The organism is Streptomyces sp. NPDC017225 (assembly GCF_044331465.1).
In the GTDB taxonomy this organism is placed as follows: domain Bacteria; phylum Actinomycetota; class Actinomycetes; order Streptomycetales; family Streptomycetaceae; genus Streptomyces.
Map to the genome: position 1 here is coordinate 1 of NZ_JBIRNE010000037.1, position 43,697 is coordinate 43,697.

Genomic DNA, 43,697 nt, shown 5'->3' on the forward strand with positions numbered 1-43,697 from the left:
GCGAGCCGCGGATTCGTCTGGTCAAGGATGTGGGGTCGGCGGAGTTCTGGGTGCGGCATGTTCGTGATGCGGTGCGGTTCGCCGATGATGTGGGCCGTCTGCGGGACGAGGGTGTGAGCCGGTTCCTGGAGATCGGGCCGGACGGTGTGCTGTCGGCGATGGTGGACGGTGCGGTGGCCGTGCCCGCGCTCCGTCGTGGGCGTCCGGAGACCGCGGCGTTGTTGGGAGCGGTGGGGCAGCTCTATGTGAACGGTGTTCCGGTGGACTGGGAGGCGGTGCTCGCCGGGCGGGGCGCCAGACAGGTGGACCTGCCCACCTACCCCTTCCAGCGCAGGCGCTACTGGCTGTCGGGACCGGCCACCGGGAACGGCGGCAACGCGGCGTCCATGGGGCTCACCGCGCTCGAACACCCCCTGCTCGGTGCCGAGGTCGCGGTGCCGGGCTCGGAGGCGGTGTTGTTCACGGGACGCCTCTCGACGGACACCCAGCCCTGGCTGGCCGACCACGCGGTGTTCGGCGCTACCCTGCTGCCCGGCACGGCGTTCGTCGAACTGGCCGTGCGCGCCGGCGACCAGCTCGGCTGCGGCGTCCTCGAGGAGTTGACGTTGCGCGCGCCGCTGATCCTGCCCGAGGCGGGCGGCGTACGGCTGCGGCTGACGGCCGGTGAACCGGCCGACGGGGGCAGGCGCTCTCTCACCCTCCACTCGCGTGCCGAGGCCGCCGACGAGGACACGGCCTGGACGCTGCACGCGGAGGGCACGCTGATGCCCGGGGAAGCCGCCGTCCCCGCCGCCCTTGACCCGACGCGGTGGCCGCCGCCCGAGGCTGCGAGGCTCACCGTCGACAGCGCCTACGAACGCCTCCGGGACTTCGGGTTCGCATACGGCCCGGTGTTCCAGGGGCTCAGGGCCGCCTGGCGGGTCGGTGACGAGACGTTCGCCGAGGTGGCGCTCGGCGAGGAGAGCGGAGCCCAGCCCTTCCTGCTGCATCCGGCACTGCTCGACTCCGCCCTGCACGCGTTGATGCTCGGCCGGGGCGACGACGCCCCGGCGTCCCTGCCGTTCGCCTGGAAGGGAGTCCGGCTGCACGCGAGCGGCGCCACGACCGCGCGGGTCCGGCTGATCCAGAAGGGGAAGGGGGAGCTGGAGATCCACGTCACCGACACGCAGGGACGTCCTGTCGCGTCCGTGGAGTCCCTGATCACCAGGGAGGTCTCGGCCGAGCAGCTCGCGCCGGTGCGCACGGGATCCGACGGCTCCCTCTTCCACATCACGTGGACGCCCGCCACGACGGCCACCTCCATGACATCCGCCGCCGAGGCGTCATGGGCGACGGTGGCCGACCTGTCAGAGCTCTCCGGCCAGGTGCCCGCGACCGTCGCACTGACACTGCCCGCCGGTACGGGGAACATCGCCGACGACGTCAGAACGGTCACGGTCCACACACTCCGGGCCCTTCAGGCATGGCTCGCGGACGAACGGTTCACCGACCGCAAACTCATGGTGGTCACCCGCGACGACGACCTCGCACACGCCGCGGCCTGGGGCCTGGTGCGCGCCGCCCGGGCCGAGGATCCCGAGCGCTTCGCCCTGCTCGAGACGGACGGGGACGACCCGGAGACGACCGCCCGCGCCGTCGCGTCCGGCGAGCCCGAGCTGCGTGTCCTCGACGGCGACCTCCTGGTGCCACGCCTGGCACGCACCCCGGCGGCGCCCGAAGGGGAGGAAACTCCTTGGAGCAGGCCCGGAACCGTACTGATCACCGGTGGCACCGGCGGTCTCGGGGCGCTGGTCGCCCGCCATCTGATCGTCGAGCACGGCGTCCGCGACGTGTTGCTGACCAGCCGCCGGGGCATCGACGCGCCGGGCGCGGCCGAGTTCCGCCGGGAGCTGACCGGCCTCGGCGCGACGGTCGAGATCGCGGCCTGCGACGTGTCGGACCGGGACGCCCTGCGGGAGCTGCTGGCGGATCGGCCCCTCAGTGCCGTCGTGCACACGGCCGGCGTGCTGGCCGACGCCATGATCGCCAACCTGACGCCGCACAGCCTCGACCAGGTGCTGCGTCCCAAGGTGGACGGCGCGCTCAACCTGCACGACCTCACCCGTGACCAGGACCTCGGCGCCTTCGTACTGTTCTCGTCGGCGGCGGGCGTGCTCGGTGCGCCGGGTCAGGGCAATTACGCCGCCGCCAACACGTTCCTCGACGCGCTCGCCGTGCGGCGCCGCGCCGAAGGACTGCCCGCCCAGTCCCTGGCCTGGGGTCTGTGGGACGGCGGCGGGATGGGGGACAGCCTCGGCGAGGCCGACCTCCGGCGCATGCGCCGCCAGGGCACGCCTGCGCTGACGCCGGGCGACGGCCTCGCGCTGTTCGACACGGCGACGGCCCGTACCGAGCCGGTGCTGGCACCGATGGGCCTGGACCTGCGGGTGCTGCGCGGGAGGGCCGTCGGCGAACCCCCCGTGCTGCTGCGTGGCCTGGTCCCGGTCACGCGGCGCGATGCGGCGGGTGGCGGTTCTCGCGCCGCCGACCCGGAGGCGCTGCGGCGCGAGCTGGCGGCCCTGCCCGCCGACCGGTGGGAGGCCGTGCTGCGCGATCTCGTGCTGAGCCTCTCCGCCGCCGTGCTCGGGCACGAGGGCGCCGAGGCGATCGACTCCGACCGTGACTTCCTGGAGTCCGGGTTCGACTCGCTCTCCGCGATGGAGCTGCGCACCGCGCTGAACGCCGCCACCGGACTGAACCTGCCCACGATGGCGGTGTTCGACAACAAGAACCCGGCCGGCCTGGTAGGTGTCGTCAAGGAGGAACTGGCACCGGTGCTCTCCCGCGCCGCCGACTCCGCCGCCGAACCTTCCACGGAGGAGGACGAGACCGTCACCGAACTGTTCCGTCGGGCGGTCCGGGCCGGTGACGGCTCGGGAGCACTGACGCTGCTGGCGGCGGTCGCGGCGCTGCGGCCCCGGTTCACCTCCTCGGAGGACCTCGGCCGCGTCCCGAGGACGGTACAGCTGGCCGACGGCCCGCGGCGCCCCCGGCTGATCTGCCTCGCCACGCCCATGGCGGGCGGGGGCGTGCACCAACACGCCCGGCTGGGTGCCGAGTTCCGGGACATCCGGCATGTGTCGGCGCTGCCGCTGCCCGGATTCCAGCGGGGCGAACCGCTTCCCGACTCCGCCGAGGCGCTGACCCGGGTCCTGGGCGAGGCCGTACTGGAGGCGGCGGAGGGGGAGCCGTTCGCACTGCTCGGCTACTCCTCCGGCGGCATCATCGGCCACGTCCTCGCCCGTCACTTGGAGCAGACGGTCGGGACCCCGCCCGCCGGGCTGATCCTGGTCGACACCTTCCGCGTCGAGGACACGGCGATGGACGTCGGGTTCGGCCGCCTCATCGGGGAGGTGCTGGAGATGGAGTCCGTCCTCGGCCGCTACGACGCGTCACGGCTGTCGGCGATGCCGCACTACTTCTCAGTGCTGGAAGGCTTCGATCCCGTCCGGCTGGCCGTGCCGACCCTGTTCCTCCAGGCGTCCGAGCCCTTCGTCGACCCGCCCGAGGGCGTCGACCCGGCGCAGATGCTCGCCTGGCCGTGGGATCCCGAACACACCCTGCGCACCGTTGAAGGACACCACTTCACGCTCGGGCAGGAGCACGCCCCGGCGACCGCCCGGACCATCGAGGAGTGGCTGGTGACGCCCGGCTGAACCCGGGCCGGCGTCAGCTTTCCCCAGGAAGAAGTGCACGCCGCGTGCGGGCACGCGGCACCGCTGCAGAGAACGACCCGAACTTAGGTGGTTGAGTAATGGCGTCCACGTCCAAGGGAACCATTCCCTTCCGGGAGTACGAGACCTGGTATCGCGTCACAGGGCGGCCGAAGACGGGCCGCCCGGCGCTGGTCGTCGTGCACGGGGGCCCCGGCTCCACGCACGACTACCTGAAGGGCCTGTCCGTCTACGCCGAACGCGGCTGGACCGTGGTGCACTACGACCAGATCGGCAACGGGGGATCCACCCACCTGCCGGACGCCGACCCCGGCTTCTGGACCCCCCGGCTGTTCCGGGACGAGCTGGAGAACCTGCTGGACCGGCTCGACGTCGCCGACGACTACGTCCTGTTCGGGCAGTCGTGGGGCGGGATGCTGGCCGCCTGGCACGCTTCGGCCCGCCCCGCCGGACTGCGCGGACTGGTCATCGCCAACTCCCCGGCCTCCTACCCGCTGTGGCTGTCGGAGATGGACGTGCTGCGCGCGCAACTGCCGCCCGGCGTGGACGAGACGCTGCGGCGGCACGAGGCCGCGGGCACCACCGACAGCGACGAGTACCTCGAAGCGATGCTGGTCTTCTACGGTCGGCACGTCTGCCGCATCGAACCGTGGCCCAACGACCTCATGGCCTCGTACCTGGAGGCCGTCACCGACCCGACGGTCTACCGCACCATGAACGGCCCCAACGAGTTCCATGTCGTCGGCAGCCTGCGGGACTGGTCGGTGATCGACTGCCTGCCCCGTATCGACGTGCCCACCCTCGTCCTCTCGGGCCGCCACGACGAGGCCACCCCGGTCACGGTGCGCCCCTTCCAGGAACTCATCCCGAACGCCCGCTGGGAGATCTTCGAGGACTCCAGCCACGCCCCGCACTTCGAGGAACCGGACCGCTTCTACGAGGTGCTCGGCGCATTCCTTGACTCGGTCGGCGCGATCGGCGCGCGGACCACGACGGTGAGCGGAGGCTGAGACGACGGTGGATGCCAAGGTCGAGGAGATCGTCGACGCGCTGCGTGGCTCGCTGATCGAGAACGAGCGCCTGCGGCAGGACAACGAGAGCCTGCGCGCCGCCGCGAACGCGGCCGCCGAGCCCGTCGCGATCATCGGTATGGGCTGCCGTTTCCCCGGTGGCATCGATTCCCCGGAGAAACTGTGGGCGCTGGTCGACGAGGGCCGTGACGCCATCGGTCCGTTCCCCGACGACCGCGGCTGGGATCTGAGCAGCCTGTACGACCCCGAGCCCGGAAAGCCCGGCAAGAGCTATGTTCGCCACGGCGGATTCCTGCGTGAGGCGGCCTTGTTCGACCCCGAGTTCTTCGGGATCAGCCCGCGCGAGGCGCTCACCATGGACCCGCAGCAGCGGCTTCTGCTGGAGATCACCTGGGAGGCGATGGAACGGGCCGGGCTCGACCCGGTGTCGCTGCGCGGCAGCCGCACCGGCGTGTTCGCCGGCGCCATGTACCACGACTACGGCATCACCAGCAGCGACGGCAGCCTGGTCTCCGGCCGAGTCGCCTATGCCCTCGGTCTGGAGGGCCCGGCGGTCACCGTCGACACGGCCTGCTCCTCGTCGCTGGTCGCGCTCCAGTGGGCGTCGCAGGCCCTGCGCTCGGGGGAGTGCACCCTGGCACTGGCCGGTGGCGTCAGTGTCATGGCCACGCCCGAGACGTTCATCGAGTTCAGTGAGCAGCGCGGACTCTCGCCCGACGGCCGCTGCCGCTCCTTCGGCGCCTTGGCCGACGGCACCGGCTGGAGCGAGGGCGCGGGCGTCCTGATGCTGGAGAAGCTGTCCGACGCCCGCCGCAACGGACACCCCGTACTGGCCGTCGTACGCGGGACGGCGGTCAACCAGGACGGGGCGTCCAACGGTTTCAGCGCGCCCAACGGCCCCTCCCAGTGCCGTGTGATCCAGCAGGCGCTCACCGCGGCCGGGCTGACGTCCGCCGACGTCGACGTCATGGAGGGCCACGGCACCGGCACCTCGCTGGGTGACCCCATCGAGGCGCAGGCCCTGCTGGCCACGTACGGTCAGGACCGCCCCGACGGCAGACCGCTGTGGCTGGGATCGATCAAGTCGAACATCGGCCACTCCCAGGCCGCCGCGGGAGTCGCGGGCGTCATCAAGATGGTCGAGGCCATCCGGCACGGCACGCTGCCGAGGACACTGCACGCCGACGAGGCGTCGCCGCAGGTGGACTGGGAGGCCGGGGACGTCCGTCTGCTGACCGAGGCCCGCGCCTGGCCCGACGTCGGCCGCCCGCGCCGGGCCGCCGTCTCCTCGTTCGGCGTCAGCGGCACCAACGCCCACGTGATCATCGAGCAGGCGGACGCAGAGCCCGGGCCTGAGCCCGCCGCGCCGCGCCCGGCCCCCGACATGCCCGTGCCACTGCCGTTGTCGGCAAGGTCCGAGCCTGCTCTGCGTGCCCAGGCCCGGCAACTCGCCGACCACCTGCGGACCACCCCCTCTCTGAGCCCCGTGGACATGGGGTTCACCCTGGCGACCACCCGCGCCGGACTCAACCGCCGGGCCGTCGTGATGGGCCGCGACCGTGCGGAGATCCTCGGCGGACTGGACGCGCTGGCGCTGGACGCACCCCTGGACGGCGCCGCGCGGACGACCGGGCTGACCGCCTTCCTGTTCACGGGGCAGGGCAGCCAGCGGCTGGGGATGGGCAGTGAGCTGTACGAGGCGTCCCCGGTGTTCGCGCACGCCTTCGACGAGGTGTGCGCGGTACTCGACCCCGCGGTGCGCGAGGTGATGTGGGGCGACGAGAAGGCACTCGGCCGTACGGAGTTCGCGCAGCCGGCGATCTTCGCCTTGCAGGTGGCGCTGTTCCGGCTGTTCGAGTCCTGGGGCGTGCGGCCCGACTTCGTGGCCGGTCACTCGATCGGTGAACTGGCCGCCGCGCACGTTGCCGGGGTGTTCTCCCTGCCGGACGCCGCCGCGCTGATCACGGCGCGGGGCCGGCTGATGGGAGCGTTGCCGCCCGGCGGCGCGATGGTGGCCGTCGAGGCCACCGAGGAAGAGGTTCACCCGCTGCTGGGACAGGACGTCGGGGTCGCCGCCGTCAACGGCCCGTCCTCCGTGGTGCTCTCCGGAACCGAGGACGCCGTCGCCGCCGCCGTGGAGCGCCTGGGCGGGCGCAGGACGAACCGGCTGCGGGTCTCCCACGCGTTCCACTCGCCGTTGATGGACCCGATGCTGGAGGAGTTCCGCCGCGTCGCGCGGAACGTGACCTACGCCGAGCCGCGGGTGCCGGTCGTCGCGGCGGGCGAGGTGACCGACGCGGACTACTGGGTGCGGCACGTGCGCGAGGCGGTGCGGTTCGCCGACGCGGTGACCCGGCTGGAGGCCGAAGGCGTCACCCGCTACGTGGAGCTGGGACCCGACGGCGTCCTGACCGCCATGGCCCGCCGGTGCCTCACCACCACCGCCGACAGCGCCGTGCTGGTCCCGGCCCAGCGCCGCCGCGAGCCCGAGCCCGTCGCCGCCCTCACCGCCCTGGGCCGCCTGCACACCGCGGGCCTGCGCGTCGACTGGGCGGGCGTGTTCGACGGGCGCGGCGCCCGGCGGGCCGACCTGCCCACCTACCCCTTCCAGCGCGCCCGGTACTGGCTCGACAAAAGCGGCCTGAGCGGCGACGTCACGTCCGCCGGTCTGGGCCGGCCCGGCCACCCGCTGCTCGGCGCGATGGTGCAACTGCCTGGTTCCGGCGGTGTGGTGTTCACCGGACGTCTGTCCTTCGGAGCCCACCCCTGGCTGTCCGACCACACCGTGGCCGGCTCCGTCCTGCTGCCCGGCACCGCGTATGTGGACCTGGTCGTACGGGCGGGCGACCAGGTGGGATGCCGCCGGATCGAGGACCTCGCGCTGGGGGTGCCGCTGATTCTGCCCGAACACGGCGGCGTCCACATCCAGGTGGCCGTCGAGGCGCCCGACGCCTCGGGACGCCGCCCGGTGTCCGTGTACTCCCGCGCCGACGACGCCCCGCTCGACCGCGAGTGGGTCCTGCATGCCGAAGGCACCCTGGCTCCCGACGCCGGTGAGCCGTCCGACGACCTCACCGTGTGGCCGCCGCGCGACGCCGAGCCCCTTGCCGTCGAAGGCCTCTACGAACGGCTGGAGTACGGGCCGACGTTCCGAGGGCTGCGCGCAGCATGGCGGCGCGGCGACGACGTGTTCGCCGAGATCAACCTCCCGGAGGGGGTCGGCGCCGGGGACTTCGGTCTCCATCCCGCCCTGCTCGACTCGGCGTTGCACGCGCTCGACCTGACGAACGAGGACGCGACGGCACTTCCGTTCTCGTGGTCGGACGTCACCCTGCACGCCGAGGGCGCCACGATCGCGCGGGTCCGCCTGCGCCCCGGGAACGGTGACTCGGTGGAACTGGAGCTGGCCGACGTCACCGGGCGCCCGGTCGCGTCGGTTGGCTCGGTGGCGCTGCGTCCCCTGACCGCCGGCGATCTGGCATCCGCCCCGGCCCGTGTCGCGGAGGCGCTGTTCCGCCTGGAGTGGGTTGCGGCCACAGGCGGGCGCACGCCTGCCGGTGACTTCGAGGTGCTCGTCCACCACTGCCCGCCGACGGACGGCGACACGCCCGCCGCGGTGCGCGCGGTGACGGTCGGCGTGCTGGCGGCCGTGCAGGCCGCGCTCGACGACGACGCCGTCCTCGTCGTCGTCACCGACGGCGCCGCCGACGGCTCCGACCTCGGTCATGCCGCCGTCCAGGGACTGGTGCGCGCAGCCGAGGGCGAGAACCCCGGCCGTTTCGTCCTGGTCGACACCGATGCCCCCGTCGAGCCGGGCGCCGTCCTGGAGTACGGCGAGCCCGAACTGCGCATCCGCGACGGCGAGGTGCTGGTGCCGCGGCTGGCCCGCGCGCCGCTCGGCCCGGACACCCCCGTCTGGGACGCCGAACGCGCCGTCCTGATCACCGGCGGAACCGGTGCCCTCGGCGCCGCCGTCGCCCGCCACCTGGTGACCCGGCACGGGGTGCGGCGCCTGCTGCTGACCGGCCACCGTGGCCCGAAGGCACCGGGAGCCGCGGAACTCACCGCGGAACTCACCGGGTTGGGCGCCGAGGTCGAGGTGGCAGCCATCGACGTAGCGGACCGCGACGCCCTGGCCACACTGCTCGAAGGGCGGATCATCGGCGGGGTCGTGCACGCGGCGGGCGTACTGGACGACGGCGTGATCCCCTCGCTGACGCCCGAGCGCGTCGACCGGGTACTTCGCCCGAAGGCCGACGCGGCATGGCACCTCCACGAACTCACCCGCGACATGGGGCTGACCGCGTTCGTCCTCTTCTCGTCCGTCGCCGGCGTCCTCGGCGCCCCCGGACAGGGCAACTACGGCGCCGCCAACGCCTTCCTCGACGCCCTGGCGCGCCACCGGCACGCCGACGGACTTCCCGCGCTGTCCCTGGCCTGGGGCCCGTGGGCCGGGGGCGGCATGGCGGGCGGCCTCGACCAAGGCGGCATACGCACCCTGGCGCCGGCGGAGGGACTGGCGCTGTTCGACGCGGCCGCCGGCGTCACCGAGCCCGCGCTGGTGCTCGCCCGGTTCGATCCGGCGGCCTTCGTCATGCCTCCGCCGCTCCTGAGCGGCATCGTCCGCAACCGGTCGCGCCGCGTCTCTGACGCCACCGCACCCGCGGCCGACACCTTGCTGCGGCGGCTGGCCGGGCTCCCCGAGGAGGAGCGCGTCCCCGAACTCGTCGGCATCATCCGCTCCCAGGCCGCCGCCGTCCTGCGCCACGCCGGAACCGACGCCGTCGATCCCGACCTGTCCTTCCACGACCTCGGGTTCGACTCCCTCACCGCGATCGAACTGCGGAACCTGCTGAGCGCCGTCGTCGGAATCCGGCTGCCCGCCACCCTCGTCTTCGACTACCCCACCCCCCGCGACCTGGCGCGGCACCTCCTGGAGGAGTTGTCCGGAGCCGTGACGCGGACCTCCGCCACCTCCGTCGTGACCCCCGCGGACGACGAGCCGATCGCCATCGTCGCCATGGCGTGCCGTTATCCGGGCGGCGTGGACTCGCCCGAGGGACTGTGGCGGCTGGTCGACGAGGGCATCGACGCGATATCGGAGTTCCCGGCCGACCGCGGCTGGGACGTCGAGGGCATCTACGACCCCGAACCGGGAAAGCCCGGGAAGACCTACGTGCGCAACGGCGGATTCCTGCACGACGCCGCCCGGTTCGATCCGGACTTCTTCGGCATCAGCCCGCGGGAAGCCCGTGAAATGGACCCGCAGCAACGGCTGCTCCTGGAGGTGTCCTGGGAGGCACTGGAGCGGGGCGGAATCGACCCCACCACGCTGAAGGGCAGCTCGACCGGGGTGTTCGCGGGTGTCATGTACTACGACTACGCCGGTGGAACCGGCGGCGGGAGCCTCGTCTCGGGCCGCGTCGCCTACACCCTCGGCCTCGAGGGTCCCGCAGTGACCGTGGACACCGCCTGCTCGTCGTCGCTGGTGGCTCTGCACTGGGCGGCGCAGGCGCTGCGCTCGGGCGAGTGCAACCTCGCCCTCGTCGGCGGTGTGACCGTCATGGCGACGCCGCAGACGTTCATCGACTTCAGTGAGCAGCGCGGCCTGTCCGCCGACGGCCGCTCCAAGTCCTTCTCGTCCACCACCGACGGCACCTCCTGGGGTGAGGGCGTCGGAGTGCTCGCGGTCGAGCGGCTGTCGCAAGCGCGCCGTAACGGGCACCCCGTGCTGGCGGTGATCCGGGGGAGCGCCCTGAACCAGGACGGCGCCAGCAACGGCCTCACGGCACCCAACGGGCCGTCGCAGCAGCGGGTGATCCGCCAGGCGCTGGCCAACGCGGGGCTGTCGGCGGCGGACGTGGACGCCGTCGAGGCACACGGTACGGGCACGACACTGGGCGATCCGATCGAGGCGCAGGCGCTGCTGGCCACGTACGGGCAGGACCGCCCCGAGGGCCGGCCGCTGTGGCTGGGGTCGGTCAAGTCGAACCTGGGGCACACCCAGGCGGCGGCCGGTGTCGCGGGGATCATCAAAATGGTGCAGGCCATGCGGCACGCGAAGCTTCCGAGGACCCTGCACGTGGAGGAGCCGACGCCGCGGGTGGACTGGGAGGCGGGCGACGTCCGACTGCTGACGCGGGCGCGGGAGTGGCCCGGCGACGGCCGCCCGCGTCGCGCGGGGGTGTCCTCGTTCGGGATCAGCGGAACGAACGCGCACGTGATCATCGAGGAGCCACCGCCGGCCGAGGACGAGCCCGAGGAGCGCCGCGAACTGCCGGTCGCGCCGGTCGTCGTTTCGGCCAGGACGCCCGAGGCGCTGCGGGCCCAGATCGAGCGGATCGGCGCGTTCGCCGCGGGCCACGACCCGCTCGACGTGGCGTTCTCGGCGGCGACGGGTCGCGCTGCCCTCGAACACCGTGCGGTGCTCCTCGGACCGGAGACGATCACCGATACGGGCGGTGACGGCAAGACGGCCTTCCTGTTCACCGGCCAGGGCAGCCAGCGGCTGGGCATGGGCCGCGAGTTGTACGACGTCTTCCCCGCCTTCGCGACGGCGTTCGACGAGGTGTGCGAGGCGACGGGGCTGCCGCTGAAGGACGTCATGTGGGGCGACGAGGAGGCGCTGAACCGGACCGAGTTCACCCAGCCCGCGGTCTTCGCCCTGGAGGTGGCCCTCTTCCGACTGGTGCGGTCGTGGGGGATCAGGCCCCACTTCGTGGCCGGGCACTCGATCGGTGAACTGGCGGCGGCCCACGTGGCGGGGGTCTTCGCCCTGGAGGACGCGGCGCGCCTGGTGGTGGAACGGGGACGGCTGATGCAGGCGCTGCCGCCCGGCGGGGCGATGGTGGCGATCCAGGCCACGGAGGACGAGGTCACTCCGCTGCTCACCGCCGAGGCGGGTGTCGCCGCGGTCAACAGTCCTTCCTCGGTGGTCGTCTCGGGCGCTGAGGACGCGGTGAACGCGATCGCCGAACACTTCGCCGACCGCAGAAGGAACCGCCTCGCGGTCTCGCACGCGTTCCACTCGCCGCTGATGGACCCGATGCTGGAGGAGTTCCGCGAGGCCGCCGAGCGCGTCACCTACCACGAGCCGAAGATCCGGCTGGTCAAGGACGTGGCGTCGGCCGCCTACTGGGTGGGGCACGTACGCGACGCGGTCCGCTTCGCCGACGACGTGCGCCGACTGCACGACGAGGGTGTGACGCGCTTCCTGGAGATCGGTCCGGACGGCGTCCTGACCGCCATGACACAGCAGAACGTCGAGGGAACGACGGCGGCCACGCTGCGCCGCGACCACCCCGAGACGGAGAGTCTGTTCGCCGGAGTCGCACGACTGTACGCCGCGGGTGTGCCGGTCGACTGGAGCGCCGTCCTCGCCGGGCGCGGTGCGCGGCGCGTCGAGCTGCCCACCTACCCCTTCCAGCACGAACGGTACTGGGTGACCGGGCAGGAGAAGGCCGTCGCCGGACTCGATCTGGTCGATCACCCGCTGCTGACCGCGAGGGTCGTGCTGCCGGACACCGGCGGAGCCGTGTTCACCGGACGGCTCTCCCTCGACTCCCATCCCTGGCTCGCCGACCACGACGTGCTGGGCACCCTCCTGCTGCCCGGCACCGGCCTGGTCGAGCTGGCGCTGCAAGCCGCCGACCAGGTGGGATGCGCGGCGATCGACGAGCTGACCCTCGAGGCGCCCCTCGTCGTCCCCGAGAAGGGCGGGGTCGCGGTGCGGGTCGTGGTCGGCGGCCCGGACGACTCCGAGGCGCGCACCGTCGAGATCTACTCGTCCCCCGACGACGAGACCTGGACCCGCAACGCGACCGGTGGCATCACGCCGTCCGGCGGATCGCCGTCGAGCGACCTGACCGTCTGGCCCCCCGAGGGCGCGACGCCGCTCCCGGTGGACGGCGCCTATGAGCGGCTGCTCGCCCGTGGGTACGACTACGGCCCGACCTTTCGAGGACTCGGGGCGGCCTGGCGACGCGGTGCCGGGGAGGTGTTCGCCGAAGTCGCGCTCCCGGAGGGGACGGACGCGACCCGCTTCGGCCTGCACCCGGCGCTGCTGGACGCGGCGATGCACGTCGGGCTGATCGAGGACGGCGAGGACGAGGCACCGGAACTCCCCTTCTCCTGGACCGGCGTCACGCTCCATCGGGCCGGTGCCTCGGCACTGCGCGTCCGGCTGTCACGCAACGACGGGGAGGACGGCTCGACGGTGCTGGTCGCCGACGGGACCGGAGAACCCGTCCTCTCGGTGCGGGGCCTGGCCGCGAGGCCCGTCTCCGTCGAGCAGCTGCGGGCCGGAGGCGACCACCGCGCCTCACTGTTCACCCTGACCTGGACCGAAGCGGCCGCCCCCGTGTCGCAGACGCCCGGCGTGGTGTACGAGGCTCCACGCGCCGACGGCGACACGCCCGAGGCCGTCCGCACGGTCACCGACGCGGTGCTGGCGCGGATCCAGGAGTGGCTCACCGAGGAACATGACGGCCAGGAGAAGCTCGCGGTCGTCACCCGTCGCGCGGTGCCGGCCGAGGGCACGGACGTCGAACTGAGCCAGGCGCCCGTGTGGGGCCTGGTCCGGGCCGCCGCGGCGGAGAACCCCGGCCGGTTCATGCTGATCGACCTCGACGACGACGCGACCGTGCCACCGCTCGTGGACGAGCCCGAGATCGCGGTCAGGGGCGGCGAAGTGCTCGTCCCCAGGTTCGCCCGAGTTCCCGCCGCGGCGATCGACGGGGCGCAGGCCCCCTGGAACCCGGCATCGACGGTGCTGATCACGGGCGGTACCAGCGGCCTGGGTGCCCTGGTCGCCCGGCATCTGGTGACGGCCCACGACGTACGGCGGCTGGTCCTGACCAGTCGCCGGGGCGGGAGTGCACCGGGCGCGGCGGGACTGCGCGCCGAACTGGCGGCTCACGGAGCGCGTGTCGACATCGAGGCGTGCGACGTGGCCGATCGCGCCGCGCTGGCCGGGGTGCTGGCCCGCCATCCGGTCGACGCGGTCGTGCACGCGGCCGGCGTTGTGGACAACGGTCTGGTCCGAGGGCTGACGCCGGAGCGCGTGGAGACGGTCCTGCGGCCCAAGGTGGACGGGGCCTGGAACCTGCACGAGCTGACGGCCGACCGCGACCTGTCGGCGTTCGTGCTGTTCTCCTCGCTCGGCGGTTCCCTGCTGGCCGCCGGCCAGGGCAACTACGCCGCGGCCAACGTGTTCCTGGACGGGCTCGCCCAGCACCGCCACCGGGCCGGCCTGCCGGCGACGTCCCTGGCGTTCGGTCTCTGGGAGGCCGATACCGGGCTCGGCGAGCTGGAAGCGGCCGATCTGCACCGCATGCGGCGCATGGGCCTGCCCGCCCTGACGCAGGAGGAGGGCCTGGCACTCCTGGACGACGCGCTGCGCACGCGAGAGCCCGCGCTGGCGCCGTTCAGCCTGGACACGGCGGCCCTGCGGGCCCGTGAGACCGATCGGCTCCCCACTCTGCTGCGCGGCCTGGTGCGTTCCCATCGCCGCCGGGTCGGCGGCCCGGTCGCGGTCGGCGGCGCGGACGACGGCGTGGAGCTGCGGCGCAGGCTGGCGGCCCAGACGGACGACAACGAACGCGACCGCCTCCTGGTGGATCTGGTGCGCACGCAGGTCGCGACGGTGCTCGGCCACGCCCACGTCGGGGCCGTCCGGCCCGACCGGGCGTTCAAGGAACTCGGCTTCGACTCGCTCACCGCCGTGGAGCTGCGCAACGGCCTGCGCTCGGCAACCGGGCTGAAACTGCCTGCCACCCTGGTGTTCGACCACCCGACGCCCGCCGCGGTCGCCGACGAGCTGCGCGCGCGGCTGACCGACGGCCCGAAGCCCGCCGGAGCGCCCCTGGAAGCCCAACTCGCTTACCTGGAGGAGGCCTTGAAGTCGGCGTCGCCGGACGCCGAGGCGTACGGCCGCGTCACCGACCGGTTGCGTGCCCTGACGGCCGGCTGGATCGTGACCCACCGGCCGGCCGAGAGCGAGGAGGTGGATCTGGACTCGCTCTCGACCGACGAGCTGTTCGACGTCCTGGACGACGAACTGGACACACGGTCCTCGTGACGGACGCGCAGGGCACCGCGCCACCACTGACAAGAGGGGAACCACCTCATGACCACCGAAGCGACCGCGAGTCACCAGCGGGCGACGGGGGCTCCTCGTGCCGCCCCGCCCCAGTGACCCGTTCCCCTTCTACGAGACGCTCCAGTCAGTGAGCCGGGTCCACGACAGCACGGCACCCGGGCTACGGGTGCTGTCCGGACACGCCGAGATCACCGAGTTCCCGAACGGCCCGACGTGCACAGCGGCGCCCGGATCCTCGGCCGGATGCGCCCGGACCGGGCCGACCACGGCCGGGTCCGTGTCCCGGCCGGGATTCTGCCCCGGACAAGACCAAGGTGGTGCGGCCCCGCGGTGGAGCGGCTCACTCGCGGCCTCATCGAAGGCCTCGTGGAGCGGTCGGCCGTCGGCCTCGCCGAACACCTGGCCACGCCCTTCCCGGGCGTGGTCGTCTGCGAGACGCCCGGCATGCCCGCCGAGGACGGTGAGCGCCTCCGGGCGCCGGCCGACGACTGGTCCCGGTCCTCGCCGGCATGTGCCCCGGGGAGGTCCTGGCGAGCGCCGACGCCACGGCCGACGAACCGTCCGGCTACTTCCGCGAGCAGATCCACGCACGTCGCGCCGACCCGCGTGAGCGCCTGCCGTCCGCGCTCGTGAAGAAGTCGACGGCGGCCCCTTCGACGAGGACGAGCTGACGGCGCCCGTCCTGGTGCCACCGCCGGTCCTCGGCCACCACCGGCCTCGTCGCGGCCGGCATGGCCGCGCGCTCGTGGACCACCCCGACGAGCCGAACCGCCGGCGCGGGGACAGGAGCGTCGCGTCGGCGGCACCGAGGGATCTCCGAGGCAGTCCTCGTCGCGGCCCTGCTCGCCGCCGCCAACCGGGCCGGAACCGGTTCCCCGGCCCGCACCGTCTGATCCCGACCTCACGACGACGGCCCCCGCCTGAGCCTCAGCGCCGGAGCCCACACTGCTTCGGCGGCTCGCTCGCCAGGCCGGGGGCCGCCGAGCTCTTTCCGGCACCGCTCGACACCTTCCCCGAGACCGAGCCGGCCTCCGCCCCCGAGCACCGCGGCGTCATGGGCCCGACCGGCTACGCCACGCTCCCACCGAGCCCCCGGCCGCCGACCGGCCCGTACCATCCGTGACGCGAGGGTCCCCGCGCGATCGTCACGCAGGGGCGGCCCTCATTCGGAGCTCGGGGCGGAGACGCGGTCGCCCTTCGGCTGTGTTTTCGACGTCGGCTCGGCGCCGGGAGTGCGGACGTGGCGCATGAGCAGCGCGGCCGCGGCGGCACCCGTCAGCATGACGACGGCGCCCACCGCGGCGGCGATGGTCATGCCGTCGGTGAACGCCTCCCCGGCCGCGTCCACGAGAGCCCGGCCCGCCTCCGCGGGCAGGTGCTGGGCCACTTCCGTGGCGCCGCCGAGCGAACCCTCGGCGGCCTCGGCGGCCTCGGGCGGTAGCCCCGCCGTCGCGTCGGCGACATCACGGGTGTAGACAGCGGCACCGATGCTGCCGAGGATCGCCACGCCCAGCGCGCCACCGAGCTGGTTGCTGGTCTCGGGCAGCGCGGCGGCCGCGCCGACGCGCTCCGGTGGAGCCGCGGAGACGATCAGGTCGGCGGTCAGGGGGATCGCCATGCCCACCCCGGCCGACATGACGCTCGCGCCGGTCACCGCGACGGCCAGGCTCGAATCGGCGCGCAGCTGCGTCAGGATGGCGAAACCGCCTGCCGCGATCAGCATGCCGGCACCGATGATGTAGCCGGGGCGGACCGTCTTGGCCAGTATGGCGGCCACCGAGGTCGTCACCGCGACCGCCAACGGCGCGGGCAGGGTCCACAGCCCGGCCTCCAGCGGGCTGAGTCCGTAGACCAGTTGAATCCACTGAGTGGCGAAGAGCAGGAAGCCGACCATTGCGAACAGGGCCACCATATTGACGCCGATGGACGCGCTGAACCCACGGTCCCGGAACAGACTCAGGTCGATCAGCGGATTCGGGGCCGTGCGCTGACGCCAGATGAACAGCACGCCCACCGCGACACCGGCGGCCGTGACGGCCGCGTACTTCCAGGCGAAGCCGTCGTCGGCGAGTTCCTTGATGCCGTAGACGACCGGCAGCATGGCGCCGAGGGACAGGAAGGCGCCGAGGAAGTCGAAGCGGCCGGGTCGTGGGTCGCGGTGCTCCGGCAGAAGCATGGGGCCGACCACCAGGATCAGGACCGCGACCGGGATGTTGATCAGGAAGATCGAGCCCCACCAGAACTGCTCCAGCAGGAGTCCCGACACGATCGGGCCCAGAGCGGCGCCGCCGGAGAGGCCGGCCGTCCACACCGCGATGGCCGTACGGCGCTGGGTGGGATCGCGGAACATGTTGCGGATCAGAGCGAGGGTGGAGGGCGCGAGCACGGCCCCGGACATGCCCAGGACGGCTCGCGCGAGGATCAGCAACTCGGCGCTGCTCGCGTAGGCGGCGGCGAAGGACGAGGCGCCGAACACCAACGCGCCGATCATCAGCAGCCGTCGACGGCCGATGTGGTCGCCGAGGGTGCCCATGCTGATCAGCAGTCCCGCGAGCATGAACGCGTAGATGTCCACGATCCACAGCTGCTGTGTGGCACTGGGCTCCAGGGAGGCACCGAGGAACGGCAGCGCGAAGTACAGCACGGTCGTGTCCATCGACATCATCAGGACCGCGAGCACGAGGACGGCGAGGCCGACCCACTCCTTCAAGGTCGCGCGTTCGGGGTTCATGACACCGACTCTAGATTTGTATAGGTAATCTGTCTATGTCAGATTCTGTTTAAGACGCCTGTCTAAGACATGTGTGTAAGACGTTTCCTGCCGGGCCGCTAGAATCCCGGACATGGGACACCGAGAGGATCTGCTGGCCGGCGCGAAGAGCTGTCTGTACGAGAAGGGGTACGCCCGTACCACCGCGCGGGACATCGTCGAGGCGTCCGGCGCCAACCTGGCCTCGATCGGGTACCACTACGGCACCAAGGAGGCACTGCTCAACGCCGCGATCATGGAGGCGCTGGAGGAGTGGGTCCAGGAGCTGAAGCGGGCCCTGGCCGACGTGGGAGATCTGCCCGACGACCCGATCGCGCGGTTCGAGGTGGTCTGGGCCCGGGTGATCGAGCTGTTCGAGCGGCACCGCCCGGTGTGGGGGGCCCAGTTCGACGCGGTCTCCCAGCGTGACCATGTGCCCGAGGTCCGCAGCTTCTTCGTCGAGGCGCAGCAGCAGGCGCAGAAAGGCCTCGTCGAACTCCTCTGGGGCGGCCGTGAACTGCCGGAGCGCACTGAGGCCGCGGTCGGGCAGTTCTACCACGCCCTGCTGAGTGGCGTGATGATGCAGTGGGTCGTCGACCCCGAGCACGCCTCGACGGGCGAATCGCTCGCCGAGGCGTTGCGGACGGTCGTGGAGGACGCCCGGCACTTCGGGTCAGGGGCGGCCGTCTGACATCGCGGCCGCCTCGCGGGCCAGCCGGGCCCGGTCCACCTTGTGGTTGGAGTTCAGCGGGAACTCCGCCACGTGCAGGAACGCCCTGGGCACCATGGGATCGGGTAGGTGGGCGGACAGCGCGCGGCGCAGCGTCGCCGGCGGGACGCGGTCACCGGTGTAGTACAGGACGAGTTCCAGCCCGCCGCCCGGTGCCGGGCGGGTCACGGCGGCCGCGTTCTGGACGCCCGGGCACTGCCGGACGACGTGGTCGACCTCGGCCAGCTCGACCCGGAAGCCCTGGATCTGCACCTGGGCGTCCAGGCGGCCCAGATAGACCAGCTCACCGTCGTCCAGGCGTCGCACGCGGTCGCCCGTCCGGTACCAGCTACGGCCGTCGCGCTCCAGGAACCGGCCCCGGTCGTCCCCCGGGTCCAGGTACCCGGGTGTCATCTGCGGCCCGGTGATGCACAGTTCGCCCTCCGTCGCCGACTCGGTGCCCTCGTCCAGCAGCAGGTGGTCGTGGCCGTCGTGCACCCGGCCGATCGGGACGACGCCGTTCACCGCGAGATCCGGTGAGGTCTCCGGCGACCAGCGGTGCCCGGTGATGGTCACGGTCAGCTCGGTCGGCCCGTACAGGTTCTCGATCTTCGACTGGGGCGCGGCGGCCTGCCAGGCGGCTGCGTCCTCGCACAGCAGCGCCTCGCCCGCGAAGAAGCTCCACCGCAGGGTGGGCATCGCCCCCGGGGTCAGGCCGCCCATCCGCCGGACGAAGGAGATGCCGCTGGGGGTGGAGAACCACACGGTCATCCGCCGTTCGGCGAAGAACGCCGGCAGGTCCCGATGGGCCGCCGGCGGGATGGCGTGCACCGGGGCCCCGTGGCCCCAGGCGCAGAAGAGCTCGAACATCGCGCAGTCGAAGTTGAGGCCGACGTTCTGGCAGAACACGTCCTCGGGACCGAAGTCGTAGCGCCGTTCCAGCAGATCGAAATAGTGCTCGTTGGACGCGTGCGTGATCGGCACGCCCTTGGGACGGCCCGTCGAGCCCGACGTGAAGAGCACGTACGCGGTGTCGGACGGCCGGACGGCCACCGGCGCGTCGAGCGCGGGGCCGGGCGCGGACTCGTCCAGGACGGGCAGGTCCAGTCCGGTCTCCGCGAGCGCGGCCCGGCCCACCGGATCGGCGATGACCGTGGAGACGCCGGCCGCGGTGAGCATCCGGCGGGTGCGTTCGGCCGGGAATCGTGGATTGAGCGGCACGACCGTGACGCCGGCGTACAGCGCCGCAAGGATCCCGACGTACGCGGACAGGCTCTTGTCCGCCAGCACGGCGACGCTGCGCGGCGCCCCGGCCAGCAGGGCCCCCGCCCGGCGCAACGCCAGTTCGTGCATCGCCTCGTACGTCAGGCTCTCGGCGTCCACGCGGATCGCGGTCCGGCCGGGTGACAGCTCCAGGCCGCGCAGAAATCGTTCGTGCAGGCCGCGTCCGGAGACGGCTGATTCGATCATTGTTCTTCCTCCGCAGGAAGAAAAGGGGTGGATAGGGGTGCCGACCCGCACGGCGCGAGGTTTACGTTGGCCGCGACGTCGACTATTTTCTGAACACCGGCCAAAATACGGGAGCGCGTATGTGGGACGATTCCTTCGAGAAACTCCTGCGAAAAAATCTTCCTCTACTGGAATCGGGGGACGAGCTCACCGCCGATCTGAGCCTGCGGGATCACGGACTCGATTCCATGGGAATGGTCGCGATGCTGTCCTCGTTGGAGTCCACGTACGGCGTGCGTTTTGTCGACGATGCCCTCGACCTCGGCAATTTCGCCACTCCGGAGACCCTCTGGAAAACCCTGTCGGCCATGCGCTGATCCGGGTTCCGTCCGGGCTATGCGATCGTGCTGCGCCGGCGCGGTCGCATAGCCGTGTCCGGTCGCACCGCCACGACCTCGAACGCGTCGGTCATGACCTCCACCCGGCCCCACAGCGCGTCGTGCCCGGCCACGTGCACCCGCTCGACGCCGAGGCCCTTGAGTGTCTCCGCGACCGCCGGCCACCGCACCGTGTGCGTCACCGCGTCCAGCAGCAGCGACCGTACGCCGTCCGCGGTCCGCACCAGTGACCCGTCGTGGTCCGACACGACGACGGTCCCGGGATCGGAGAACGGGACGTCCGCGACGACCTCGGTCGCGATCTCCTCCCGCAGCTCCTCGAAGAGCGCCGAGTGCATCGGCGGCCGCATGACGTACAGGGGCAGACCGCCTGCCGCCCGCAGCCGTCCCTCCAGCCAGTCCACCGTGCCCTCGCGCACCGACAGCATGTGGAAGTCGTGGTCGACGTGGCAGGCCACCTCGTTCCACTCGCCGCGCGCGTCCAGCTCGGCGCGGATCTCGGCGAGCCGGTCGGGCGGGACGCGCGCGAACGACTGGGTGACGATGTCGCGGTGCTCGCGGGCGAAGTAGGCGTCCACGCGGCGGCCCCAGTCGACGGTCATCGTCACGGCCTCGGAGAACGGCAGCGCCCCGGACTGCACCGCCGCCGCTATGCCGCCGAAACTGGCGCCGGCGCACGCCACCGGCGCGGCGTCCTGCTCGGCGACCGCGCACTCGGCCAGTGCCAGGCAGGAGACCAGGAAGACGAGCCGCGTCGACTCGGGGAACGCCCCCTGGTCGCCCCGGGCCTCGGCCTCCCGGTACCGGTCCACCAGGGAATGCCCCAGTGCCCGGTCCGCCTCGGCGACGAACCGGCGTGCCACGGGATGGGCCACCAGGAACCGTGCCAATTCAGCGAACCGTGTCGGGCCGATTCCGGGAAAGACAATCGCCGACATATTCTCGCCCTCCCTGTTTGTCGCGCTCGTGGCCTGTGTCTCGAAAGGCAGGCTGCTCGACCCTACTGTTTCCGGTCATTCTTGTCGGCTCCCCCCGTGCCGGCATAACCCCTATGGCCCCCTAGATCGCCGGTGATCGGACAGAGATCCTTGTGTGGCGTAAAAGCACCCTGCTAGAAAAAGCCTGGCATTGGCTGAAAACGCCGAATGGAAGGTGGCGCATGAGTCCGAATGGAGCGCGTCCGGCTCGGGCGCACGCATCGGTGGACAACCTGCGGACATATCTGCTGGCCGCCGCCCGGAAGGGACCCGGCCGGCCGGCCGTCATCCAGGCAGCGGCCGACGGGGCGCTGGAGACGATCACGTACGGCGAGCTGGAACGGCGTACCGACCGCTACGCCGCCGCACTCGACGCCCTCGGACTCGACGTCGGCGACCGCGTCATCCTGGAGTCCGACACCGACGCCGATGCCGTGGCGGCTCTGCTGGCCTGTGCCACCCTCGGACTGACATTCGTCCCGGCAAGCCCCGAGGCGCCCGACGAGCGGCTCCTGACGATCATCGACAGCGCCGAACCCGCGCTGTACCTGCAGTCCGTGCGCGGGCAGCGAAGCGGCATCCCCGAGCCGGTCGGCACGGGCCGGTTCGGCCCCGACGGCCTCACCGTGGAGCGTCCGCCCGTGCCGCGCGTCCGCCGCCGTCGCACGGTGACGCCCGTCGACGCCGCGTACATCACCTTCACCTCGGGCACGACGGGCAGGCCAAAGGGCGTGGTCATGAGCCACCGCGGGGTCATCGCGTTCCTGCGGGGCGCGGAGGCCGCGGAACTCATCACGTCCGAGGACCGGGTGGCCGGAACGGCGCCGTTCCAGTTCGACTTCGCGCTGGTCGACATCGGCCTCGCCCTCAGCCACGGTGCCGCCCTGGTGCCCGTGCCCCGCGACCGGCTCAACTGGCCCCGCCGCTTCCTGTCGTACCTGCGGGAGACCGGGACGACCCAGGTCGACGCCGTCCCTTCGGCCTGGCGCCCGTCGCTGCGGCACGAGCCCGGCCTGCTGGCCGAACTCGGCGAGGAGGGCACCCTGCGCCGCATCGCGTTCTCGGGGGAGAGCTTCCCGCTGGACGAGCTGAGGCGCCTTCAGGCCCTGCTGCCGAAGGTCCGCTTCACCAACGGCTACGGGGCCACCGAGACGATGGCCGCGTCCCTCACCGAGGTGCCCAACCCGCTGCCCCCCGAGACCGAACGCCTGTCGATCGGCTACGCCGTCGCCGGCGCGGAGATGATGCTCGTCGGACCCGACGGCGCCGTGGACGAGCCCGGGGTGCTCGGCGAGATCTACCTGCGCACCCCGTCGCTGTTCTCCGGCTACTGGGGAGACCCCAAGGCCACGAACGCCGTCGTCGTCCCCGACCCGATCGACCCCAGGTCGGGACAGCGGGTCTTCAAGACCGGCGACCTGGCCTCCATGGGGGCCGAGGGCGAGCTGTACTTCCACGGCCGTGCCGACTCCCAGGTGCAGATCCGCGGCAACCGCGTCGAACTGGGCGAGGTCGAGCGCCGCATCAGCGATTTCCCGGGCGTCACCGGCGCGGTCGCCATGATGGTGCCGCGCGAGGACGGCGACCCGCTGCTGCACGCGTTCGTCACCCACGCCCCCGACGGTCCCGGGGCGGCCACCAAGGATGTCATCGCGTTCTGCCGCGCCGGACTGCCCGGCTACATGGTGCCCCACCGGCTGCACGCGGTGGGCGAGTTCCCGCTGACCGTCAACGGGAAGGTCGACCGCGCGGTCCTCACCACTCTCGCGACGTCCTGACCGCCCCGATGGCCTCCACGCCTCTTCTTCGTTGCGGAGTATGCACATGACCGAGCAGTCAAGGGCCGCGATGCTGGAACTGGTCCTGGCGCAGGCCGCGGCCGTGCTGCGGGCCGCCGACCCCGACGCCTACGGGGACGGGACCACCGGCGTGGCGGCCGACCGCCCGTTCCTCGCGGGCGGCCTGGACTCGCTGGGCCTGGTCCAGCTGCACCGGCGGCTCACCACCGAGCTGGGGGTGGAGCTGCCCGTCACCGTCGGCTTCGACCACCCGACGCCGACGGCCCTGGCCCGCCACCTGGCGGAGGTGGTGCACGGCACCGCCGAGCCGGGCGAATCCGACGACACCGCGGCGTCCGCGCCGCCCACGGTGTTCGACGAGCCGATCGCGATCGTCGGGATCGGTTGCCGCTATCCGGGCGGGGTCACCTCGCCCGAGGACCTGTGGCGGCTCCTGGCCGACGGCACGCACGTGCTCACCGACTTCCCCGACGACCGGGGCTGGGACCTCGACCGTCTCTACGACCCCGACCCGTCGGTGACCGGCGCCAGCTACGTGCGGCGCGGCGGATTCCTGCCGGACGCCGCCGACTTCGACGCGGACTTCTTCCAGATCAATCCCAAAGAGGCGCTGGCCATGGATCCCCAGCAGCGGCTGCTGCTGGAGACCACCTGGGAGGCGATCGAACGCGCCGGCATCGATCCGGGCCGCCTGCGCGGCACCATGTCGGGCGTGTTCATCGGCGTGGAGCCGCACGAGTACGGGCCCCGCACGCACGAGGCCCCGGACGGCCTCGACGGCTACGTCCTGGGCGGCAACCTGCCCAGCGTCGTGTCCGGCCGCGTCGCCTACACGCTCGGCCTGGAAGGGCCGACGCTCACCGTCGACACCGCCTGCTCGGGCTCGCTCACCGCACTCCACCTGGCCGTCCGGGCTCTGCAGCGCGGCGAGTGCGCACTGGCGCTCGCGGGCGGCGTCACCGTGATCTCCAGCCCCGGCACGTTCACCACGTTCAGCCGCCAGCGCGGCCTGGCCCCCGACGGACGGATCAAGGCGTTCGCCGCCGGGGCGGACGGCACCTCCTTCGCCGAGGGCGCGGGCGTCTTCGTCCTGACCCGCCTCGCGGACGCGCGGCGTGACGGACTCCAGGTGCTGGCCGTCATCCGCGGAACCGCCATCAACCAGGACGGCGCCTCCAACGGCCTGTCCGCCCCCAACGGCCTGGCCCAGCAGCGCGTCATCCGCCAGGCCCTCGCCGACGCGGGCCTGACCGCCGACGAGGTCGACGCGGTCGAGGCGCACGGCACCGGAACCATGCTCGGCGACCCCATCGAGGGCCAGGCACTGGTCGCCGCCTACGGGCGCGGACGCTCACCAAAGAAGCCTCTGTGGCTGGGATCGGTGAAGTCCAACATCGGGCACACCGGCGCGGCGGCGGGAGCCGCCGGGATCATCAAGATGGTCCAGGCGATGCGCAACGGCACGCTGCCCCGCACCCTGCACGTGGACGAGCCGACCCCGCACGTCGACTGGTCGCAGGGCACCGTCCGGATCCTGACGGAGCCCGTTCCCTGGCAGGCCGCGGACGCGCCGCGCCGGGCCGGCGTCTCCTCGTTCGGCGCCAGCGGCACCAACGCCCACGTCATCATCGAGGAACCGCCCGTCGCCGTCGCCGAGAGCGCGGAGGCCGCCGCGCCCGCGCCCGCGGCCGACCGCCCCGTGCCGATCGTCCTGTCGGCCCAGGGCGAGGCAGCGCTGCGCGGCCAGGCCGAGCGGCTCCTGCGGACCGTCGACGAGGCGTCCCCGCTGGACGTCGCGTACTCGGCAGCCACCACGCGTGCCGCGCTGCGCGACCGCGCCACCGTCGTCGCGGCCGACCGCGAGGAGCTGCGCCGCGCCCTGACCGCCCTCGCCACCGGCACCACCGCACCCGGACTGCACACCGGAACGACGCCGGCCACGGGCCGGACCGCGTTCCTGTTCACCGGCCAGGGCAGCCAGCGCCCCGGCATGGGCCGCGAACTCGTGCGCGCCTTCCCGGTGTTCGCGCAGGCGCTGCAGGAGGCCGCCGACCACCTCGACCTCCACCTCGACGAACCCCTGGGCGAGGTGCTGTTCGCCGAACCCGGCTCACCGCGGGCCGCCCTGCTGAACCGGACCCGGTACGCGCAGGCCGCTCTCTTCGCCGTCGAGGTGGCCCTGTTCCGGCTGCTGGAGTCCTGGGGCGTCACGCCGGGCTTGCTCGCCGGGCACTCCATCGGCGAGATCGCCGCCGCGCACGTCGCGGGGGTCATGAACCTCGCCGACGCCGCCCTGCTGGTCGGCGCCCGCGGCACGCTGATGGACGAGCTCCCCGAGGGGGGCGCCATGGTCGCCGTGCAGGCGCGGGAGACGGAGGCCGCCCCGTACCTGACCGAACGGGTGGGCATCGCCGCCGTCAACGGGCCGTCCGCGATCGTGCTCTCCGGAGAGGAGGAGGCCGTCCTCGCCGTCGCGGCCCGCTTCGCCGAGCAGGGACGCAAGACGAAGCGCCTGCGGGTCTCGCACGCCTTCCACTCGCCGCTGATGGCCCCGATGCTCGACGGCTTCCGCCGGGTCGCCGAGACCCTCACCTATCTGCCGCCGCGCATCCCCGTCGTGTCCAACCTGACCGGCGAACCCGTCACCGGCTTCGACGCCGACTACTGGGTGCGGCACGTGCGCGAGCCGGTGCGGTTCGCCGACGGCATGAGCTGGCTGGAGTCCAACGGCGTCACCACCTACGTGGAACTGGGACCCGACGCCGTCCTGTCGGCGATGGGACGCGACTGCCTCACCGACGACGGCGCCGACGCCGCGTTCGCCACGCTGCTGCGCGACGGGCACGACGAGGAGCACCAGGCCGTCACCGCGCTCGGCCTGGCGCACGCCCACGGCCTGTCCGTCGACTGGGACCGCTTCTTCGACGGCCGGGGCGCCCGCCGAATCCCGCTGCCCACCTATGCGTTCCAGCGCAAGCGCTACTGGCTGGACGCCGGGAACACACCGGGCACGATCGGGCACCCGATGCTCGACACCGCCGTCAGCCTCGCGGGCACCGACACCCTGGTCCTGACGGGCCGGCTGTCCACCCGGTCGCAGCCGTGGCTGGCCGACCACGTCATCGCGGGGGTCGTCCTCGTACCCGGCACCGGACTGGTCGAACTGGCCGTCCGGGCAGGCGACGAGGCGGGCTGTGCCGCGGTGGAGGAACTCACCCTGGAGACACCGCTGGCGCTGACCACGGACTCCGGTGCGGAGATCCAGGTCGTCGTCGGCGCACTCGACACGACGGGCCGCCGCACCGTCGAGATTCACTCCCGCCCCGCGCAGAGCGAGGAGAACTGGACCCGGCACGCCAGCGGAGTGCTCGCCGAGCACGGCCCGGGCCCCGCGGCCGACACGTCCGTGTTCACCCAGTGGCCGCCGGCCGACGCCGAGCCGATCGACGTCACCGGACTCTACGAGCGCCACATCGCTCAGGGATACGGCTACGGACCGGCGTTCCAGCGTGTCCGGGCCGCCTGGCGGCGTGGGGACGAGGTCTTCGCCGAAGCCGCCCTGGACGACGCGGGCGGCGAGCGGTTCGGCCTGCACCCGGCCCTGCTGGACGCCACCCTGCACGCCGCCGAGGGGCCCGAGGACGAGGGCCAGGTGCGTCTCCCGTTCGCCTGGCGCGGCGTCGAACTGCACGCCGCCGGCGCCACGGACGTACGCGTCCACCTCGTCCGGACCGCCCCGGACGAGGTCTCCGTCGAACTCGCGGACGCCACCGGCGCACCGGTCGCCACCGTCCGCTCGCTCGTCCAGCGGCCCGTGGCGATGGACGGCGTACGGCCGACCGGCACGCGGGACGGCTCGCTGCTGCACCTCGAATGGACCAGCGTCCAGGCCCCCTCCGAGCCGGACGCCACGGCCCGCGAGTTCCACCTGGCGTTCGTCCCGGCCGCCTTCCCCGGTTCGCCGGTCGAGGCGGCGCAGACGGCGACGCTGCACGGCCTGCGGCTCATCCAGGACGCGCTGCGTGACGACACCCGGCTGGCGATCGTCACGCGCGACGCGCCGGACGACCCGGCACTCGCCTCCCTCCGGGCCCTGGTGCGCTCCGCACAGGCCGAGAACCCCGGACGATTCGTGCTGGTCGGCGCGGACCACGACGTGCCCGAACACGAACTGCGCGCCGCCCTGTCCTGCGGGGAACCGCAACTGGCCCTGCGTGACGGCGCGGTGCTCGTACCACGGCTGGCCCGCACACCCGTACCGGACGACCCGCGGCCCGGCGACTGGAACCCGGACGGCACCGTACTCATCACCGGCGGCACCGGAGGCCTGGGTGGCCTCGTCGCCCGCCACCTCGTCCGCCGGCACGGTGTCAAGCACGTGCTGCTCACCGGGCGCCGCGGCCCGGACAGTCCCGGCGTCGCCGAACTGACCGCCGAACTCGCCGAACTGGGCGCCGAAGCGACCGTCACCGCCTGCGACGTCGCCGACCGCGGGGCCCTGACCGCCCTGCTCGCGACGATTCCCGAAGGGCGCCCGCTGACCGGTGTCGTCCACTGCGCCGGGGTCGTCGACGACGGACTGGCCGGAACACTCACGCCCGAGCAGGTCCGCACCGTCTTCCGCGGTAAGGCCGACGGCGCCTGGCACCTGCACGAGCTGACCCGCGACCTCCCGCTGGCCGCGTTCGTGCTGTTCTCGTCCGCGGCCGGAGCCCTGGGGGCACCGGGACAGGGCAACTACGCCGCCGCCAACGCCTTCCTCGACGCGTTGGCCGGCCGGCGCGCCGCTCAGGGCCTCGCGGCGACGTCCCTGGCCTGGAACCTGTGGGCGGGCGACGCGGGCATGGGCGCCCGCCTGGACGAGGTGACCCTGCGTCGCGCCGAGCGCTCCGGCCTGCCCGCCCTGGGCACCGAGGAGAACCTCGCCCTCTTCGACCAGGCCCTCACCGCCGGCGAACCGGCCCTGGTGCCACTGCGCATCGAGGCCGCCGCGCTGCGCGCCCGTCCCGAGGGCATACCGCCGGTGCTGCGCGGCCTGGTCCGCGCGCCCGCCCGCCGGCACGCCGCCGCCGCGGCCGCGGGGGGCCCCGGCGGCCTGCTGGCCGACCGGCTGGCCGGCAAGCCGGCCGCCGAACGCGAACGGATCGTCTCCGACCTCGTCCGCACCCAGATCGCCACCGTCCTCGGCCACGGGAACGGCTCCGTGATCGACCCCCGCCGCGCCTTCACCGATCTCGGCCTCGACTCCCTGGCCGCCGTCGAACTGCGCAACGCGCTCGGCTCGGCCACCGGGCTCCGGTTGACCTCCACCCTCATCTTCGACCACCCCACCCCTCGCGCCCTGACCGAGCACGTGCTCGACAAGGTGAGCGGTGCCACCCCCGCCGCCGCCCCGTCGCGGACCACCGTGCGGGCCGCGGCGGACGAGCCGATCGCGATCGTGGCGATGGCCTGCCGCTACCCGGGCGGAGTGACCTCGGCGCAGGAGCTCTGGCAGCTGGTCGCCGACGGCACCGACGCGATCAGCGCCTTCCCCGACGACCGGGGCTGGAACACCGAGGAGATCTACGACCCCGAGCCCGGCAAGCACGGCACCACCTACACCCGCGAAGGCGGCTTCCTCCACGACGCCGCCGACTTCGACCCCACCTTCTTCGGCATCAGCCCGAAGGAGGCCCAGGCGATGGACCCCCAGCACCGGCTACTCCTGGAGACCGCCTGGGAGGCCGTCGAACGGGGCGGCCTCGACCCGCACTCCCTGAAGGGCAGCTCCACCGGCGTGTTCGTCGGTGTCATGAACCACGACTGGTCCACCCGCTCCGGCTCCGTCCCCGAGGACCTCGCGGGCTTCACCGCCGGCGGTGGCCTCGGCAGCGTCGCCTCGGGCCGCATCGCCTACACCCTCGGACTGCACGGACCCGCGGTCACCATCGACACCGCGTGCTCCTCCTCCCTGGTGGCCATGCACTGGGCCATGCAGGCCCTGCGGCAGGGCGAGTGCACGCTCGCCCTCGCCGGCGGCGTCACCGTGATGGCCACACCGGAGACGTTCGTCGGGATGAGTCTGCAGAGCGGACTCGCCGCCGACGGCCGCTGCAAGGCGTACGGCGCGGGGGCCGACGGCACCGGCTGGGGCGAGGGCGCGGGACTGCTCCTGCTGGAACGCCTGTCGGACGCACGCCGCGCCGGACATCCGGTGCTCGCGGTGCTCCGCGGCTCGGCGATCAACCAGGACGGCGCGTCCAACGGCCTGTCCGCGCCCAACGGCCCGGCCCAGCAACGCGTGATCCGGCAGGCCGTGGCCTCCGCGGGCCTGACCCTCGCCGACATCGACGCGGTCGAGGGCCACGGCACCGGCACCACCCTCGGCGACCCGATCGAGGCGCAGGCCCTGATGGCCACGTACGGACAGGAACGCGCGAACGGCGATCCGCTGTGGCTCGGGTCGGTCAAGTCCAACCTCGGGCACACCCAGGCCGCCGCCGGCGTCGCCGGCGTGGTCAAGACGGTGATGGCGATACGCAACGGCGTGCTGCCCCGCACCCTGCACGCCGACACGCCCTCCCCGCACATCGACTGGACCGAGGGCGCCGTCGAACTGCTCGGCGAGGCCAGGCAGTGGCCGGCGCACGGCCGCCCGCGCCGCGCCGCGGTGTCCTCGTTCGGCGTCAGCGGCACCAACGCCCACGTGGTCATCGAGGAGGCGCCGCCACCCGGACCGCGGGAACCGCGCGGCGAACGGCCCCCGGCCCTGCCACTGACGGTGTCGGCGACGTCCGCCGAGGCACTGCGCGCCCAGGCGGCACGGATCGCCGCCCACCTGCGGGCCCACGACGACGTGGACGAACTGGACGTCGCTGCCTCGCTCGCCCGCGGCCGGGCCGCCCTGGAGCACCGGGCCGTGATCGTGGACACCGGCCGCGATGGCCTGCTGGCCGGGCTCGACGCGCTCGCGGCCGGCAAGTCGCCCGCCTCCGTCGTGGCGGGCGTGCAACGCGGCGACCCGCGCGCGGTGTTCGTCTTCCCCGGCCAGGGCTCGCAGTGGCAGGGCATGGGAGTGGACCTGCTGTCGTACTCCCCGGCCTTCGCGACCCGCTTCGGCGAATGCGCCAAGGCCCTCGAACCGCACGTCGAATGGAACCTGCTCGACGTGCTGCACGGCGCGTCCGGCGCACCGCCCCTGGACGACGTCGACGTCGTCCAGCCCGTGCTCTGGGCGGTGATGGTGTCCCTCGCCGAGGCGTGGCGCGCCGCCGGCGTCGAACCGGCCGCCGTCGTCGGCCACTCCCAGGGCGAGATCGCCGCGGCCTGCGTCGCCGGCGCGCTGTCGCTGGAGGACGGCGCCCGCGTCGTCGCCCTGCGCAGCCGCATCATCCGCCAGGACCTGGCGGGCCGGGGCGGCATGATGTCCGTGGCCCTGCCCGCCGACCGCACGGCCGAACTCCTGGCCGACTGGGACGGCCGCCTCCAGCTGGCCGTCGTCAACGGTCCCGGCTCCGTGGTCGTGTGCGGCGAACCGGAGGCTCTCGACGAGCTGCGGAGCCGCCTGGACACCGACAACGTCCAGGCCCGCCGCATCCCCGTGGACTACGCCTCCCACTCGGTGTTCGTGGAGGAGATCCGCAGCCGGCTGCTCGCCGAGCTGGCCGGCCTGACGCCGCGGACCTCGTCCGTGCCGTTCTACTCCACCGTCACCGCGGGCACGCTGGACACCGCGGGCCTCGACGCCGAGTACTGGTACACCAACCTGCGGCAGCCCGTGCGGTTCGAGGAGACCACCCGGGCCCTGCTGGACGACGGCTTCGAGATCTTCGTCGAGGCCAGCCCGCACCCCGGCCTGCTGGCCGGACTCGGTGAGACCGCCGAGTCGGCCGGCGTGGCGGCCGCGCTCATCGGCACCCTGCGCCGCAGGGACGGCAGCCCGCACAAGTTCCTCACCTCGCTGGCCGAGGCGTACGTACGGGGCGTGGACGTCGACTGGGAGACTCGGTTCGCCGGAAGCGGTGCCCGGCGCGTGGACCTGCCGACCTACCCGTTCCAGCGCAAGCGGTACTGGCTGGAGGTCACCGAACACACCGGCGACCCGCTGGCCAACGGACAGGTGTCCGCCGACCACCCGCTGCTGGGCGCCGCGGTGTCGGTCGCCGGGGCGGGGGGAGTGCTCCTCACCGGCCGCCTGTCGCTCTCCACCCAGCCGTGGCTGGCCGACCACGCCCTCGGCGGCACCGTACTGTTCCCCGGCTCCGGCTTCGTCGAACTGGTCATACGGGCCGGTGACGAGGTCGGCAGGGGACGCGTGGACGAACTGGTACTGGAGACACCCCTCGTCCTGCCGGAGCGCGGCGGCGTCGCGGTTCAGGTGGTCGTCGACGCGGACCTGCGCACCGTGTCGGTCCACTCACGGCCCGAGGACGCGCCCGCCGGCGCCGCCTGGACACGGCACGCCCAGGGCATCCTCGCCGAGGCCGGCCCCGAGCCGGCCCACGAGCCCACTCCCTGGCCGCCGCCGGGCGCCGAGCCCGTCGACCTCAGCGGCTTCTACGACCCCGCCTCCGACGACGGCCTGCGGTACGGCAACGCGTTCCAGGGCATGCGCGCGGCCTGGCGGTCCGGCGACGACGTCCTCGCCGACATCGTGCTGCCCGAGCGGACCGCCGCCGACGCCGGACGGTACGGGCTGCACCCGGCTGCCCTCGACGCGGCCCTGCACGCCACCGCGCTGCTCGACGCCGACGCCGGACGGATCACGCTCCCGTTCCTCTGGAGGGGGATCGACCTCCACGCCGCCGGGGCCGCCGCCCTCAGGCTGCGGACGACCCGCCTCGGCGAGGACGGGGTCGCGCTTCGCCTGACCGACACCACGGGCCGTCCCGTGGCCTCCGTCGAGTCGCTCGTCCTGCGTCCGGTGGCCGCCGGCGGGCCGGTCCGCGCGGACCGGACCCACGACTCGCTGTTCGAACTCGTCTGGACCCCTGTCGAGCCGGCCGCGGCCGCGTCCCCGACCGTGGTGTACCGCTGCGCGGGCGGCACGAGCGCGGAGGCGGTGCACGCGGAGACCACCGCGGTGCTGGAAACCGTCCAGTCCTGGCTCGCGGAGGACCGTGACGACGCCGTGCTCTCGGTCGTCACACGGGGCGCCGTCCCGGTCGGCGGCGAGGACGTCACCGACCTCGCCGGAGCGGCGGTGTGGGGACTGGTCCGCAGCGCCCAGACGGAGAACCCGGGGCGCATCGTCCTGATCGACCTGGACCCCGGCGACCCGGGCCACGCCACGGTCGACGCCGGCCCGCTGGCGGCGACCGGCGAGGCGCAGATCGCCGTGCGCTCCGGCACCTCGTACCGCCCGCGCCTGACCCGCGTGAGCGACGACCGGTCCGGGTCCGCGACCCCCTCCACCGTCTTCGGCGACCGGCCCGGCACCGTGCTCGTCACGGGCGGCACCGGCACCCTGGGCAGTCTGGTGGCCCGCCACCTGGTCACCGCCCACGGTGTCACCGAACTGCTCCTCACCAGCCGCCGCGGGCCCGACGCACCCGGCGCCGCCGCCCTGGCCGCCGAACTCACCGAGCTGGGCGCCCGCGTGGAGGTGGCCGCCTGCGACGCCGCCGACCGGGACGCCCTGGCCACCGTACTCGCGGACCGCGTCCTCGCCGGGGTCGTGCACACCGCGGGCATCCTCGACGACGGGATCATCTCCTCGCTGACACCGCGGAGAATGGCCGCGGTGATGCGCCCGAAGGTCGACGCCGCGCTCAACCTGCACGAGCTGACCGCCGGCCAGGACCTCTCGGCGTTCGTGCTGTTCTCGTCCGCCGCCGGCGTCACCGGAGGCGCCGGACAGGGCAACTACGCCGCCGCGAACGCCTTCCTCGACGGCCTCGCCGCCCACCGGCGCGCCCACGGACTGCCCGCGCAGTCGCTGGCCTGGGGACTGTGGGAGGAGGCCAGCGGCATGACCGGCGCGCTGGACGAGTCCGACGTGGCCGGCATGCGGCGCGACGGCGTCCTGCCCATCGCCTCCGACGAGGGCCTGGCGCTGCTCGACGCCGCCGGAACGCTCGACCGGGCCTTCCTGGCGCCCGTCCGGCTCGACCTGACCGGTCAGCGCCGCGCGGACGTGCCGTACCTGATGCGGGACCTGGTGCGCGGTCCGGCCCGGCGCGTCGTCGAGGCCACCGACACCGCGCCCGAACCCGCCGAGAGCCTGCGCGACCGGTTGGCCGGTCTGACCCCGGCCCGCCGGGAACAGGCACTGCTCGACCTCGTCCGCACCCAGGCCGCCGCCACCCTCGGCTTCGCCGAGGCCGACGAGGTCGACGCGGAACGGTCGTTCCGCGACATGGGCTTCGACTCCCTGGCTGCCGTCCGTTTCCGCAACAGCCTCGGCGAGGCCGTCGGGGAACGCCTGCCCGCGACCCTCGTCTTCGACCACCCGACCTCCCTCGTCCTCACCCGCCACCTGCTGGAGGAACTGGCGCTCGGCGAACCGGAGACGGACCCGGAGCAGGCCGACGACACGGGGGACTCCGAGGACCGCACCGCGGCGATCCAGAACATGAGTCTGGCCGAACTGCTCCGTACCGCGCGAGGATCAGGAGATCCGACATGACCCAGCTGCTCGACGCCACCGACCGGCGTGTCTATCCCACGGACGAGGAACTGCTGCACCGCGTGCTGACCCCGTACCGGGCCAAGCGGTGCGAGTACCTCACCTCGGCCACGGTCACCCTGCACGGCGGCGACGGCCGCGACGGCGGCCTCCTCAGCGCCGACTGCTCCTTCGTGATCCCCGAGTCCTGCTACATCGACGACACGGGGCACTTCAACTCGGTCGAGTTCAACATCTGCTTCAACCAGATGGCCTACTACCTGATGGCCAAGGCGGTGAAGGAGTCCCTGATCGAACCGTTCTCGCGCTGGACCATGGAGCAGTTCTGGGTCCGCCAGCTCGCCGACGTGTTCATCACCGACTTCAGGAGCACGTTCCGCAACGCCATGAGCGGCCGTGACTTCCGCGGCCAGATCGAGATCGTCGACATCGCCGACTGGGACGGGAACGACCTGCGCGACGCCCTGGTCATGCTGCGTACCCGGTGCCGCTACTGGGACGAGAAGGGCGGCGAGAGCCACGGCGAGATCGCCGCCGCCATAACCAACCCGCCCGAGAACTGATCCGGCCCGGCCACCGCGGAGGAAGCGACGATGAGCAGCACGGAAAGGCCTGGGCTTCCCGAGGAAGCGCGGCAGGTCGACACCGGGCACATATACGACCGGCTGGCTGAGCGCGGCCTGCGGTACGGGCCGGCCTTCCGGAACCTGCGGGCCGTGTGGTCGCACGGGGAGGAGGTCTACGCCGAGGCCGGTCTGGAGGGCGGGACCGGCGGCGACGACTACCTCGTGCACCCGGCGCTGTTCGACGCCGCCCTGCAGGCCGCGCTGGTACCGGGCCTCGACAGCGAGGGCGGTACGTTCCTGCCCTTCGCGCTGCGGGGCATCCGCCTCCACCGGGCGGGCGCCAGCACCGTCAACGTCCACGCCGTGCCCCACGAGAACGGCATCTCCCTGGCGCTCACCGGTGACGACGGCGAGCCTGTCGTCACGGTCGGCACCCTCGTCAGGCGTGCCGTCTCCGCCGACCAGCTCGACGCCGCCGCGCAGCGCACCCGGCTGCTGCGCGTCGCCTGGAAGACCGTCGAGCAGCTGCCCACCGACACGCACCGGACGCACTGGGCGTTCCTCGGCACCGACCACATCGGCGTCACCGGCGCGCTGAAGTCCGTCCGCCACTCGTTCGACTCCTACCCGTCGTTGGCCGCACTGGACACCGCGCTCCGCGAAGGCGCGTCCGTTCCCGACGTGGTCGTGGTCTCGTGCACGGACCAGGACTCGCCGGTGCGCTCCGCAGCTCAGCGCGCCCTCATGCTCGTACAGGAGTGGTCGGCCGACCACCGCCTGGCCGACTCCCGCCTCCTGCTGGTCAGCAGCGGTGCCGTCGCGTCCCGCAGTCAGGAGGACCTGTCCGACCTGCCGGGCGCGGCCGTGTGGGGCCTGCTGCGCAGTGCCCAGTCCGAACACCCCGGACGTTTCATCCTGGCCGACGTCGACCACCCCGAGGACTCCGGCCGTGCCCTGGTCGCCGCGGCGGCCTCCGGAGAACCCCAGCTCGCCGTGCGCCACGGCGCCCTGTTCCGGCCCCGTCTCGTGCGCTGCCCGCCACCGTCCCGGCGCGTCGGCCTCACCGGAACCGTCGTGATCACCGGCGGCACCGGGGCGCTGGGCCGCCTGTTCGCCCGGCACCTGGTCACCCGCCACAACGTCCGGCACCTCGTCCTGCTCAGCCGCCGGGGTCCGGACGCCCCCAACGCCGCCGACCTGGACACCGAACTCACCGCGCTCGGCGCCCGCGTCGACCTGGTGGCCTGCGACGTCACCGACCGGTCGTCGCTCGAAGGCGCCCTGGCGGACTTCCCCGCGCCCTCCGCCGTCATCCACACCGCGGGCCTGCTGTCCGACGCCACCGTCGACACCCTCACCCCGCACAGGCTCGACCAGGTCCTGCGTCCCAAGGTCGACGCGGCGCTGCACCTGCACGACCTGATCCGCGACCCGGACTGCCAGTTCCTGATGTTCTCGTCCGTCGCCGGGCTGGTCGGCAACTCGGGGCAGGCCAACTACGCCGCCGCCAACTCCGTCCTCGACGCGCTGGCCCACCACCGCCGCACCCTCGGCCTGCGGGGCCTCTCCCTCGCCTGGGGCCTGTGGGAGAGTGAGGACGGGATGGGCTCCGAGTTGTCCACCACCGACCTCAACCGCATCAAGCGCTCCGGCTTCGCACCGCTTGGACACGACCAGGGACTGGCCCTCTTCGACGCGGCGCTCGCCGGCGACGAGGCCGTCCTCGCTCCCGTGCGGCTGAACGAGGCCGCACTCACCGGGCACGTCCCGCCGGTCCTCGCCGACCTGGCGCCCGCCCCCTCCGGCACGTCCGACAACGCGCTGAACCTCCGCCTGGCCGACCTGCCGGAGGACGAGCGCGACGGCGCGGCCCTGCACTTCGTCCGCGCGTCCGCGGCCGCTGTCCTCGGCTACGACAGCTTCGAGGACATCGACGCCGACCGGGAGTTCGGGGCCGTCGGCCTGGACTCCATCGGCAACCTCGAACTCAGCCGCCGCCTGTCGGCCGGCACCGGGCTGCCCCTGCCCGCGACCCTCGTCTTCGACCATCCGACACCCGCAGGGCTGGCTTCCCATCTGCGGCGACTTCTCCAGGAGAACGCATCGTGAACACCGTCGTCGTAGGTGGTGGCGTCATCGGCCTGGCCACGGCCTGGCGGGCCGCGCGCCGAGGCGTCACCGTCACCGTGATCGACCCGGCCCCGGCCAGCAAGGCGTCCCACGTCTCGGCGGGCATGCTGCCACCCGGCCACGAACAGCTCATCGGCCAGGAGAACCTCCTGCGCCTGTGCATGACCTCCCGCGACCTCTACCCCTCCTTCGTGGCGGAGCTGGAGGAGTTCGCCCCCGCCGGCTTCCGGCGCGACGGCGTGCTGGACGTCGCCTTCGACGAGGACTCCATGCGCAGCCTCGAACGACAGCAGGGCCTCCAGGAGTCGCTCGGCATCCGCACCCAGCGGCTCTCACCAAAGGAGTGCGACGCGTTCCAGCCGGACCTGGCCCCGGTCGTCGGCGGCCTGCTGTCCCCCGACGACGGCTCCATCGACCCGCGCGTGCTCAACGCGGCGTTGATCACGGCCGTCGAAGCCCTGGGCGGCACCATCGTCCGACGCAGCGTCGTGCGGGTCGGTGACCACACCGTCACCCTCGACGACGGCGACGCGGTGGCCTTCGACCGCCTCGTCCTGGCCGCCGGTTGCTGGACCCACCACATCGGAGGCCTTCCCGACGGCGCGGTCCCGGAGATCCGCCCTGTCAAGGGTCAGGTCCTGCGCCTGCACTCGAGCCCCGCGCTGCTCAAGGTGACGACGCGGGCCTTCGCCAAGGGCTCGTCCCTCTACCTGGTGCCCCGTCCGGACGGCGAACTGGTCATCGGCTCCACCTACGAGGAACGGGGCTACGACGAGGTCGCCACCGCCGAGGGCACCGGCGCGCTGATCGCCCGCGCCGCCAAGGTGATACCCGGCGTGGGCTCCCTGCGCTTCGACGAGATCAGCGCGGGGCTGCGCCCAGGATCTCCCGACGACCTGCCCGTCATCGGCCCGACGGCCGTCCCCGACGTCTACATGGCCTCCGGCCACTTCCGCATGGGCGTCCAGCTCGCGCCCGTCACCGCGGAGGGCATGGCCGCCTATCTCACCGACACCGCCCCGCACGCCTCGGTGGTGCCGTTCACCCCGCTCCGCTTCTCCTCCTGACCGCTCCCGCGCATACGACTCCGCCCCCTCACCGGACCGGGTGAGGGGGCGGAGTCGTATGCGCGGGTCGCCGTCGTGGCCGCGCCGGGTTCTCAGGACGGGACCGTCACGGCATTGCTCAAGGTGCCGGTGGCGTTCTCGGTCCAGGAGTGGTCCTCCTCGGAGCGCGACCTGATGGTGAGGGCACGCCCCCCGGACGGGTCCTCGGAACCGACGACGACCTGGAGGAGCGCGGCGTCGTGGGTGCCGAAGGTGACCGGGGCGTTCAGCACGAGCTCCGCCACCTCGTCCAGGCCCACGGTACGGGCGGCGTGCAGCGCGAGCTCGACGAAGGCGGTGCCGGGCAGGATCACGGTCCCCATGACGATGTGGTCGGCCAGCCACGTATGCGTGGCCAGCGTCACCCGGCCGGTGAACAGGTGGCTGCCGTCCGGGAGTTCGGTGGCCGTGGCCAGCAGCGGATGCGAGGCGGCCTCCAGGCCGAGGCCGGCGGGCGAGCCGATGGAGTCGGCCGTGTCGAGCCAGTATCGGCGCCGCTGGAAGGCGTACGTGGGAAGCGTGACGCCGCGGGCCCCGCGCCGCGCGAGGAACCCCTCCCAGTCGACGGCCGTGCCGCCCGCGTGCGCCTGGACGAGGCCGTCGAGCAGGGTGGTCGGCTCGGCGGTGTCGGATCGCAGCATCGGCACCGCGGTGGCCTCGGGCAGCGCCTCACGTGCGAGCGCGGTCAGGACGGCGTCCGGGCCGATCTCCAGGTACACGCTCACGCCGTCGTCGTGCAGCGCCGTCAGAGCGTCGTGGAAGCGGGTCGTGCCGCGGGCATGGGCGGTCCAGTAACCGGCACCGGTGACCTCGGACCCGGCCGGCCGGCCGGTGACCGTGGACACCAGGGCGGCACGGGGCGTGTGGTAGGTCAGGGTCTCGGCGACGCGGCGGAAGTCGTCGAGCATGGGGTCCATGAGCGGTGAGTGGAAGGCGTGCGAGACGGTGAGCCGCCTGGTACGCCGTCCCTGCGCCGAGAAGTGGTCGGCGACGGCGTCGACGTCATGCTCGTCCCCGGAGACCACCAGCGCCCGGGGCCCGTTGACGGCGGCGATACCGGTGCGCGCGGTCAGGTGCGGGGCGACCTCTTCCTCGGTGGCCTCGACCGCGGTCATGGCGCCGTCGGTGGGCAGGGCCTGCATGAGGGTGCCGCGGGCGGCGACCAGTCGGCAGGCGTCGTCCAGGGACAGGACCCCGGCGACGTGCGCCGCGGCGATCTCACCGATGGAGTGGCCCACCAGGTGGGTGGGCACCACGCCGAACTCGTCGGCGAGGAGCCGGCAGAGCGCGATCTGCAGCGCCAGCAGGCCCGGCTGTGTGTAACCGGTCCGGTTCAGCAGGGTGGCGTCGTCGGCGAACACGACGTCCCTCAGGGGGCGTTCGGCGTCCAGATGACGATCCAGGGTGACGCAGACCTCGTCGAAGGCGTCCCGGAAGACGGGGTAAGTCTCGTGCAGCAGTCGGCCCATGCCCGCGCGTTGGGCGCCCTGACCCGTGAACAGGAAGGCGACCTTCTGGGTACGGGGCCGGGTGGGAAGGGTGACGAGGGACGGGTCCTGGACGAGCGCGCCCAGGCGTGCGAGCAGGTCCTCACGGGTGGCGCCGACGACCGCGACCTGGTGCTCGAAGGTGGTACGGGTGGTGACCAGCGAGTAGGCGAGGTCGGCCGGATGCAGCTCGGGCTGCGCCGCGGCGTGGTCGAAGAGCCGCTGGGCCTGGTCGCGCAGGGCCTGTTCGGACTTGGCGGACAGGATCCAGGGGATCGCCGTCTCCTGAGGCGCGGTGCTCGCGACCGGCTCCGCCACGGCGGGAACGGGGGCCTGCTCCAGGACGAGGTGGGCGTTGGTGCCGCTGATGCCGAAGGAGGAGACGGCGGCGCGGCGGGGGTGGTCGGTCTCGGGCCAGGGCCGGGCTTCGGTGAGCAGTCGTACGTTGCCGGTCTCCCAGTCGATGTGGGGGCTGGGCTCGTCGGCGTGCAGGGTGCGGGGCAGGGTGCCGTGGCGCATGGCCTGGATCATCTTGATGACCCCGCCGATGCCGGCGGCTGCCTGGGCGTGACCGATGTTGGACTTGAGCGAACCGAGCCACAGCGGCTCCTCACGGTTCTGCCCGTACGTGGCCAGCAGGGCCTGCGCCTCGATCGGGTCGCCCAGCGGAGTGCCGGTGCCGTGGCCTTCGACCGCGTCGACCTGGTCGGGCGTGAGCCCGGCTCCGGCCAGCGCCGCGTTGATGACGCGCTGCTGGGCGGGACCGTTGGGCGCGCTCAACTGGCTGCTCCTGCCGTCCTGGTTGACGGCGGAGCCGCGGATGACGGCCAGGACGGTGTGTCCCTTGGCCTCCGCGTCGGAAAGCCGTTCGAGCAGGACCATGCCCGCGCCCTCGGCCCAGATCGTGCCGTCGGCGCCGCCCGCGAACGACTTGCACCGGCCGTCGGCCGCCAGCCCGCGCTGCCGGCTGAACTCCACGAACATCCCCGGCGTCGGCATCACCGCCGCGCCGCCGGCCAGCGCCATGGTGGACTCGCCGCTGCGCAGCGACTGGCAGGCCATGTGGAGGGCGACCAGCGACGAGGAGCACGCGGTGTCGACCGTGACCGCCGGACCCTCGAGACCGAGCGTGTACGCGAGCCGCCCGGAGGCCACACTGAGCGTGTTGCCGGTCAGCAGGTGACCCTCGACGTCTTCGGGACCCCGGTGGTTCAGCGAGGCGTACTCGTGCCCGGACACCCCGCTGAACACCCCGGTAGCGCTGCCGCGCAGCTCCCCGGGGGCGAGCCCGCTGCTCTCCAGGGTCTCCCAGGTGACCTCCAGGAGGAGCCGCTGCTGGGGGTCGAGCGCGAGGGCCTCGCGGGGGCTGATGCCGAAGAACTCGGGGTCGAAGCGGTCGGCGTCGTACAGGAAGCCGCCCTCACGGGCGTAGGTCTTCCCCGAGGCGTCGGGGTCCGGGTCGTACAGGCCGTCCAGGTCCCAGTTGCGGTTGTCCGGGAACGGCCCCACCGCGTCGCGCCCCTCGGCCACCAGCTCCCACAGGCCCTCGGGCGTCGTGGCCCCGCCGGGGAACCGGCAGGCCATGCCCACGACCGCGACCGGCTCCCGGTCGCGCGACTCCGCCTCGGCCAGCCGCAGGCGGGTCCGTTGCAGGTCGGCGGTGACCCGCTTCAGGTAGTCGCGAAGCTTGTCCTCGTTCATGATGCGGCGTCGCTCCCTAGTTGCCGAGTCAGGAGAGCCCGAGCTCGTTGTCGATGAAGTCGAATATCTCGTCGTCCGTCGCCGTCTCGACCTCCATCCGCGGTCCCCGCCGCTCAGCCTCGGAGTCCTCCAGGGCCTCCAGCTTCAGCAGGAGGGCCTGCATACGGGCAGCGACGGCGGTCCGTACACCGGGTACGACGGTCTGCAGACTCTCCTCCAGCCTGTCCAGCTCGGCGACCAGCGTCTGCGAGGGATCGCCGGAAGCCTCCCGGGGCACCATTTCGGCCCGCAGCATGGAGGCCAGCCGGGCCGGCGTGGGGTAGTCGAACAACGCGGTCGGAGGCAGCCGGAGCCCGGTCGCCCGGTTGAGGTTGTTGCGGAACTCGACGGTGGTCAGCGAGTCGAGCCCCATGTCCAGGAACCCGGTGTCGGCGTCGACGGCGTCCGGCGAGCTGTGACCGAGGACCGCGGCGACCTGGCCGCGGATGTAGGTCAGGAGGATCTCCAGCTGCGTGGCCGCGTCATGGGAGACGAGCCGCTGCCGCAGCGTGTCCGACCCGGTCCCGCCGCCCTGGGCGGCGGCCCGGCGGGCCCGCGAGCGGATCAGCCCGTGCAGGACCGGCGGGACCGTGGCGTCGACCTCGCCCAGCCGGGCGAGGTCGAGCTTCGCGGGCACCAGGAGAGTCTTGTCCGGCGACTCCAGCGCGAGGTCGAGCAGGCCGAGCGCCTGCGCCGTCGGCATCGCGCCGATGCCGCCGCGGCCGAGCCGTGCCCTTCCGACCTGATCCAGTGCCGCGGTCAGCTCGCTGGTCCGGGCCCACAGGCCCCAGGCCAGTGACAGGGCCGGCAGGCCCTGGCCGCGGCGGTGCTGGGCGAGCCCGTCCAGGAAGGTGTTGGCGGCCGAGTAGTTGGCCTGTCCGGCGTTGCCGATCGCTCCGGCCGCGGAGGAGAACAGGACGAACGCGGCCAGGTCCATGTCCTGCGTCAGCCGGTGCAGGTGGTAGGCGGCATCGACCTTCGGCCGCATCACCGCCGCCAGCCGTTCCGGCGTGAGGGAGGAGAGGGCGGCGTCGTCGAGGACACCGGCCGTGTGGAACACCCCGGTCAGGGGGTGCGCGTCGGGGACCGACCGCAGGAGCCCGGCCAGCGCCTCGGCGTCCGCGGTGTCGCAGGAGGCGACGGAGACGTCGGCGCCGAGCGCCTCCAGTGCCTCGGCCAGTTCCGCCGCGCCTTCCGCGTCCGGTCCGCGTCGGCTCGCGAGCAGCAGGTGCCGTACGCCGTGCCGTTCCACGAGGTGACAGGCCAGCAGGCCTCCCAGGGTGCCGGTGCCGCCGGTGATGAGCACGGTCCCTTCGGGGTCGAGCCCGGCGCCGCCGGCGTTCCCGTCGTCCTCGCCCTCGGGTGCGGTCAGGGCCGCGCGGGTCAGCCTGGGCACGAGCAGCCTGCCTTCGCGGACGGCGAGTTGCGGCTCCTCCGTCGCCAGGGCGGCGGGAAGCGCCCGGCAGGAGGCCTCCGACTCGTCCATGTCGACGAGCACGAACCGGCCGGGGTACTCCGTCGCCGCCGTACGGATCAGTCCCCACACCGCGGCCGCGGCCGGCTCCGGTACCCGCTCGCCCTCCTCGACGGCGACGGCGCCACGGGTCAGCACCACCAGCCGCGCGTCGCTGAGGGTGTCGTCGGAGACGAAGCCCTGGAGCAGCGTGAGCATCTCGTTGGTCGCGGTGTGCGCCTGTGCCGCCAGGTCGCCGTCGGAGGAGCGGTCGGGTCCCGCCAGCACGATCCGCGGCGGCTCGCCGCCGTTCGCCTCCGCTCCGCGCAGCGCGGCGAGGACGGAGTGGTCCACGGCGTCGACCCCGGCTGCCCGGAGCGCGGCCGTCAGATCAGCCATGTCGAGGCCCACCCACCGGCCGCCGGTCTTGGACGCGGGCGCCGGCACGGGGATCCAGCCCAGCTCGTACAGGGCGTCGCTCTGCCGGGCGCGGGCCGCCGTCAGGTGTTCCGGCGCCACCTCGCGCATGGTCAGCGCGGTGGTGAGGACGGGCGCACCGGTGGCGTCGGCCACCGCGAGCGACAGCAGGTCGTTCTCCGAACGGGACAGCCGTACCCGCAGCCGGGTCGGGCCGACGGCGTGCAGCGCGGCGCCGCTCCAGGAGAAGGGCAGCCGTACACGGTCCGACTCGTACCAGAAGAGCATCAGCGGGTGCAGCGCCGAGTCGAGGAGAGCCGGGTGGATGCCGTACGTCTCGGGGTCCGCGTCCTCCGGGAGGGCGATCTCCGCGTAGAGGTCGTCACCGACCCGCCAGCCGGCCCGGAAGCTTCGGAACAGGGGCCCGTACTCGTATCCGCGCTCGACGAACCGGCCGTAGAACTCCTCGATGTCGACGGCCTCGCCGCCCGCGGGCGGCCACGCCGTGAGGTCGAACGCCGGCTCCGGCGCGGAGTCGGCGAGGAATCCGGTGGCGTGCCGCGTCCACTCGGCCGTCTCCCCGGCAGCCTCGCTCTCGGGTGACGAGAAGAGGGAGAACGACCGTCGCCCGTCCTCGTCCGCGGAACCGACGGTGAGCCGCAGTTCCCGGGCACCGTGCTGCGGTACGGCCAGGAAGGCGTGGTGCGTCAGCTCTTCGATCTGATCGCAGCCGACGTAGCCGGCCGCGTGCAGCAGCAGGTCCACGAAGGCGACGCCGGGCAGGACGACCGTCCCGTGCACCACGTGGTCGTGCAGCCAGGGCTGGGCCCTGAGCGACACACGCCCGGTGAACACGGCGCCTTCCCCGTCGGGGAGGGTGATCGCCGCGGTGAGCAGCGGGTGCGCGGACCTGTTCGCGGCCTCGCCGGTGGGTTTGGGCGCGTCGAGCCAGTAGCGCCGGCGCTGGAAGGGATAGGTGGGCAGGTCGACCGGCGTGGTGGCGCTGGTGGTGAAGGGGGTCCAGTCGACGGGGGTGTTGGTGTGGGTGTGGGTGGTGGCCAGGGCGGTGAGGAGGGTGCGGTTGTCGTCGCGGTCGCGGTGCAGGAGGGGGGTGACGGTGGTGTCGGTGTCTTCGGGGAGTGTGTCCCGGGCCATGGTGGTGAGGGTGCTGTCGGGGCCGAGTTCGAGGTAGTGGCGGACGCCGTTGGTGTGGAGGGTGTTGATGCCGTCGGCGAAGCGGACTGTTGCGCGGACGTGCTGGACCC

Annotated in this window: 15 protein-coding genes and 1 pseudogene; 11 read left to right on the forward strand and 5 right to left on the reverse strand. The window is 73.0% G+C overall.

The features are described from left to right. The first annotated feature begins 50 nt into the window (after positions 1–50). From ACH4NX_RS37610 to ACH4NX_RS37625, 4 genes are all read left to right on the forward strand, one after another. On the forward strand, positions 51–3,695 hold the full coding sequence (locus ACH4NX_RS37610; protein ID WP_398153389.1) for a type I polyketide synthase: 3,645 nt from the start codon (positions 51–53) through the stop codon (positions 3,693–3,695). A 98-nt stretch (positions 3,696–3,793) separates the two neighbouring features. Beyond that, the gene (locus tag ACH4NX_RS37615) at positions 3,794–4,723 is read left to right on the forward strand and encodes a proline iminopeptidase-family hydrolase (protein ID WP_351400769.1); all 930 of its coding nucleotides are present in this window, start codon (positions 3,794–3,796) and stop codon (positions 4,721–4,723) included. 7 nt (positions 4,724–4,730) lie between these two features. Further along, a complete protein-coding gene (locus ACH4NX_RS37620; protein WP_398130331.1) occupies positions 4,731–14,822 on the forward strand; it encodes an SDR family NAD(P)-dependent oxidoreductase in 10,092 nt (3,363 codons plus the stop codon). Between the two features lie 530 nt (positions 14,823–15,352). Then, positions 15,353–15,514 (forward strand): hypothetical protein, encoded by a 162-nt coding sequence (locus tag ACH4NX_RS37625; protein ID WP_351400767.1) that lies wholly within the window; start codon positions 15,353–15,355, stop codon positions 15,512–15,514. A gap of 491 nt (positions 15,515–16,005) precedes the next feature. On the opposite strand, the gene ACH4NX_RS37630 is transcribed toward ACH4NX_RS37625, so the two are convergent. After that, on the reverse strand, positions 16,006–17,574 hold the full coding sequence (locus ACH4NX_RS37630; protein ID WP_398130330.1) for an MFS transporter: 1,569 nt from the start codon (positions 17,572–17,574) through the stop codon (positions 16,006–16,008). A gap of 112 nt (positions 17,575–17,686) precedes the next feature. Here ACH4NX_RS37630 and ACH4NX_RS37635 point away from each other — a divergent pair, with 112 nt between their 5' ends. Then, complete coding sequence (locus ACH4NX_RS37635) at positions 17,687–18,283, forward strand: TetR/AcrR family transcriptional regulator (RefSeq protein ID WP_351400765.1); 597 nt, start codon at positions 17,687–17,689, stop codon at positions 18,281–18,283. On the opposite strand, the gene ACH4NX_RS37640 is transcribed toward ACH4NX_RS37635, so the two are convergent. Further along, complete coding sequence (locus ACH4NX_RS37640; protein ID WP_398130329.1) at positions 18,266–19,771, reverse strand: AMP-binding protein; 1,506 nt, start codon at positions 19,769–19,771, stop codon at positions 18,266–18,268. The two genes, ACH4NX_RS37635 and ACH4NX_RS37640, sit on opposite strands and share 18 nt — an antisense overlap. Before the next feature lie 119 nt (positions 19,772–19,890). Between ACH4NX_RS37640 and ACH4NX_RS37645 the strand changes: the two genes are divergently transcribed. Continuing rightward, positions 19,891–20,127: an acyl carrier protein gene (locus ACH4NX_RS37645; protein WP_351400763.1), complete on the forward strand. Its 237-nt coding sequence runs from the start codon at positions 19,891–19,893 to the stop codon at positions 20,125–20,127. A 17-nt stretch (positions 20,128–20,144) separates the two neighbouring features. Here ACH4NX_RS37645 and ACH4NX_RS37650 read toward each other — a convergent pair whose 3' ends face one another. Further along, positions 20,145–21,038, reverse strand: coding sequence for an ACP S-malonyltransferase (locus ACH4NX_RS37650; RefSeq protein ID WP_398130328.1), 894 nt, complete (start codon positions 21,036–21,038; stop codon positions 20,145–20,147). A gap of 269 nt (positions 21,039–21,307) precedes the next feature. On the opposite strand from ACH4NX_RS37650, the gene ACH4NX_RS37655 reads away from it, so the two are divergent. Genes ACH4NX_RS37655 through thiO form a run of 5 tightly spaced genes read left to right on the forward strand, consistent with a single transcriptional unit; the run spans position 21,308 to position 37,296 of the window. Then, a complete protein-coding gene (locus ACH4NX_RS37655) occupies positions 21,308–22,903 on the forward strand; it encodes an AMP-binding protein (RefSeq protein WP_398130327.1) in 1,596 nt (531 codons plus the stop codon). Positions 22,904–22,949: 46 nt separating this feature from the next. Further along, on the forward strand, positions 22,950–33,533 hold the full coding sequence (locus ACH4NX_RS37660) for an SDR family NAD(P)-dependent oxidoreductase (protein WP_398130326.1): 10,584 nt from the start codon (positions 22,950–22,952) through the stop codon (positions 33,531–33,533). Further along, on the forward strand, positions 33,530–34,096 hold the full coding sequence (locus ACH4NX_RS37665) for an FcoT family thioesterase (protein ID WP_351400759.1): 567 nt from the start codon (positions 33,530–33,532) through the stop codon (positions 34,094–34,096). The genes ACH4NX_RS37660 and ACH4NX_RS37665 overlap by 4 nt, the downstream gene beginning before the upstream one ends. A 30-nt stretch (positions 34,097–34,126) precedes the next feature. Beyond that, entirely contained in the window at positions 34,127–36,208 is a 2,082-nt protein-coding gene (locus ACH4NX_RS37670) for a type I polyketide synthase (protein ID WP_398130325.1), read from the forward strand. After that, positions 36,205–37,296: a glycine oxidase ThiO gene (gene thiO, locus ACH4NX_RS37675; protein WP_398130324.1), complete on the forward strand. Its 1,092-nt coding sequence runs from the start codon at positions 36,205–36,207 to the stop codon at positions 37,294–37,296. The genes ACH4NX_RS37670 and thiO overlap by 4 nt, the downstream gene beginning before the upstream one ends. Before the next feature lie 92 nt (positions 37,297–37,388). Here thiO and ACH4NX_RS37680 read toward each other — a convergent pair. Continuing rightward, positions 37,389–40,508, reverse strand: a pseudogene (locus ACH4NX_RS37680) (type I polyketide synthase); the annotation flags it as partial. Positions 40,509–40,551: 43 nt separating this feature from the next. After that, positions 40,552–43,697: SDR family NAD(P)-dependent oxidoreductase (locus ACH4NX_RS37685; protein WP_398153390.1), on the reverse strand; the 3,146-nt coding region annotated here is incomplete at its 5' end.

Bases quoted from the DNA above. Each gene is read 5' to 3' on its own strand.
- ACH4NX_RS37615 (WP_351400769.1), top strand. From the start codon at position 3,794: ATGGCGTCCACGTCCAAGGGAACCATTCCCTTCCGGGAGTACGAGACC.
- ACH4NX_RS37625 (WP_351400767.1), top strand. From the start codon at position 15,353: ATGTGCCCCGGGGAGGTCCTGGCGAGCGCCGACGCCACGGCCGACGAA.
- ACH4NX_RS37630 (WP_398130330.1), bottom strand. From the start codon at position 17,574: ATGAACCCCGAACGCGCGACCTTGAAGGAGTGGGTCGGCCTCGCCGTC.
- ACH4NX_RS37635 (WP_351400765.1), top strand. From the start codon at position 17,687: ATGGGACACCGAGAGGATCTGCTGGCCGGCGCGAAGAGCTGTCTGTAC.
- ACH4NX_RS37640 (WP_398130329.1), bottom strand. From the start codon at position 19,771: ATGATCGAATCAGCCGTCTCCGGACGCGGCCTGCACGAACGATTTCTG.
- ACH4NX_RS37645 (WP_351400763.1), top strand. From the start codon at position 19,891: ATGTGGGACGATTCCTTCGAGAAACTCCTGCGAAAAAATCTTCCTCTA.
- ACH4NX_RS37655 (WP_398130327.1), top strand. From the start codon at position 21,308: ATGAGTCCGAATGGAGCGCGTCCGGCTCGGGCGCACGCATCGGTGGAC.
- ACH4NX_RS37660 (WP_398130326.1), top strand. From the start codon at position 22,950: ATGACCGAGCAGTCAAGGGCCGCGATGCTGGAACTGGTCCTGGCGCAG.
- ACH4NX_RS37665 (WP_351400759.1), top strand. From the start codon at position 33,530: ATGACCCAGCTGCTCGACGCCACCGACCGGCGTGTCTATCCCACGGAC.
- ACH4NX_RS37670 (WP_398130325.1), top strand. From the start codon at position 34,127: ATGAGCAGCACGGAAAGGCCTGGGCTTCCCGAGGAAGCGCGGCAGGTC.